Here is a 54,081-nt window from a genome sequence, read left to right as displayed (position 1 = left end):
AGAACTGGTCGAAACGCATGACATGGTGGCCATGATCGGCGACGGGGTCAACGACGCCCCGGCCATGGCGCGCGCGCATTACGCCATCGCAATGGGTGCCGTTGGTTCGGACGCGGCAATCGAGACGGCGGATATAGCCCTGATGACCGACGATCTCGGCAAGGTGCCTTGGCTGATCGGTCATTCGCGCCGGACAATGTCGATCATTCATCAGAACATCGGTATTTCCTTGGCGACCAAGGGCGTTTTCGTTGTCGCTACCGCGTTCGGACTGGCATCGATGTGGGGCGCGATTGCAGCCGACGTAGGAGTGTCATTGCTGGTGGTGGCCAATGCCCTGCGCCTGCTGAACAGCCAAGAGGCCAAGGCGCCGCCGTCCGGCGGTGAGCAGGTTGGCCCACAGATGGCAAAGGCCGCGCTTGCCCACGGACATTGATCACGCAGCATTTGCAAGGTAACGTAATGTCCATAACAGACCTCACGAAAGAGGCATCGAGCAGTGAAAACCATCCGATTTCCCCGCCGCGCCGTCCTGTTGGGCGGGCTGGTAGCGTTTCTGTCCGGGTGTGCCAGCAAGTTCCGCAGCTATGACGGACCCGAAGTCACCCGTGTTCGGCTTTACAAGGGACAGCGCTTGCTTGTTCTCGACGGAGCCGATCGCGTCTTGCAAACCTATCCGGTCGGGCTGGGTTTCGCTCCTGAGGGTCACAAACAATTCGAGGGGGATGGCCGGACTCCGGAAGGAGTTTACACAATCGACAGGCGAAACCCCAACAGCACCTACCATCTTTCGATTGGCATCTCTTATCCGAACGAGGCCGACATCGCCTTTGCCGAAGCGCAGGGCCTTTCCCCCGGCGGCGACATCTTCATCCATGGTGGCCCACGCCCCGGCATCGACCCGACAAATGTCCGCGACTGGACAGCTGGCTGCATCGCGGTCACGGATCGGGAGATCGAGGACATCTATGCAATGGTGAAGGACGGGACACCTATCCACATCTTTGCATGACGGTCTTTCTCATGCGGCGGTAGTGAGCCGTCGCATTGGCGCCATTGCCCAGCTCCACGAAGCCAAGATGAGCGCCAACAGCATCCAGTCCCCGAAGCTCGCGTAGAGTGTCGGCGGTCGCGCGGAGGGCAGGCTAGCGTCGATGATGCCCGTTTCGCCGGTATCGAGCCGCGCAACGATCTCTCCGCTCGCGTCGATGACCGCAGAGATGCCCGTATTCGCGGCTCGGATGACTGGAAGGCCTTCCTCTACGGCGCGCATACGTGCGGAAGCCAGATGCTGCTCGGGTCCGATGCTGGTGCCAAACCAGGCATCGTTTGTCGCGTTGAAAATCCAGTCCGGCCGGAACAGGTCGTCGACCACATGCCCTGGGAAGATGATCTCATAGCAGATCGCCACGGCGACCAGCGGCACACCCGGAAGCGCAAGCGTTCTCGGGCCCGGTCCGGGCGTAAAATCGCCCAGACCCGCCGTGAGCCGCTCGATGGGCAACCAGCCGCGGAATGGCACATATTCGCCGAAGGGCACGAGATGGTGTTTCGCGTATCCGGTCAGGATCTCGCCGGTCTCGTCAAATGCCTGGACCGTGTTGAAATATCGGGTGCCATCCTCGCTCGGTACACGGTCCGGCACACCGGTAAGCAGCACTCTGCCGTCTGGTAGCGCTGCGGCAATGCGGGCCCGTGCCTCCGTATCCTCATCGAGGAAACCCGGAAAGGCGGTTTCCGGCCAGAGAAGCACGTCGAAATCGCCGGGCCGGGTTGAAAGCTCAAGATAGCGCGCGAAGGTCGCCTCGCGGTTCTCGGGAGCCCATTTCTCCTCTTGTGGAATGTTGCCCTGGACGATGCGCAGGTCGACACCGGGTGGCTGTTGTGCATCCGACTGGAGGCGCAGCGTGCCGACAGCCCACATCGTCGCGATTCCGGCCAGCGCCATGAGCGAGATGGTCAATCGTTGCCGCCCGGACGCCATAGCAGCCGCGCCAGGGAGTACCGCGACGAACACGGTGAGAAAGCTTAGCCCATAGCTTCCGACCCAGGCGGCGGTCTGGCGAAGGGCGGCGTAGTCTACAAGTGCGTAACCGGCCAGGTTCCAGGGAAACCCTGTCAGAACGTGACCACGCAACCACTCGGCCACGGTCCAGGAGGTCGCGAACAGGAGGCAGGCCAAGAGACTGCCCATGGCTCCGCGCCGCGCGATTTCGGCAAAAAGCGCAGCGGCAATGGCTGGGAAAATCGCGAGACCTGCGGACAATCCCGCGACCGCCGGAATCGCCATCGTCCCAAACCGCTCGGCCTCGACGTAGAAACTTTCCGCGATCCACCAAATCCCGAAACCGAACTGGCCGAGACCAAACGCCCAGCCGACGAGGAAAGCGCGCCCGAAGGAGAGATCGCGAAGCCCGACAAACAACGCGGAATAGGCAACGGGAACGAGCAGGAGAATCGAAAGAGGCGGGAAAGTCAGAACGGTCATCGCCCCGGCGGCGAAACCAAGCGTCATCCGCGAAAGCAAACGGTGGCGCAGAGCGATGCGGTTCAGAATTTCCGGCTTCACGACTTGATCGAACGCCGCGCGCTGATCCATGGCGCGGCGAGCAAGAGCCCCACGCCACTGACGACAAATACATCGGCCAAGTTGAAGGCAGGCCAATGTGTTGTGCCAATGTAGAAATCGAGAAAGTCTGTTACAGCCCGATACCGCACACGATCGATGACATTGCCCAGGGCTCCGCCAATGATCGCACCGTAGGCAAGCGTTTCCACCGCATTGTCGGCGCGAAACAGCATAACCCCCAGCCAAACACAGATGGCAAGAGCGAAAGCGATGAGGCTCCACCACGGCGCGCCGCCCAACATCCCGAAAGTCACGCCGTCATTACGATAAAAGACGAGGTTGAATCCCGGAAACACGGGAATCCCGGCGCTTAAAGTGACGGCATTCGCAACGACAATGGCTTTGGTGATCTGATCGATCGCGAACGCAGCAAGTGCTGCGAAGACGCCGATCATCGGAGATACCTTGTTTAGTGACATTGCCTCATCCCAACCAGACATCAAGGAACAGCATCAGAACGAGCCCGACTGCGAGACCGAGCGTCGCCCTGTTCTGATGGCCGCTGCGATGGGTTTCGGGGATGATTTCGTGGCTAATGACGTAGAGCATTGCGCCCGCGGCAAAGGCCAGACCCCATGGAAGCAGCGGTTCCGACAGTGTGATGATGCCGGCCCCGAGCAAACCGCCAATCGGCTCGATCATGCCCGTCAGCGCCGCGATGCCCCAGGCGCGCAGCTTCGGATATCCCTCGCCCAGCAGAGATACAGCGACGGCCAATCCTTCGGGCGCATTCTGAAGCCCGATGCCGATGGCGAGCGGCAGACCGCCCTCCATACCTCCGGATCCGAAGCCGACCCCAACCGCAAGGCCTTCGGGGAAGTTGTGGATCGTGATTGCGATGATGAACAGCCAGACCCGCCGCAAAGACGCCGCTTCGGGCCCTTCGCGTCCCGTCTTGAAGTGCTCGTGCGGCAGCTTTTCGTTCATCAGGGCGACAGCCCCCATGCCCAGAAGAATCGAAACGCATACGATGGCCGCAGGCATCGCGCCGTTTTCGAACATCGGCTCCGCCGCATCCAATGCCGGGATGATCAGCGAAAAGAAAGAAGCGGCGAGCATCACACCGGCAGCGAAGCCGAGCGACAGATCGCGTGTGGCCCGAGACGGGATGCGCCCGAACAGCACGGGAACTGCTCCGACTGCTGTGAGCGATCCGGCGGCAAGACTTCCGAGAAAGCCGAGCATTATCGGAGACAGATTTTCCATGGGCGGGCCAGATTATCCTTCGGCGTAGCTCGAAAAGACTTCCGTCGACCCGTCCTTGCGGATGAGGAAGACATCATAGGCCTCGCGGTCGTCTTCTGGCCCCATGCCGGGCGAGCCATAGGGCATCCCCGGAACAGCGAGGCCGACGGCGTCCGGGCGCTCCTCGAGAAGGCGGCGGATGTCAGCGGCCGGTACATGGCCCTCGATCACGTAGCCGTCAATGAGCGCGGTGTGGCAGGAGACCATGCGCTGCGGCACGCCGTTGTCTAGCTTGAAGCGCACGAGAAGCCCGCCGAACATGTCCTGGCCGGTCGGCACAAACCCGTTCTCTTCGAGATGTTTCATCCACGAGAGGCAGCAGCCGCATCCGTTGGTCTTGCGGACGTCGATCGCCGTTGCCTCTGCGAGGGCCTGGGCCGCTGGGAACAGGGCGAGCGTGATGGCAAGAACTTGTGTCATGCGTTTCATGGGTCAGAGCCTTTCGGTTGTCGTTTTGGCAATCTCGCTGCCGAGGTTTTCATTCAGAAGCGCCCGCGCCTCGGCCAGACGCGAGAGCGCGGCGGTATCATCCGCATCGCTCTCGGCCGCTTCGGCGAGCCGGTCGTCAGAGAGGGGGTCAGTCGGGCGCCCATCCACGAGCACCTCATAGTGCAGGTTCGGACCTGTCGCCGTGCCAGTCGCGCCGACGCGGCCGATCACGTCTCCCGCCGCAACGCGTTGGCCTTGTGCCAAGTCTTCCGGCACGGCGCTCAGATGCGCGTAGCGCGTCATGGTGTCGGAGCCGTGCAAGATTTCGACCACGCGACCATATCCGCCGCGCCAGCCGATGAAATTGACCCGCCCCGGTGCCGTCGCTTGAACCGGTGTCCCACGTGCCGCTGCAAAATCGACGCCGGTGTGCATCCGGACGTTGCCAAAGACCGGATGCGTGCGGCGTCCGAACACCGAGCTGAGGCGCGCACCCTCGACCGGCTGTGCGAAGACGCGCAGCACCTCGCCATCGACGTAGATCGTCGCCTGACCGCTGCCGTCGTCCGGCCATACGATCTCGTAAAGCGAACCGCCGATCTCCAGTGCGGCGAAGGCGAGTTCGGGCTGTCCGATCCTGTCCTCTCCGACCCGCGCCTCACGCCAGAGAAGCCTTAGTGTTTCGCCACCGGCCATCTCGCGGCGGAAATCCACGGTCCCACCCAGCATCTGCGCAAGGTCCACGGAAAAACGGGCGGGTATGCCGGCTTCGTCGAGTGCCGCGAAGATCGAGCTGTCGATCATGGCTTCGCCGGCAAGGGTTACGATTTCCGGATCCGGAGCCACGACCTGCGTGGACATCTGCTCGCCGAAAACCACCTCGATCCGAACCCCGTCCTCGACGGCGAGTGAGACGGTGCGGGGGCTGCCGTCCACGGTCGAAGCGACAGTGACCGAGTGCCCCGGCCGCAGCCGTCGCAGATCGTATTCCGCACCAAGCGCGAGGGCAACTTCGGCTCTGTCAGGTGCCGCAAGACCGGCCTCTGACAGCAAGAAATCGAGCGTTTCGCCCGGAGCAATGTCGCGCGACCACGTCGACAGGGGTGGCTCGATCGCTTGCACCGGCCTGTCGGCAAACGCGGCCTGCAGAAGGGGCAGCGGGCTGAGGTCGGGTGCATCGTCTGCCCATGCCGCCGCGGGCAGCGTCACGGGGATGTCAACGTTCTGGGGGGCTTCAGGACCTTGGGGCATCCAGCTACCTGCCTGGGCAAGTTCCGGCGGCACGGGTTCTTTCGACATGGAATCAGAGATGGCGATAGCCGCTCCCGAAACCGTCCCCGCAATTGCGACACAAGCCGCCAAAGTTCTGAGCCTCATGTCGCCCCCTCCATTTCTTCTTCCAGCGCGCGGCGGATCTTCGGCACCGCGAATTCTTTGGGCTCGTGATAGTCGATCATGGTGACGAATCGCCCAGAGGCTGCGAACAGGAAGACGCTCGCGGTGTGGTTCATCGTGTAATCGCCGCTCTCCGCCGGTACTCGCTCGTAGGTGGCGCGGAAGCCGTCCGCGACGCGCGCTATCTGCTCTTCCGGTCCCGTCCAGCCGCGGATCGCCGGATGGAAGTAGCCGACATATTCGGCCATCGTTTCGACAGTGTCGCGCTCGGGATCGACCGTGATGAAAACCACGTTCATCTCGTCGGCCTCGTCTCCCAGATCGTCGAGCCATCCCGAAATGTCAGAAAGCGTGGTCGGGCAGACATCGGGACAGTAGGTGAAGCCGAAGAACGCCATCGTCGGGCGACCGATCAGGGTTTCCGGCCCGACCGCGTTGCCCTCATGATCCGTCAGACGGAAATCCATCTCGGTCAGGGCCACAGGCCGCTGCCCGACAGGTTCGGGTCCACCGGGTCCATCGACCTGCCACCAACCGACGAAGAGCATCAGGGCGACCGCCCCGACACCAGCCGCGCCGTACCCCAGGACCGCCCGTCGCCGCATCAGTCCTCTGGCCCCCGCGCGGCGATTCCGAGGATCGGCACCTTGACCGTCACTTCGCCTCCGTCGTCGAAAAGCAGGGTCAGCGGAAAGGTGTCCCCTTCCGTCATCGGTTCTTGTAGCCGCATCAGCATTGCGTGCAGGCCCCCCGGTTCGAGCGCGACGCTCTCGCCCGGGGCGATCGCGATCTCCCCCGCCGGGCTCATGGAGCTCACACCTTCGGCATTGGTCTTCGTCTCGTGGATTTCGGGCATCATCGCGAGCGGTGTTGTAAGGCCGATCAGCGTCACCGGCTCGTCGCCAGTGTTGCGGATCGTCATGTAAGCGGCCCCGGGACGGTTCATCCCGATGGAGGCGCGGGACCACGCGTTCTCGACGACAACATCCTCGGGTCCGGCCAGCGCGGGCACCGAGAGCCCTCCAAGGGTCAAAAGCGCGGCCAGTGTGCCAGTCAAAATATACTTTTTCATCGTTCTGATCCTGCCCTTTCCATTCAGCTTTGCGCGGCAGCGACTTCGGCGGCCACCAGACGACGCAACTCTGCCTCCCCGAATGGATCGAGCGGCTTGCCGTTCACAAAGAATGTGGGCGTCTGGCGAATTCCCACGGCCTCGACGTCAGCACGATCCTGGTTAAGGATCGCCACGACACCGGGTGCCAGCATTTGCGTGCGCGCGGCTTCGGCATCGAGTCCGGCCGTGGCGGCGATCTGAAGGATCAGGCCAGGCGCCGGGGCACCGTGCGACGCCCATCTCGGCTGTTCCCGCAGAACGGCCTCGAGCACCGGCACGTAAACGTCCTGCATGCGCGCCGCTTCGAGCACGCGGATGGCTTCCTCGGATGCCGCGCCGTGGAAGGGCGTGTAGCGGATCACGACGCGGACAGCTTCCCCATGCTCGGCCATGATGTCCTTCACGATGGGATGAAAGGCGCGACAGGCCTCGCAGGCCGGATCGAAGAATTCGACGATCGTGACGGGCGCATCCGCAGGCCCGAGGATGGGCGAGTAGGGGCGGATCATCGCCTCCGCAAGTTCCGGAGCAACGGGCTCCGCTTCGGCCACTGGGCCGGGGCGGATTGCAAACCAGGTGGCTCCGCCGAAACCGGCGGCGCCGAGGGCAAGAACGGACAGGATCAGGCCGCGTCGATTCATGTTCGTGTGTCCTTCAATGAAAGGGCCGACAGCGCCCCGATCAGCGCGAAGGCGGCGAGCGCCATCAGCGGGATAGGGATGCCGAAGACCAGTTGGTTGTCATCGGTGCAAGAGGGGCCGGTGGCCGTGCAGGGCTGGACGCGTTCGGGAACAAGACCGACGTACAGCCCCATGTGCCAGAGGGCGATTGCGCCGCCGCCAAGCGCCAATGCGATGCCGTAGCGCCCCACGCGGCCGTCCCGCCACCAAAGGCCGAGCCCGAGGACAATGGCCAAGGGGAACATGAAGGCGCGCTGGAACCAGCACAGCACACAGGGCGTCTGCCCCAGCACCTCGCCGACAAAAAGCACGGCAAGCGAGGCGACGAGCGCGATGATCCACGCCAGCCCGAGGGCTGTTTCTCCGGACATACGGTTCATGTCGGTCAGAACCTCTCTTCCAGATCGGCGAGTATCTCTTCGGCGGAGGTGCCGTAGGGCCACGAGTCGGCGAAGCCCGCGTCGGGATCGAAGAGGAACAAATGCGACGTGTGGCCCATCGTGTAACCATCCGGCGCCGCAGCCTCTTCGACGCGTTCAAAGAAGATCGGAAACGTCTCGGATGTGGCGGCGATCTGTTCCGGCGTGCCGGTCAGACCGATGATGCCCGCATCGAACAGCGGGACGTATTCGGCGAGTGCGGCGGGCGTGTCCCGTTCGGGGTCGATGGTGATGAAAATCGGCTGGACCTTGGCGGCATCGTCGCCCAGACCGTCCATCACCGCCGCGACCTCAGATAGGGTCGTCGGGCAGACGTCGGGGCAGTTGGTAAAGCCGAAAAAAACCAGCATCCAGCGCCCCGCAAAGTCCTCCTCGGTTTGAACCATACCCTGGTGGTCCGTCAGTTCGAACTCAGCGAAAAAAGGCGGCTCGGCGTCAGTTCGGGCGCTATCGGCACGATAATCGGACCATAGCAAGAGCCATACGAAGGCAAGCGCTGCCACGCCTGCCAAAACCCAAAGAAACTTCTGTGCCGATGTAAGGGACAATCCTGTTCGCCTGTTTTTGATTCTTATTGCAAGTGCGGATACATCCTCTAGCCGCTAGAGGTTCAAGCACGAAATCATGGTATAGCTTGAACTCACGCGTCTGTGAAACCGACACTTGTTTATTCCGACGGCAAAACCTACACAAACTGTATCTTTTTCATGGAGGCGAAAATGCTCACGATCGGTACTCTGTCAAAGAAGACTGGCACGAAGGTGCAGACCATCCGGTACTACGAACAGATTGGGCTCATGCCCGAACCTGGCAGGACCGAAGGCGGGCAGAGGCGCTACGACAATGCACAGCTCGACCGGCTGTCCTTCATCCGCCATTCGCGACAACTCGGTTTCTCGCTCGATGCGATCCGCGAGCTGCTCGACCTCAGCGACCATCCCAACCGGCCCTGTGATGAGGCTGATGCCATCGCGCGTCGCCAGCTCAAACAGGTGGAGCAGCGCATGGCCCGCCTGAAGGCGCTGCGCACGGAACTGAAACGCATGGTTCACGAATGCAGCGGCGGGCGGACGGGAGATTGCAAGGTGCTTGAGGTGTTGCGGGACCATTCGGAATGCTTGACCGAACACGAGGAAATCGGGGCCTGAAGGAATTCAGCCAACATTCCGGCTGGAACGCAGATCTGCCGCAGAAGTTAATGTGTCGTACAACACAAGCTGGAACCACAAAATGGCCGCTAGACAAGATTCAATGGAGAGACGGACGCTTTGGATCGTTCTGGCGCTCAATATCGGTTTGGCCGTGGCTTTTTTCGCAACAGGCGCCTTCGGCGACTCAAGTGCCCTGATCGCCAACGGGCTCGATAACCTCTCCGACAGCTTCGTCTACGCGATCAGCCTTTTCGCTTTGTCCCGATCCGCCAAATGGAAACGCGGGGCGGCGAACGTTTCCGGCGGGCTGCTGATCCTGTTCGCTGCAGGCATCCTCTACGATGCGTGGCGCCGCTACATCGGTGGGTCAGATCCGCTCGGGACGATCATGATTGCAATGGCCCTGATCGCGGCGGCTATCAACGCAGTCTGCGTTTGGCTGCTCGCTAAGCTCAAAAATCCAAACGTCAATATCCGCGCGGCCAACACCTTCAGTTACAACGATTTCGCCGCGAACCTCGGGATCGTCGTGGCCGGTGGCCTCGTCGCTTGGCTAGGAACCAACTGGCCGGACCTTGTCGTCGGTGTGATCGTCGCCGGGATCGCGGCCTGGGGCGGTATCGACATCCTGCGCGACGCACACGGCGAACACCACAAAGCGGTTCACACGGACAAATAGTTGCGGAAGATTCTTTCTGAAAGAAAGGATTGAAGCTATAGTGACTATAGCAATTAGTCTTGTTCCAAGACGATTCGAGGAGCGACCCGTTGCAGATGATCGACCCCCTACTTGTACCCACCAAACTACTGGATTTTGATGCCGCGCCTCTTGCGCGTCTAATTGAGAACCGCAGCTGGCGCGGCTTATCCGAATACGATCGGATCGGAGCTGCCTATGATTTCGTTCGGAATGAAATCGCGTTCGGATACAATCGAGCTGACGACATCCCCGCATCCGAAGTGCTTTCCGACGGCTATGGGCAGTGCAATACCAAAAGCACGCTCTTGATGGCGCTGCTGCGTGGTGTCGGCATTCGTTGCCGGTTGCATGGGTTTACGATCCACAAAGGCTTGCAGCGCGGTGTTGTCCCTGAGCTGGTGTATCCGCTTGCTCCGCAGGAAATTCTCCACTCATGGGTCGAGATCGAATTTCAAGGTGCCTGGATCAACCTTGAAGGCTTCATCCTGGATGACGCTTTCCTCGATGTCCTGCAAACGTCATTCTCGGACACAGAAAGTCTCTGCGGTTATGGCGCGGGCACGGATTGCCTTGGCGCGCCTCCCGTCGCCTGGAACGGAGAAGATACCTACATTCAGAAAACCGGCATCGTGCAGGATTTCGGCGTGTTTGATACGCCGGACGCCTTCTATTTTTCCCATGAGCAATCCTTTGGATGGCTGCGTGGTGCCCTTTACCGTCATATCATACGCCACTGGATGAATGCGCGCGTTCGTGGTTTCCGCAGCGACCGCCTCAAGACTGACCGACGCGCGACACACGCGCATGAGGAGCCTGCCAATGCCACATGACCACGGGCACGCGCATATCGATCCGGATTCTGGCGATCGGCGGGTTGCCATCGCGATCTGGGCGAACGGGCTTCTTACCGTTGCGCAAATCGTCGGGGGCATATTGTCGGGCAGCCTGGCACTGATCGCCGATGCGCTGCACAACTTTTCCGATATGGCCTCGCTTGTCATTGCCTTTGCCGCACGCAAGATCGCGCGCCGCCCGGCCGATGAGCGCATGACCTTCGGCTATGGCCGGGTCGAAATCGTCGCGGCCCTGATCAACTACACCACCCTCATCGTGATCGGCTTCTATCTGATCTACGAAGGTGGCATGCGCATGATTGATCCACCCGAAGTCATGGGGTGGACCGTCGTCATTCTCGGTGGAATCGCGCTTGTGGTCGACACGCTGACCGCAATGCTGACCTATTCGATGCAGAAGGGGAGCGTGAACATCCGTGCGCTTTTTCTCCACAACCTTTCGGATGCGCTTGCTTCGGTCGCGGTTATCGTCGCTGGGTCGCTGATCATCCTTTACGACATGCGTTGGGTCGATCCTGCCATCACCATCGGCATCGCGACCTACATCCTGTATCTGTCTTTCACTGAAATAGGCGGCCCAATCCGAACCCTGATGCTCGGGAGCCCGCCGGACATCGACAACGAGGCCGTCGTCGAAGCGATGCGGAAAGTCGAAGGCGTCGCCGACGTCCACCACGTCCATCTCTGGCAAATGCAAGAGCACGAGGCTGCGCTCGACTGTCATGTCGTCGTGGCAGCCGAGGGATGGTCGAAGATCGAAGAGATCAAGAGCGCGATCAAGGAGCGGCTGAAGGAAGAATTCGGCATCAGCCATTCCAGCCTCGAATTCGAGCACGAGGATCGCGCTCATCAGAACGCCGATCTCTACGGTCACGGCAACGCAAGTGAAAAGGAGAAGACCAATGTTCAAGGAAACGCTGACCGAGCGTGATGATGTCATCGGGCTCGTCTGCGAAGGCAAGTTGACGGAGACAGAATTCAAGTAAATGCACGCGCTGCTTCATGAGCGTCTTGGAACAACCGATAATCCGGGTCTGGTTCTCGACCTTACAAGTTTCGAGGGCTACGAAGAGCCTTCGGCGATGCTAGAAGATCTGAAGGTCGACACCGCCCACGCGAACGATTTCGGTCGCATAGCGGTTGTCGGAGAACGCAGATGGATGGAATGGGGCGCACGGGTGGTCAACCTATTGACGGGCTCCGAGATGCAGTGGTTCGAATCCAGCGATACCGAGTCCGCAATTGCGTGGGCGCGTGACGGGTAGCCAGCGATTCTGCAAGAAAAGGACTCTGGCCTGGAAATTGACATCACATCAGATGCTTCACGATTAATGGAGGAACGGAACGATCTAAATGTAGTCAGCAACATTTGTCTGCTCGGATGAAACAATCCGATGCAGTTTGATGTCGACTTTAGGCTGCATAATAAGTCCCTACGCGCTGAATTCTTCGAAATTTAACATAAACTTCACTATCGGAACTTGACATCTGTAGCGGGGCTTTCATGGACTCCAAGTCCGAGCAAGCGAAGCTACCGGGATATCTCCCCTTCCAGCACCGCTCGTCCGTGCACCGCCAAGGTTGCTGAAAACCTCTGGCACCCAAACTTGCGGATCACATCGAGTACCCGCGCTTCGTAGGCAGCGTGTCCGATCAAGCGACACAAGTCGGACGCGTGGAACTGGCGGTTCGCAGTTGGTGCGGCTTGCATCTGTCTCAGCAATTCGCGCTCTTTGGGATCCGTTATTGGTCTCGCGGGCGGCTTGACCGCGGGACGAGTTGGAGTTCCCCACGAATTTCGCCATCGGCGCATGAAGCCAAGCAGGAAGCCGGCCGGCACCCTGCCGTTGCCTCGGGACCGGTTGAAGGCAAGGAAGCGATCCCAGATGACCTGGGTGTCGATGTTCCAGCAGGGCAACGTGGCCTTCGCTGCTTTGATGAGCTCCGCCCAACTTGTCTGAAAAACGTTCGAACTCGTGGTGATATCGATCAGCCCTGAGAAGATAGTTTTGTTTTTATTATCTCTAGATAGTGATGTGTCGCCTTCACCTGACACGAGATCATGGGTTTCACTCTCTTCGTCGAAGGCGGAAAACCGAAAGATCCAGGGCGCGTACTTGCCATTCGGCTTCGCCCGCTCGAGCTGCAACTCCGACGTCTCAAGTTCGCTCAAAAGAACCGAAAGATATTGTCGTGAGACACCCATCTTCTCCGCCAGGGCCGAGAGGGTGAAGGCTGCCGTTCCGCGCGGCAAACCGTTGTAGCCATCCTTCCAGGCGATGGCATCGAGGATGATGGTAGCGAGCTTGTGCGCAGCAACAGAGAGATTTGTCTGCGTGATCCGTCGCAGGATCAGGCCGGTCGTAGGTTCCATGGTCGAGGTCTCCTTGGAGATCCGACGCCATGTCGTGAGACAACAACATTCTTGCCAGCACAACAACTTTGCTGGTTGCAGGTGTTTTAGCGGTGCGCTAGGAAACTCTTGTTCACGGAGTTTTCTAGCACGGCGTCAGGCTTCACGGTCTGGCGTCGTCTCCTTTTCGGGGGTTTTGCACAGCCTTCCGTGCGGGGTTGTCAGGACGCGCGCGGTAAAAACCGCGCGCAGATTTTGTCAGTAGCGAACTTCTTCAGAACCATAGTTCCCGGCGTGATCACGCCAGTCGACGAAGACGGAACGGTAAAAGTAGCTGCCACATCCATTCGGGATGCTCAGGCCAGATGCGGCTGGCACCTGGCCCACGGTGGATCTTGTCCATCGGTAGTCGCCCTGCACGCCGTAGGACCCCAATCGCGTCGAGTCGCTGCGATTGCAGTCGCCATCTCGGTTTTCGTGCTGGCGATACTGGATGTGATAGACCCGTATGCTGCGCACGAAATCAAAGGCGTCGCCCGAGATGTCGATGTCGGCTTGTTCATCCGCTTGGACGCGGACAAGGGGCATAGGAGTCGATTCCTGCGGTTCGGGCGGATCGCGGAACGTGATGTCATAAAGGCGTTCCATAGGCGACATTGGACTGGGGTCTTTGAACGACACACCCATTGGGCACCGCCAGATTTGTAAGGGCGGCTCGATCGGCCATGGCGTGATCCGCCGAATGAAGACCGCTCTGGCATGCGCGCAGGGCGCAGAGGCAGGCCAACCGCCCGCAAGGCAGAGGAGGATCGCACAATCCACCTGATAGGCCTGAGCCGGAGCTGACGAGGCCATTAGTCCGGATATGCTTATTGCCGTGGCTGTTGCCACGCCGTGGATCACGTGCTTCATGATGCCGACTCCATCTATAATGGTGCAGCGATACGAAACAACATTAATGATAGCAAGGAGATTTGATTGATGGTTGCGTGCGATTGTTCGCTTGTCTAGCTTGATGGCTTCCAAGAACTGACGTCGGTTCTGGCTGCTTCGGCGTCTTGAAAGTGGCCAAAATTGCGGACCTCTTTCATGTTAACTTTCACTCAAATATCTGTAACCAAATACAAATATGGCATTTCAATGCGGCCACGAAAGCGGTCATGGAAGAACAGGCCGCATGAGCCCGTCACACGGCGAGTCGCAGCGCTCATGGTCTCGGGAATGGCAGAACGGAAAACTGTCTCGCCTGGTTCCCCGGCGGGAATCCGGGCGCAGAAGGACGGGGTGGAGCAACGAGCCTATGTTGGGACCGAACATGACCTTGAAGATTTATGTCAGTATCTGATACGATTGAGCATGGATAGGAGAGTCTGATGCCAAACGTCCACCTGACCGAACCGATGCAGAAATATGTGCAGGCGCAGATCGAGTCCGGCGCTTACGCCAATCTGAGCGAAGTCGTGCGCGCCGGCGTGAGGATGCTGATGGAGAAGGACGGCGCGCGGCAGTTCTACGCCCTAAAGGCCGACCTCGAGATGGCAGCCACCCTGGCCGAAAATGGGGATTTCGCCGAGTTCGATGCTCAAGCCTTCGAACCGGATGCGTTTGATCGCTGACCCGCATGACCATTCGACTTTCCGGTCGGGCCAGAGCCGACCTTGAAGAGATCCGTGCCTACACCGTCGGAACTTGGGGCAGGGACCAATGGCTCGTCTATTACCGCCAGTTGGTCACCGCCTTCGAGCGGATCACTGGCGATCCCGACCGGGGCCGGGACAGGAGTCTCTTTGTCCCGGGGATGCGGTCGGTCAATTGCCAGCGTCACGTGATCTTCTACAAGCGGCTCGATGCGGCGGATGGCGCGGCAGTCATCCTGCGTATCGTGCACCAGCGCCGCAACATGCCCGCGCTCGTCTACTACGAGGATCTCGACGGCGGTTAAGCCCATGCGTTTGCTCAGTCCAATAGCTCGACCAGTCTTCCATAGTCTTCACTGACCTCGCGCGCCTCCTGAAGCGCGCGGGCGCGCTCGGCATCAAGACAGCGGAAGTACTCCTGGATGTCGGCGATGTAGCTCTCGAAATCAGCACGCAGCAGATCGGCATAGGCACGCATGTCTTCTTGCGACTGAGGCAAGAACGGTCGTTCGGGAGGCACGCAATCTGCTGCCGCGGCTATCGGCATGCTTCCAAGCAGGAACGCGAACAGCAACGGTGCGTTGCGCGCAATAAATAAGCGCAGGGCAAAACTCCTTTGCCGCCTTTAAGATTATCATTCTGTCGGCTATCACCGTTATCGGAGCAAGGCGAACTTCGTCAACACGTTATTATTGTCTTGCTATCATTAATGTTGTTTTGTATCGCTCACGGTGTTGCGACCCCGTGGGCCTGATACTGCACCCAGGCAGAACAAGGACCCAAGGGAAGGCCATGATAGAAGAAGCCCCGAATGTGGTTACAGAAGACGGACTGCGCGGCTTGCTCGCCGAGGGCTACCTCATTGAGGTGGTCTGCAAGGAGAGAGCAGAGAAGCGCCATAACAGCTGGTACGGCTCGTGGGTCATCCGCGCCGTCGCCACTGATGGGCGTGACGATAAGATGCTCGTCACCAGCCGAAGCGTCCTCAAGCTCCGCGACTTCAGAACCATCGTTGGCCTTGTCAGTTTCCTGGCCGACATGGGCTGTACGACCGCTAGCATCCCACTTGAAGAAGGTGGCCGCGAGCGCCACGCCGCGCCTCCGGTCAAAGGCAGCTGACCGCGCGACTGCGCTCGTCGTTGCTTTGGGTACAGGCGTTTGTTCCGCGCCCCCGGCCCTGGCCGACGGTTTCATCTTTTCGGTTGGTCCAGACGGCCAATTGATTTCCTCTTCTCAAGAGGCAAACGGGCGCCTTTTTCTCTTCGCAGAACCTCGCGTTCCTGACGCAACGAGCGAGACAGCGATCCCGGCACGATCCGCCGCCCGCGCCACTCCAGAAATCCTCCATGCGATCGAGACCACGGCTCTGCGGTATGCCGGGCATGGTGCGCTGCGTCGCGCAGGGCTTTCAGTCACTGATTGGGCGCTCCTTTACCGGGCCAATATCGAAGTCGAGAGCGCATACAATCCGGCTGCACGTAGCCCTGTCGGTGCCATAGGCCTCGGGCAGCTTATGCCAGATACTGCCCGCGACCTCGGCGTCGACCCACATGACATTGCGCAGAACCTCGACGGATCAGCCCGCTACTTGCTGATGATGCTCGACCAGTTCGGCGAGGGCTCTCTGGCCCTTGCGGCATACAACGCTGGCCCTGAGGCGGTCACACGCCACGGCGGCATTCCCCCTTTTCGCGAAACCCAAGGGCATGTGGCCCGTGTGACCGCCGTGTTTGAGCGGCTCAGAGGAGATCTTTCATGACATCGAGAAAACGTCAAAGCGTGCTCCGCACGCGGGCGATCACCGCGTTCGGCGCGATGGCCCTTATCGTGCTGGCGGGTCCAGCGCTTGCGCAAAGCATCGACCTCTCGCCGGTACAGACCCTGCTTCAAGGCATTGTCGATGCGATCACCGGTCCCTTGGGCATCGTGATTGGCACGCTCGCACTGATCGGTGTGTTTCTTTCCTGGCTCTTTGGCATCCTCGACTTTCGTCAGGCGCTTTGGGTCGTGGTTGCAATCGCGGGCATCGCCGCAGCACCCACCATCGTCGCCGCCATCTGGACCACCTGAGCAATCCCGGAGTTCTTGGCCATGGCTGACCAGTCCCGCGTGTTCATCGGCCTTCTCAGGCCACCCAAGCTGATGGGCTTGCCGATCATGTACGCCATGGTCTGGCTCTTCGGCTCGACGCTTCTGTTCCTCTGGGTGCAGAGCTGGGTGGTGGCTGTGTTCGCGGGGCTGGCCTGGCCGGCGCTCTGGAAGGCCGCAGACTGGGATCCGAACTTCCTCGATGTCCTTGTGATCACCCTGCAGGAAACCCCGCCCACGACGAACCGCAAGCTGCACGGAGGCGACAGCTATGCCCCGTGATGGACTTGCCGATGAGGTTGAGAACGCCATCGATCCGCTGACTGCGCTACCCTCATGGGTCAAGGGCGAGAAGCGGCTCTCAATGATGCTGCCTTATGTGAGCCTCGTGAACGACCGAACGATCCGGACACGCGGCAACGAGCTGATGCAATGCATCCGGCTCGAGGGGGTGAACAGCACCACGAGCGAGGACGGGCATCTCGACCGGATCGGAGGGTTGCTGGCTGGCATCGTGGCGCAGGTCGGGACCGAGTTCTCATTCTACTTGCACAAGGTCTCGAAAGCGGTCGACGTGACCCTGCCGCCCGTTCCGGGCGAAGGGTTTGCGGCCGCCGTCGACAAACGATGGCACGCGCATCTCGGCCGCGCGGGTTTGCGCGACAAGACGCTGACCCTGACGGTGCTGAAGCGACCTGAGACCGGCAGCCGCTTGCCATTCGGACTTGGGGCGTCTCGCTCGCGACATGCGGCCGACACCACCCGCCGCTTGCGCAAGCTCGACGAGGTTGTGGGGTTTCTGCTGTCCTCCTTCGATGAGCTGAAGCCCCGCCTGCTGGCCGCAAGCACCGGCGAGCTTCTGGGCTTCCTCGGTTCACTCAACACGGGCGAGGAGCACCCGCTCTTCCCCCGGTCGCGCCTCGGTGTGATCGCCGAGGACGTAGCCAATACCCGCGTCACCTTCCGCGGCACGACCATCGCACTCTCGGACGGTGCCGTCGGCGACAAGCACGGGGCGATCTTTGCGGTGAAGAACTACCCCGCCAAGACCGATAGCCTGATGCTCGACGAGTTGAATCTGCCCGTCGACATGGTGGTCACGCACTCTTTTGTGCCGATCAACGCCAACATCATGGCGGGCCGGATCAAGCGGCAGCTGCGGCTAATGCAGGCCGCCAATGACGGAGCCGTCAGTCTCGCCCAGGAACTGGAACTCGCGCAGGACGATCTGGAATCCAAACGCCTGATCTTCGGCGAGCACCACATGACCGTGGCCGTCTATGCCCGCACCCAGACGGCGCTTGACGACATCGCGGCCGAAATCCGCAACATCTCCGCCACTTCCGGGATCAACCTGATCTCGGAAGCCTTCGGGGCGCGGGCGCATTTCATGGCGCAGCATCCCGGGAACACTGGGGCGCGCAGCCGCAAGGCCGCAATCACGAACCACAACTTCGCCGATCTCGCTACCTTCCACCGCACCCCGCTCGGAAAGACAGGGCGGGAAGTCCCCTGGGGCGTGCCGATCACGCTCTTTCCGACACCCGAGCGCAGTGGTTTTCGCTTCAACTTCCACGAACAGGGCGCGCCGGATCGCGAGCCCACGGGAGGCCACACGCTGATCCTCGGCCGCCCCGGCTCGGGAAAATCCGTTCTGGCGGCGTTCCTGATGACCATGGCGCGGCGCGCGGGTGCGCGGGTCTTCGTATTCGACTATCGCGCGGGCATGGAGATGGCCGTCCGCGCGCTCGGCGGCAGCTATTCGACCGTGCGGGCGGGGCGCCCCACCGGCCTCAATCCGCTCCAGACCGAGATCGACGTGCGGGGCCAGGCATGGCTTGCTGATTGGCTCGCGAGCCTCTTGGAGCGGCGCGATCGACCGCTGACCCCGGTTCAGACCAACCGACTGCAGGAAGTCGTGCGCCAGAACGCCAGCGCAGGACATGCGGGCCTACGGAACTGGTCGGATTTCGCCTCGCTTCTGGTTTCGACCGATGACGAGGGCGATCTCTTCGAGCGTATGCAGGAATGGATAGCCGAGGGTCGCTACGGCTGGATCTTCGGGGCCAATGCCGAGGACAGTTTCAGCATCGATGGAGACGTCGCGGGCTTTGACCTCACTGGCATTCTCGATTCCGAGAGTGAGCGGGAACGCATGGCCGTCCTGTCCTACCTCTTTCGCCGGGTCGAGCGGGTGATCGAGGACCGCAAGCCCACCATCATCGTCATCGACGAGGCATGGAAAGCCCTCGACAACGCCTACTTTGCGGAGCGACTCAGCAACTGGCTGGTGACCGCCCGCAAGCAGAACGCCGTCGTCGTGATGATGACGCAATATGCCAGCCAGCTCGAGCGCACGCGCACCGGCAAGACCATCGTGGAAGCGGTGCCGACGCAGGTGCTCTTGCCCAACATTCGTGCTTCCGCCACTGACTACGCGATGCTCGGCCTGACCGAGAAAGAGCTCGACGTGCTTCTGGGCGTCGGCTCGGCCTCGCGGCTCGCGCTTGTACGCGACGACCGTGGTTCCGTCGTGATCGATGCCGATCTCAGCGCGCTCGGCCCGCTCGTGACCATCCTTGGCGGAATGGAGAAGGGCGAGGCCCTTGTCGGCCCTGATTATCGCAACCGCCCTGATTTCTGGAGAGTGACATGACCCGTACCATCATCCGCAGCGTCGTGCTGCTCGGCCTCGGCCTGACCCTGACGGCTTGCGCGCAGCATAACCCCGCGCAAGCCAACTGCTTCAACTTCCGCGATGCGCCCGCACAGACAGCGAGCAACACAACCACTATCTCGACCATGGGGGCCGCCGTTACGCGCCGCGACACGGCCTGCGATTTCGTGATGCTGGGGGCTAGTGGCTAAGCCCATGCGGAACTGGCTTTCCCTCTCGATGGTCAGCCTTGCGCTGGCTGGTCCCACGGCGGGGCCAGCGGCCGCCCAAGGCGTGCCGACCTTCGATCTGCGCCTGTTTGCCGAACGACAGGCAATCCTCGAACAGACAGATCGCGACGTGGCACTTCAGCGGGACCGGCTAAGCCGGGAGGAGGAACTGGCCGAGATCGAGCGCCAGCAACTCGCCTCGCTCGAAGGGCTCATGGATGCCATGTCCCTCGGCTCGGGCGATGTCGCAGGCACCGTGGCCGGGCTCGAGGCGGGGCAGAGGGCGGTTGGTGATGTCGAAAGCGCAGCCGCCAGCCTCTATGCGCCCGAGGACAACAACCCGGCCGCAGCCCGGATGTTCGGCGATGCCCGGGAAGGGGTGGAGGAGCTGATCATCCGAGCGGCGCGCCACACCCATGGCCTGCCCGGCGTGAGCCGTGCTGGCCTGTCGCTCGTCCAGTGGCGCTGCCTGCTGCAGGCGCTGATCTGGCAGGAAAGCCGATTTCAGATCGGCGCGCGCTCCCCCGTGGGGGCCTTCGGGCTCACCCAGATCATGCCCGGCACGGCGGGCGATCTCGGGATCTACCCGGCCTATTACGACGACCCCTGGCTGCAGGTCACCGGCGGCGCGCGATACCTCGCACAAATGCTGAACATGTTCGATGGCAACATTATCCATGCGCTCGCCGCCTATAACGCCGGGCCGGGCAACGTGCAGAACTATGGCGGCGTGCCACCCTTCGCGGAGACGCAGCACTACGTCGTGGTGATCCCGCAGCAGTACAACAGCTACCTCGCCGCCGTCGGCGGCATCGATGCGCTCGGCACGATCGACCCGGTGCTCCTCGCGAATGCGAGCTTCAGCCTCTCGGCCCATGGGGCGGGGGTCTATGGGGATTATTCGCTGGTCTCGGTCCGTGCGGCCGCTTTGCGCGTTCAGGACATCATCACCCGCATCGGCGAGACGGAAGATCTGCACGAGGCCATCGCGCTCAACACCTACGCGCGCGCCGAGCTTGCGCGACTGGTCGCGATCCGGACCCGGATCAAGGCCGCCCATACCCAGCCGCTGAGCGAGGAACAACTCGCCATGGCCGCAGCCCAAGCCGCCGAGCGGCAGTTCATGGATTTCACCCAGGAGACATTGCGATGATCCGGCGCTTGTACCGTTCCCTCACCACCACCGCCGCGACCCTCGCGCTGGCCACCGCCCTCGCGGGGCCCGTCACCGCTCAGGGCGTGCCCACGGTCGACACCCAGAACATCGCCCAGGAAATCCGCCAGCTTCAGCAGATGCTGCAGGATTTCGGGATCCAGACCGATCTTCTGGACAATGCGTTGGAGCAACTGGACATGCTGCAAAGCCAACTCGATCAGCTGAACGAGATGTATGCCTCGCTCACCGGGCCGCGCAGCATCCTCGGACTTGCCATGGGCGGGGACCTCGATACCTTGCTTGAGGCCAACTTCGAAGACATCCCCGGCCTGATCCGAGGCATCCAGGCGGGCGATTGGAGCGCGCTCATCGGGCCCAATGCCGGGCCCATGCGCACGCAGATGGAACAGGCGCTGGCAAGCGCCGGGTTCGACGAGGATTCACTCCGCGAGATCGCCACCAGCGGCAATCCGGGCGCCGAAGGCGTGGCCACGCGGGCAACCACAGGTGCTGTGATGTCGGCGGCGGCGCAGAACAGCCACGCAGAGGCGGAACAGTCTCTCGAACGGGTGGAACGTCTGGTCGAGATGATCCCGGACATGGAGGATCTCAAAGCCTCGATGGATCATAACACCCGCGTCACGGCGGAACTCGCCATCGCCATGACCCGGATGTGGGAGCTGGAAGCGATCCAAACCCTAGGCGCAGGCAATGCAGGCGTGGTTGACGCCGCCACCGTTGCCGAAGAACGCCGCTACATGGACTTCACCTTGCCGGACCTTGAGCCATGAGTAGGGCAGGGGTGATGACTGCGCGCGAGCTCGTGGAAGAGGAACTTGTCTACGGTGCCCTGCGCCGGGAACAGCTTTGGCGGATGATCGGCATTTCCGGGGCAGGCTTCGGCGTATTCGGCTGTTTGACGGCTGCGGCTGTCGCGCTGATGGTCGAGACGCCGCCTCCCGTGGTTGTGCCCTACGATCCCGCGACCGGGATGGCGCTCCCCAATGCCACGGTTGAAACCGTGTCGCTCGCCGAACGGCCTGCCGTGATCGAAGCGCAAATCTACCGCTACATTTTCGACCGCGAAACCTACAACCAGCTCGACAACGATCTTCGTGTCCGCCGTGTCCTGGCACAGTCTTCCGGATCGGCCGAGGCCAGCATGCGCGCGATGTGGACATCGGGGCAGGACAGCTATCCGCCGACGCGTTACGGGGCTGCGGCCGAGATGGCTGTCGAGATCGCATCGATCACCCTTATTGGCGATAACCGCGCCCAGGTGCGGCTCAGAAAGCGCCTGACCAGCCCTCAGGGGGTACAGGATGGATCGTTCACTGCCACGTTGATGTTCGAATTCCGGCCCGAGCGGACCCGCGCGATCGACGATGTCTGGCAAAACCCTTTCGGTTTCACCGTCACCCAATATGCCATCCGATCGGAACGTTCCGAATGACTAGCACTCCAATCTTTACCTTGTTGGCCGCCAGTTTTCTCACGTTCGCGGGATCGACTGCCTTGGCCGAGACCACGCCCCGCCCAGGTTCTCATGACAACCGCGTGCGCGTAGCGACCTGGACTGAAGGCCAGGTTTACCGTGTCGTCACGACTCTGACCCGCGTCACCACGGTCGAATTCGGTGAGGGTGAAACCATCCGTTCGATCATCGCCGGCGATACGGTCGGATTTCAATTCGACGGTGTCCCGGGTGGCCGTGCCTTCGCCATCAAGCCAACAGCATCTGGCGTCGCCACCAACATCACCGTCTACACCAACCGCCGCTCCTACTACTTCCACGTCGTCGAAGCCCGGGAGACGCCGCATTATGTCGTGCAGTTCCGCTATCCTGAAAACCGCGTGCAACCCACCAGGGCGGTTGCGGCCGATGCGCCGAACGCGAACTATGCGGTCAGTGCCCGAGAAGAGTTCACGCCGACGGCCATCTGGGATGATGGTACCTTCACGTATTTCCGGTTCGCACGGAATGCGCCGGTGCCCGCCATCTTCCGATATTCGAACGGCAGGGAACGCGCGGTGAACAGCCAGGCATTGAGTGACGGCGTCATCCGCGTGTCCGGCGTCAACCGGCAATGGGTCCTTCGCCTTGGCGAAGAGGTGATTTGCGTCCAGGACGCAGGACAGGCCACATCATGACCGAAGGTACGGAAGACCTCGCCGCGCGCCTCGCGGCTCTCGAAGGTTCGACAGGCAAAGCGAAGGCAAACAAGCGGCCTGCACCGCTTGCCGCGATCCTTGGAGTCGTCGGCATCGCCGCAGCAGGTGGTCTGGCGTGGGCTGCCCTACAGCCGTCGGCAGAAGCACCAATGGCGACCGCCGCGCCGGAAGAGTTTCAGAGCAGCGGCCCCGGATTCGGAGATCTGGCGCCGATTTCTGCCCCGGAGCCCAGCCAAGCCCCGCCTGCGGACACAGGTCCGAGCGAGTCGGAACTCGCGCTGATGGAAAGTCTTGCGACATTGAGAGCGGAACTCGAGGAACTGCGCGCAAGACCGGCCGAGGCCGCGGATAGCGGGGCGGAGCAGGCGATTGCGGACCTGACGGCGCAAATTGCCACCTTACAGGAAGCATCCGCCGAGGCTCAGCGTGCCCTCGAGCGGCAGCTGACCGAGCGGGACCGCGAATTGGATCAGCTCCGCATGGACTTGGAACTTGCACGGCTTGCACCACCAGAGCCGACCTCATTGGGACCAAGTGAAGAAGAATTGCGGCTGGCCGAACTCGAAAGGCGGCGCGCAGCCGAAGCTGAGGCCCGCGCAGAGCGTATCGCGTCTCCTATGATCGCGTTCTCCGGGATGGGCGCGGGTGCGGATAGGGAGAACACGCTGGAAGCCGCACGTTTGAATGCAGATGAAGCCTTTGTTCGTTCGGGCGCACAACCTGCGCAGGTGACACGTGCCGAAGTGATCGCGAACCCATCGAACACGGTTGTTCAGGGCACCATGATTCAGGCTGTCACAGAGACGGCTCTCGACAGCACACTGCCCGGCGCGATCCGCGCCATCGTCTCGGAAGACCTCCATTCGTTCGATGGAACCCGTATCCTGATCCCGCGCGGCGCGCGGCTGATCGGGCGCTACCGCTCCGATGTCGCACTTGCCCAATCGCGCGTCATGGTGGCATGGGACCGGATCATCTTGCCCGACAATCAGACTGTGCAGATCAGCGCCTTCGGTGGAGACGAACTTGGCCGTACTGGCACCACCGGGTTTGTCGACACCCGTTTCGCGCAACGCTTCGGCTCCGCCGCGCTGATCTCCTTGATCGGCGCTCTGCCTGCGGCTGCAGCGGGTCAAATCGACAGCGAGGCGGCGGCCGATGTTGCGAGTGATGTCGGCACCGACCTGCGCGATAGCACGCAAAGCGTGATGCAGGACTATCTGGCGATCCGGCCAGTGATACATGTCGATCAGGGTACACGGATCACGGTCATGGTTGATCGTGACCTCGAGATTTTTTGACATGGCTGCAAGTTATCTGGAAGCGTCGCTCGACCGTTTCGGCCCCGAGGTCCTGCGCGACGACACGATCGAGATCTGCATCAATCCCGACGGACAAGTCTGGGGCGAATTCCAGGGCGATCACTTCATGCGAGGTCTCGGCAGCCCGCTGAGCCAGACCGAGATCAAGGACCTCGGCAACCAGATCGCCTCGGCCGCCTCGACGACGCTCAGCACCAAGAAGCCCATTGTCTCGGTCTCGATCCTATATCGAGATCGCCCGATCCGCGCGCAGGTGATCCAGCCGCCGGCAGTCGAGGGCGGGTTTTCAATATCGTTGCGGTTCTTCTCCTCTCTGCCGCTGGAGGCAATACGGCTCGGCTTCCTCTTTGGAAAGGAGCGCAGCCTCGAAGGTCTGCGGCGCGAACGAAACGCCGCGCTGCGCAATGTGGTTGCCTCCGGCGACATCGACGCCGCACTGCGCTTCTGCGTCGAGAACAAGCTCAACATGATCGTTTCGGGCGGTACATCGACCGGCAAGACGGTCGCGGCGCGCAAGATCCTTTCGCTGATCCCGCCCGAGGAGCGGATCATCACCATTGAGGAGGCGGCAGAACTGCGCCCCGAGCAGCCCAATGCCGTGACGCTGATCGCTGACCGGGATACCGACGCCCGCAGCGCTGATGTGCTACTGGCCTCGACCTTGCGCATGCGGCCCGACCGGATCGTGTTGGGCGAGGTCCGCGGCCGCGAGGCGATGACCTTTCTCGAGGCGATCAACACCGGCCACGGTGGATCGCTGACCACACTGCATGCCGAGACCCCACAACTTGCTGTTCGCCGCCTCGCCATCGCCGCCCTGAAAACCGATGTGCCGATGACCTATGCCGACATGATCGATTATATTGAGGGCTCGATCGACGTGATCATTCAGGCAGGCCGCCATGAAGGCGCGCGCGGGATCACCGAGTTCTTTCTCCCGGGACAAACCACAGATTTGAACCTCGACATGGTCGACGGCAGAGGCAACAAGAGCCCCTCCGTGGCCGCTGAGTAAAAAAGGACCCCCCCAGATGCGAAAACCAATCCTCGCAGTCATGCTTGCCGCCCTTACGGGCCCACTTGTGGCGCAGACTTCGCCTCAGGTCTCAAACGATCTCACGATCAATATGTCGCCCCAGCAATACCGGATCTGCAACGATCGCCCGGCGCGCCCGACCTGGATGGACGAAGTCAATCCGCGTGAAGCTTACAAGGCGCTGACGCTGATGGACCTTTACGAACTGCGAGCGTGGGAACAGATCGTCGAGACAAGTAGCTGCAACTGCGGTATCCGCTTCCCATCCTGGGAAAGTGCCGCGATAGAATTCAACGAAAGGTACCTCATGGCCTCAGCTGCAGAACACACAACAGCGCAGCGCAACATCAGGCAGCAGCGCAATGATCTGCGCCACGCAGTACAGGACCTCTGTGAAGCACAAGGCAACTGGTAATGAGCGTCGTCAGCTGGATGGTCGAAACGGCAGACGCGTTCCTTGTCGATGCGGCCGAGTCCCAGTTCGGGGCCGTGGCGAGCAACACCGGCACGATTGTCCTGCTAATGGTCACGCTTTCGCTGATTGGTGTTTGCATCAACATGGCCTTCCAGTTCCGCAGCATGGATGGAGCGAGTTTCTTCTGGTATCTCATTAAGCTGACACTGATCGGCTTGTTCGCCTTCAACTGGGCCAATTTCAACGCGGTATCCAACGCCGTGATCGGGGGCCTTGACTATGTCGCCGGCGCGCTGGTGTCGTCCGTCGGCGGGGGTGGCGCAGGCGCAACCCATTTCGCAGGAGAGTTCGACAACCTGATCGAGCGCTTCGCGACATATCTGAACGCGATTGGCAACAACCTCAACTGGATGACCGGAGCGATCCTCGGCGGCATTGGCCTGGTGCTCCTCAGCCTTCTCGGCTTCATGACCGGCATCGTCCTCATCTTCGCCAAGATGATGCTGACCCTGATGCTGGGCCTCGCTCCGATCATGATCGCGCTGTCGCTCTTCGACGCAACCAAGGATTTCTTCCACAGATGGGTCTCGACGACGATCAGCTACGCCTTTTACCCGATCGTCATCGCAGCCATGTTTTCGACCGTCGTCGGCATGGCGAATTCGCTGCTGGCCCAGCTCGGTGATCCGAACTCGGCAACCAACATCGGATCGCTTGTGCCGTTCTTCGTCATGGTTTTCCTAGCCAAAGGATTTGTAGCAGCAACACCCCTGATCGTTCGCGGCATCTCGGGAAACCTAATGGTGGCGGCGGCACCGGCGATCGTCAGCGGGTCCGCCGGGGTACTGCGAGGGCTGACTAACACATCTGGTGTGCAGGGCAGGTCGCGGATCGGGGCGCTCACGACGGGTGAGGCGATTGGACGTGGAACTGTACACGCTCCTGCTGCAGTAAAGAGCGCCGCGGCGACGGCGAGCGCGCAGGTGGTCAGAATGGCGGAACGGGCAAGACGTTTGCGAGAGTAGAAAGGAGAAATCAGCCTTTCGCCGCACTGTGCATGAACTCACACAATGCGGGACTGAACTGCCATTCATGATACGGGCGTCGACGGCCGCAGTCAGGTTCGAAGCTGCCCTTTGTGCATGACGTAGCATGATGCTCAAGCCCAAAACGAAGGGGGAGACGTTATTCGCTGTTGTCCAAAGAACCTTGGTTGATGAAGCCGAAGCAGAAATACGGTTCACCGTTTTTTGATAAGGCGATTGGGGGTTACAGAGCTGCCCTGCAAATCCAGGCTTCAAATGCCGCAACTGCGGTTGTCGGCTCTTTGTTGGAAAGCCGGGTGATCCAATACCGTCCGGTTGTTACTTCCGTGTCGAACGGGCGCACCAGCCGGCCTTCAGATAGCTGCGCCTGAAACATGGCATGGGGCAGAAGCGCCACGCCTAAGCCTTTTGCCGCCAATTCTGCCATGGCGACAGAAGAATCGTAAACCGGGCCTTCAATGTAAGGTGACACCATACCTGCTTTTCTAAACCAGATGGGCCATTCATCAGCGCGATAAGACCTGAGCAGATTTTGGCTCAGCAAGGCTTCGGGCGCTTTTAGGGTCGACGCCACAGATGGTGCGCATATCGGGGTCAGCGGTGTTTCCATCAGGGGCTTTATGGTCAGCCCGGGCCAGCGCCCGGTACCGAAACGGATCGCCAGATCAAGACCCTCCCGGGCGATGTCTGCCCGGTTATTGTTCGTAAAAAGACGAATGCTGATGCCCGGATGGGATTCCTCAAATTCAGCCAAACGCTCCGCAAGCCACCCGACGGCAAAAGTCGTCACAATGCCCACATTGATCGTTTCATGATAACGACCATCCGTGAACCGATCCAAAACGCTGCTGATACGATCAAGGCTGGCGGTCAGGACCGGTAGCAACGCCTCGCCTTCCGGGGTGAGCAGCAATCCTTTGGACGTCCGGTGAAACAGCTTTGCACCAAGCTGATATTCCAGACGCAAGATCTGATGACTGATAGCCGCCTGGGTCACGCAAAGCTCTATGGCGGCATTGGTGAAACTGCCCTGACGAGCAGCGGCCTCAAAGCTGCGCAGCGCGTTGAGTGGGATGTTTGGACGATCCATTGATATTACTTTTTCTAATGCGGCACCTAAGAATTAGTCGTTTGCGGGCCGAATAAAAAGGAATTAGTGCCGCCGCCATGAACTGGATCAATGCCAGTTCAGGAAAAACAGACCGACACATCCTCTCCGAAACCGAAGTGAGCTGCCCTTTCCGCCCACCTGAAGGGTTGAGATTTTGTGTCCATCACAAAGAAGAATGGAAGACCATGAAGGCATATGTTCGAGCACTCCTGAGCGCGGCTTTGATCGCGGGGACTGCGACACCGTTGTTGGCGCAGGACCTGCAGGCGACAGTCTCCGCCTGGGAGGAGCGTCTGGACGCGCGTATCGGGGTAGTTCTGCGTGACGCGTCCTCCGATTGGGAAATCGCGATGCGTGCAGATGAAAGATTTCCGATGTCGAGCACGTTCAAATCTCTCCTGTGCGGCGCAGTTCTGGCGCGTGTGGATGCGGGTCAGGAAAACCTGGATCGCCGCATAACCTACACAGCAGATGATCTGGTGACTTATTCCCCGGTGACCGAGGAACATTTGGATGATGGCCTGACAGTAAGTGAACTTTGTGAAGCGACAGTGACTCTCAGCGACAACACTGCGGGTAACCTGTTGCTTGAAGCTGTGGGGGGGCCTGAGGGGCTTACCACCTTCCTGCGCGGCATCGGAGATGAGACCACACGCCTTGATCGCTGGGAAACCGCTCTGAACGAGGGGGCAGTCGGGGATCCACGGGATACATCTACACCCTCGGCCATCCTGAACACATTGGAAACGTTGCTTCTGGGGGACGTTTTGACGCCCGCTTCTGCGGCACAACTGCGCCAGTGGATGATTGACGACGCAGTGGCGGACACGCTGATCCGGGCCCACCTTCCTGACGGCTGGGTGATTGGCGACAAAACTGGGGCCGGAGGCAATGGCTCTCGCGCAATCATTGCGTTCATTCAGCCTGAGGCTGGTGTTCACTACTTTGCGGCGATCTATATTACCGAAAGTGATGCCGATTTTGCCCTTCGCAATCAGGTGGTTTCAGAGATTGGTCAGGCAATGATCGCCGAGATAAACGCCCGATAAATACACGCAACTCAGGGGCCGCGATAAGCCCCGGTTTTTGAGGAGAGCCATTTTGAAGAATCTGTCCCGACGCTCGTTTGTCGCCGGAGCGGCATCTTTGCTTGCCTCCATGGCAACTGGCCAGAATGCCTCCTATGGAACGCGCGAATGGCAACCGCGGACTTACGATGACGGGCTGATCCCGCGCTTCTCATTCGAGGTCATCTGCCTGCAAGTCGATGGCGGTCTCGGCGTTTCGGTGCTGGACACGGAGACTGGCCGTGCGAGCGGATGGGACGAAACCTCGACCTACCCGCTCAACAGCACCTTCAAGTTGCTGCTTGCGGGGGCCGTTCTTCAGCGCGTGGACCGGGGGCAGGAAAGGCTCGACCGGCAGATCGCGGTTCGATCCTCGGATATTGTCGCGTGGTCCCCGGTCGCAAAAGAGGCGGTCGGCGGCAGCATGAGCCTGCGCAGCCTCTGCGAGGCCGCAATGACGCGCAGCGACAACGCAGCGACCAACCTGCTTTTGCGCAGTGTCGGTGGCCCCGAGGCCCTGACTGCGACGTTGCGCAATATGGGCGACCCAGTGACGCGGATTGATCGCTACGAGACCGAGATGAACGATGTGCCCCCCGGCGATCTACGGGACAGCAGCACACCGTCACAGATGCTGAAGACCATGGAGACGTTATTGCTGGGCGACATTCTGTCAGCGCGAAGCAAGGAACAGCTTGCGGCGTGGATGATCGCGAACACGACCGGAGGCGCGCGGATTCGGGCCGGTGTGCCATCTGGCTGGACGGTCGGCGACCGGACAGGCACCGGCCCCAGAGGGGAAACCGCGACCATTGCGGCGATCTATCCGCCAAACCGGAAACCCCTTCTTATGACGGTCTACATCAGAGGGTCGTCCCGGAACAGGGATGCGCAGGAAAGCACACATGCCGAACTGGCCCGCATTGCAACCACGAATGTGGTGTTGCCACCCTACGATCCCTATCCCAATGACTGATCGCCGCTTTCATTTGCTTCTCCTGTCGGTGGTCCTGCTCTGTCTCGCGCCTCCGGTGAGGGCGCAGGATCTGGAAGGCTTGACCTGGAGTGAGCAGAAATGTGTTCTCTACCAGAGAGCCGTCGACGCCGCGCTCGGGTTTCAAGGGCTGGACGGCCTGCGGACAGAATTTCTGACGCGGAATCAGTCGTTCATAGACAGCGGCTGCCAAGCCCCCGCCGATGTATGCCCGGTCACCGAGGCCGAACTGGAGTTGGCCAATCTGCTGACGATCATGACGATGAACGAAGGCATGGCCAGTACTTTCGTGCCGTTCAAATGCTCCTGACCTGATCCTTCATCTTGTGAAACGGCTACGTGGCAAACTTGCGTTCCAGGCGCAAGGCGCACCCATTTGGATTGCCACATGGCTGGCAGATTCCGCCACTTTGTATAGATCGCTAACTGCGCTTCGCTGCCATTCGAGCGAGGCGCAGCATTTGGTCAAGTTGGGCTCGGAACCGTCATTCGCCGCGCCTTGCGCGAAGGTCCGCTGTAGAGCATTCAACTGTGCTCGGCAATAATCGCCCTTGTCGTCTGAACTGCCGAAGCGAGCATCGTTCGGTCCGCGCTCGTGATCCCCAATCCTTCAATATTCAGCGCTAGTTGACCTTGGCCACCTCCGCTTGCAGCAGCACGAGCCGCGCGGCCGCGGGCCTTCGCTGCGCTGACAGGGTCAGTTTTCGATGCGTTAGGCGCATTGTGGCCGATTTCCCGCGGTCCCGCAGCCGCCCGCACTTCCTGCAGTTCCTGCTTCAACCTCTCTACCGTTTCCCGGGTCTCAGACATCTGCCGATCCCGCCGCATTCCATCTTCGTCCGGATATGGGAAACTCCCCGACTGGCCCGCGTGCAGCAAATTCAGGGCCGGGTCTTCGAAGTATTTGATCCGCCGCGCCCGGATCGGCATCTGCGCGTCGATCACGAGGATCACCTCGTCCAGATCCATGCGGCGGGCCTGGTCTTCCGTCAGGAGCGGCGTGTCCTCCGTCCGCTCGGAGACGCTGCGTCCTTCGAACGGATTGCGTCCAACAGCGCGGGAGCGGGTCACCACACGCTTGGTGGTCTTGCCGACGGCCTGGCTCAGCTCCTCGATGGTCTTCTGCTCGGAGGGGGTGAGGTAGAGCTTCACACCTGCGCCGCCCTGAAGGGAGCGGCGGGTGTTCTCGCCATAAATCTCGTCCAGCGCGGGGATGGTCTGGGTCACGATGGCGAGGTTGCCGCCGAAGGAACGCAGCGTTTTGATGCTCTCGGCGACGATTGGCATTTTCCCGAGCCGGTCAAACTCGTCGAGCATGATCATCACCGGCCAGGGCTCGTCATCGCCGGGTTCCTGTGCTTGCAGCGAGGCAATCAGGTCCGAAAAGAAGAGGCGGATCAGCGGGGCAAGCGGGCGGATCATCTCGGATTCGACCACAAGATAGATCGCATGCGGGCGGCGGCGGATGTCCCGGAACGAGAAGTCAGAGGTCGCGGTGGCCGCGTCGATCGCGCGGTTGTCCCAAGTGTCGAGACCCGATGTCATCAAGAGGGAGAGGTAGGACGTGAGGGTGTCGTTGTTGGTCGAAGCCATGCGCTCAAAGATCAGTTTGGCCGAGGTGTTCTTCACCTCCTGCGAACGCTTCAGGTATTCCTTCTGCTTGTCGCCCCCCGAGGCTGTGATGCGATAGATCTCGCCGATGGTCGGCACGCCGCGCTCGAAGGCCAGAAGACCTGACGCTACGAAGAGGTCGATACCCCCGGCCAAAAGCCCGCTCAGCTTTTCATTGTCGGTCTGCAGGAAGAGCTTCGCGGTGAGTTTCAGCTCCATCTGCTGTCGGTCGGGGTTGGTCATGGCCGCGATGCGCGCAAGCGGGTTGTAGCGATGCGTCGGTCGGTCCCAGTCGGTCGGCGCGAAGCGGAAAACCTTGTCCCCCATGCTGGCGCGGAAGCGCGAGGTCTCGCGGAAGTTCTCGCCTTTCACGTCGAGCACCACCGCGGAGCCCTTGTAGGTCAGCAGGTTCGGGATCACGAACCCCACGCCCTTGCCCCGGCCTGTCGGCGCCACGATCAGCGCGTGGGGGAAGGTTTTTGAGACTAGGAACGGGCGCTTGGATTTCGGGGAGCCGAGCTTGCCCAGAAGGAAGCCGCCGCCAGGCTTGGCAAAGAAACCGTTCCTCTTCATCTCGCTGCGAGTCTGCCAATGCGTCGTCCCGAAGCGGGTCAATGCATCCCCCAGAAGCGTGACGCTCAGCATAAGCGATGCCAGGCCGAAGCCGCCAAGGATGAGGTTCACCCAGAGGAAGTCTTTTGGTGCGGACTGAGACAGACCCCGATATTCGCGGGCAAGCAGGGTGACGTCGAAACGCGTGGGAGAAAGCCCATAGCGGAACATGACAAAGCCGGTCGCCACGACATAGCCCATGGCGAGACCGACCAGCACGAGGCTCAACACTCCTAAGGCAATCTTGCCTTTATCCATGGGTGATCCCCTTCTCGCCATCTGCCGCAGCGTGGCGTGCGCGCTGCGCCTCTATCTGTTCTTCCGCCAATGCATCGAGAACGCGCTCCATGGCCGGGCCGTGCGCAGTGACCTCGCTGCTCTGGAGATAGGTCTTGGCAAGTTCCAGCTGTCGCAGCGGATCCTGGGTGAATTTGTCGAGGACGTCCGCGTTACCGGCCCGCAGCGCGTCGATTGCGTCGGGGCTTAGTCGCTCGTTTATCTGCCGGACGATGTCCTGCTGCTCTGACTCGGAGAGCGGGCCCTCGACGTCGGCGTTTCGCACAAAGGCCATGACCGTTGGCGCGGTCTCTTCCAGATACCGGCGCTCGGCGTAGTCCTGTCGCGCCTGGTCCTCGATCTCGAAACTGCGCTCGCTGATATGGGCACGCGACGCACCGAGCGAACGTAGGTGATTGATTTCGTCCTGGACGGCCTGCCCGAACTCGTCATCCGGCATCTCCGTGCGATAGCGGGCGAGGGTGCGGAGCTCTTCGGTAATCGGACCGAAATGATCCGAAGGATCCCGCAAGGCGAGGTCCATGTCGCCAGCATGAAGCGTGCGGTCCTGCGCCGATACCGCATATTGCGGCGGCATTCGACTGTCAGTCATCTGTTCCCAAGCCATCGAGGCCAATTCGGCATGCTGCGGAGATCTCTGCGCATAGGCGCCGAACGCGACGCGGGCCTCTTCAACCTCCACGGCGCCGGCCCGCCTTACAGACGGGTCGTCGGAGAACGGATGATCGAAATCCGTCCGGCGGAACTGCGCCACCAGCGCCCTGAACGCCTGCCGCTCCGATGGGGCAAAAATGTCGGGCCCGTCCTTCACGAGATCACCCCCTGGTGCCGCCAACCGCTCACCGAGCACTTCCTCAGCGTCATCCACCTCGTCGACCTCGGTTGGCGCACGCAGGACGCGTACATCGGTCAGAACATCGCCCAACCGAACATGCGTGGCTTCCAGCCGGTCGAGCGCTTCTTCCCGGTCCGCAGATTTCTCCAGATCGAGGCCACCTTCTTTGGCAATCGCCTGAAGATCCTGTGCCAGCCACTGGCGTTCCAATGCGGCATTGCCTGCCCCCTCCCGCAGGCGCGCGGCCACAGCCTCGGCATCGATGCCTGTGCCTTGCAACGCCTCGGCCAGTTTTGGTGCCACCTCGCCATCGTCAAGACGCGCGAGGTGATCTTCACTTAAGTTCGGCATTGCATAGATGCCGTCCCGGGACGGAGCATCGACCAGGGCGGCGGAGCGATCCCCAAGCGGGTTCAAATGCGCGACCGAGGCCAGAACGTCGGTCAGCTTGCGCTCGATCACCGGCCTCTCGGCCGCCGGCGCCCTGTCGATCGCCGCCTCGATCTGGCGAATGTTCTGAGAAAACTCGGTGATCAGCGTGTCGAACGCTGCTTCGTCTTGGGACATGTAGATGGCTCCGTCAGATTGAATCTGACCGCCACTGGCAAGGATGGTGCTGGCCCTCTCGAGCGCTTCGGCCACGTCTTCGAAATTCGAGCGTGACGCCTCCGCCGCGAGTCCGCGATAGATCAGGGCATTCTGTCGGACAGTTTCCAAAGCGGCCGCCAGGTCAGCGCCGGTTCTCTGGCGCTCGACTGGATCGCGGCCTTCGTCGCGGGCCTTGTAGATTTCATCGATCTCGGCGCGGTAGGTCGTGACGCCGCGATCCAGACGGCGCGTCGCCTCAAGGCGGATCCCATGAACTTGGGCCGCCTCGACCATCGCCTCGCGAAAGGCGTCGTAGTTGAAGTGATGATCCTTCCCGAGAAAGAACATTTCGCCATCCTTGCTGCGGCGGTTCAGAACGATATGCGCATGTGGATGCGCGCGATCTTGGTGTATTGCAGCAATATAGTCGAATTGCGACCCCTCACCTTGAAAGAACTTCTCGCAGACCGCCTGGGTGATATCGCGCACTTCGTCGCCGCTCGTTCCAACCGGGAATGCCATCAGCAGATGCGATGTGTGGCCGAGCTTGGGGCTGTGGCGCTCGTTCCACTGGTTCTCGAACCGCCGCGCCACTCGGTTGATCTCGGCTTCCGAGAGCTGCTTCTTCCCGTCATGGGTGCCGCGGCTGTCGAGGATATGGGTCGACTTCGTCGTGAGATATGTGAGCTGCGCCCGTAGCTGCGCTCCGGTGTGACAGCCCCCTTTCGAGATCGCCTTGAAGATCGCTGGCGAATAGCCGCGCGCGGCCCGAACCATCTGCGCGCCCCTGGAAAGCCCCTGCCAGGATCCCGAAACCCGGCTCCAGCCGCGGTCGAAGAGCGCCGGGTCGATGCCCCGGGCCCGATCACTCCGCGCCATTCTCATCCCTCTCGGCGAGGCCCGCCAGGGCAGAGCTGATCTCAAGGTCCAGCAGGCTGCGCCGCGCACGCGACATCTCCTGGACCTGGTCGGCCAGATCGAAGACCAGACCCGCAAGGGCGCGGACGTCACGGTGACTTGATGCCGGGTAGGACAGTCTCTCGCCCCGCACCTTGGCCTCGTTCAGACGTCGCGCGATCTGGTTCACGTTGTTGCCGACCCGGTTGAGCGCGGCGCCGAGGTTACGCAACTCGTCACACATCTCGTCGTCGGGCAGGAAGACACCTTCGGCCGCCAGCATCAGGCGGCGCATGGCATCCGAGCGGTGCACAATCCCGCGCCGCGACAGCGCCGCGTCGAACCGGCGCAGGTCGTCGTCCGAGACCCGGATCCCCACAACCCGCGATCGGCTGCCGTTCGCTGTCTGACGCTCACCCCAGTGGTTCACCACGTTGTAGATCGTCTTAAGGCTGACATCGTAGTGGGCTGCCAACGACGCCGCGGAGACGCCGTTCCGGCGGTCCTGGGCGATGGTCGATCGCTCGATCTTTGACAGTCTGCGGCGGCGGGGCATTTTGAAGTTAACGTTCCTATTTCTTGCCAACTTCGTACAAGCCCGCCGACTCCCAACGCAAGTGGCGTCGGCCATAAGGGCTTGTACTCAATGTAGAAAATTGCCCTGCAGGGGCGATTTCCCGTCCCTTGTCAAATGGATCGCGCTTCGCGCTCATTGCACCACGCGATGCGGTCTCCGCATCGCGCATCGCGTCTTTCGCGCCCCGTCTCTTGCACCCCGCAAGACGGGTTTTGCCGCGTGCTGACCGTCTCGCGTCACCCGCAGAACGACATACGCGAGGCTGCCTCCCGGCGTCTGGAGCGCGCTATCCGTCACCTGCATTCCGTCCGCAGCACATCGCCAAGCGCATCCCGACATTTGGAGGGTGTGTCGTGCCCCGCGACGAATGCTGAAGGCGCCACGGCAGACGTTGCACGGTTATCGCAAAACGCCGCCCGCAGCATGCCAGACGCGGGTCGCATCCCGACTTCTGCTTGACCCCTCCGCCTCATGCGCTTAGCGACATTTTGGTATTATCGTTGCGATTCACTATTTTTGCGGAGGATCAGAATGCCGAACGAAAATCTTGTGGTGATCGCAGCGATGGCCCGGAAAGGGGGCAGTGGAAAAACGACGCTTTCGCGCGCCTTGATCAGCGCCGCGATCGCCGCCGGACGCAGAGTGATGTTGATCGACACGGACAGCACGAGGGTACTCGGGGCCTGGCATGCTCGGGCGGAAGCCGGTGGGCTGAGTTCGCCGCTTCTCTGTTCGGCCACCGTCGAAAGCGTGGCGGGTGTCGAGGATCAGATCGATCAGGTCTACATGGCAGGCACGGCAGACTTCATCTTCATCGATACCGCAGGGGTCGGGGCCGAATGGTCAGACGGCATCGCGGTGCTTGCGGACCACATTGTGACGCCCGTCATGCTGTCAACGTCTGATTTCGATGTCGGAGCGCAGACTTCTGATTGGTTTGAGAAACTGAAATCCCGTGTTGACGACCCCTCCAGCCTTCCGCGCCACCACGTCGTCCTCAACCTGGTCGACCCGAAAACAACCCGTGCTGACGCCGCCCTGATTGAAGAAGCGCTCACCCGTTTTCCGGTGATTGAGACCGTCATGATGCGACGAAACACTTACAAGGAGATGGACCAGAAGGGGCTTCTCCACGCCTTGGCGCTGGAAAAGCAAACCGATCCAAACCCTCTGATGCGTCCACATGTACGTCATGTCGTCGAGGCGCTCGAGGAGGCGACGGACATCCTCAACAACATTCTTGCTGCGTGAGGACAGTCGATTGCGCAAGAAGATCCCGACCATCACTAGGCCCGACCCAGCCTATGCCGCCACCCTGCGACAGGGTGACCGCGAGATTCCCGGGAAGGAAGATGAGGCACAGGTCACAGCAACAAAGACTGGGACCCCAGCCGCTGACGTTGACGCTGATCCGCACGAGTCAGAGCGTGTCCCGGAAGGTGCCGTGGCGCCGCACCAAGTCACCGCGGAAAGCTCTGACCCGCATACCAGCCTGAGAGCTCCCGTATCGGCGCGCGCTTTGAGCCCGACCCGGAAGATCGACATCAGGGTCAACGCACTCGAACGACAGGAAGCAGCGCTGGAGACTTGTGGTGTTGAGCCAGCACATGTGGTGCGTGCCGCCCTGCGCCGTGCAGTCAAAGGCTGGCAACTATCGCCGGTCTTCGCCCCAGTCGCGGAGGAGCGACGCACTCGAAACACGCAGTGGCAGGCCCGTACATCTCTAGCAGTCGATGCGGCCAGCCTAGGTGTCCTCCTCCGGGACCACGACCCCCTCAACGTCTTGAGTAAATGGGCTCTGATCCGCGGCCAAGTGGAACCACGCATATGGGGCGAGATCGACAAAATCTTGGAAGAAATTGCTGTTCCCGCTGCATCGCCGCATGAGCAGCACACACCGTAAGAGACCTATCTGAAAAGATAACTTGCATTTCTCCGGTGGATTTTCGCCCAACGGCGGAAGCTCGCCTTGCAGTTGCGGAGAGCGTGGCGCTAATGAGCGTCATATAGAATTTCAGACCTCAGTGGTGATGAGTTACGAGGTCCATTTTGGAGGAACGCATTATGAACACGAAGCCCCGCCTGACTGGCGAACCGATCATGCGCATCCTCTGCAAGACATCTGAAAATCTGGTTGGCTACCTTTACCAATGGAACAATGGTGACGTGCAGCCTGCCTGGTTCGACGGCGCCATGGCGGACGTTCGCTATGAACCATTCATTCGAGCGCCGGAACAGATCCCTGTCGATCCGAAGATCCCCAGATCGCGTCAGCAAGATCTGACGCACCTTGAAAAGGCCTAGCTCAAGACCTCGCGTCGGTTTGTGGGTCACCCCATCCCGCAGGTCCTTTGAGCGATAGAGTTGACTTCTATGCCTCAAAAGTGATCTAGATATGAGTTATAGAAAGGATGTCTATAACTCATGGCTTGGAACTGGACGCTGCCTGATTGGCCGGATTTCCGGTATGACGCCTCTGCTCTCGAGCCGTTTGAGCAGACGTTCCTGCTGTCGTCCGGAGAAATCTTCGGCGCGGTCCATCATGTCAGCCAGCCGGAACGCGAGCAACTCCGCATCGAACTGCTCAGCGAAGAAGCGATGCAGACGAGCGCCATCGAGGGTGAAATCCTCGATCGGCTCAGTGTCCAGTCGTCGTTACGCCGCCATCTGGGCCTCGATCCGGACAGCTACCCTGCCAAACCGCGCGAACAGGGCGTCGCGGAAATGATGGTCGACGTCTATTCCAGTTTTGCGGACCCGCTGAGCCACGAGACGCTGTACCGCTGGCATCGGATGCTCCTGTCCCATGACCGTCGGTTGGAAACCATCGGGGCCTACCGACAACACGCCGAGGCGATGCAAATCGTTTCCGGCCGCCTTGACCGGCCCACGATCCATTTCGAAGCGCCGCCTTCAGAGCGGGTCATGCCTGAGATGGAGCGATACGCGGATTGGTTCAACAAGACCGGGCCGGGGGGAGCAGAGCCGCTTCCAGCGCTGACGCGCGCAGGGCTAAGCCACCTCTATTTCGAGAGCATCCACCCATTCGAAGACGGCAACGGCCGATTGGGTCGCGCCCTCGCTGAAAAGTCGCTGGCGCAGAACATTGGCCAGCCGACCCTCATCTCGCTCGCCTTCACCATCGAGAAGGAGCGCAAGGGATACTACGATCAGCTTGAGCAGCATCAAAAAACGCTCGACGTGACCGATTGGCTCGTCTGGTTCGCAGAAGTTGTCTTGAAGGCCCAACAGGCAACACTCGACCGCGTAGGCTTCTTCATCAGCAAGGCACACTTCTACGATCGTCACAGAGACCACTTGAACGAACGCCAGGCCAAGGCCATCGCTCGAATGTTTCAGGAAGGCCCTGGCGGCTTCAAAGGCGGCCTCAGCGCCGACAACTATCTCAAGATCACCGGAACCTCACGCGCGACCGCGACCCGCGATCTGCAGGATCTGGTCGAGAAGGGCGTGCTCGCTCGAACCGGCGAGCGGCGGCATACGCGATACTGGTTGAAACTCGACTGGATTGAATAAAAATTGCACGAAAACAACAACTTATCAAAAATCCGATAATTCGTTTTATGTAACATCTATCTTTGCAAGCAGGGATAGCTAATCGAAACCCTCATACCCAATTTGTCAGCCAAGAAGGTTAAGCTCTTTATCGAGTTGGATCATTTTTCCCAGTCCACGAGGCCGTGATCCCTGAGAGTGGACTCGGGCAGCGATCTTACCTTGTCGCAGAACACAACAGCGTTGTTTGTGTCGGATCGAGCTGATGGGACAATCAGGCCATCGAAATCTAGGAAGTGTGCGACTTCACCAATCTCCTGAGTACGAGGATATTCGTCGTTCTTTTGCTCATAGGAAAGACGACCGAACGTCTCCGTGTTCAACCCAACGTCGGAAAGCGCGTCAAGATCCAAAAATCGCAGCGCCCGTTCAAGTAGAAGTTCGATCTCGAACATGCGGTACTTAACTTTACTCGGCATAATCGGTTGGCCGCGCATCAAATGAAAGCGCATCTCTTCCAGAGCGCCCGACCGAGACGTTGAGGTATAGAGCACATCGAAGGTTCCGTCGTCCCACCGACCTCCCGACGCGCTGCACAACAGCGGGTCTCGTCCGTCACGAACCAAGCGCCAAACATTGCCCTCAAAAACGACTGGCTCGATTGCCTCAATCGCGTCGATCAGCCGGTTGTCGCGTCGAGCTTTAACCATTCATCGAACCTACACATAAACATCATTGTCCAGCCGGTCGATAACGGCCAGAACCTCGAGCGAGCGATCATTATGAATAAGATCCATGGCGCGCTCGCCGCCAAGTTGCGGGTGCCGCGCGTACAACCAGGCGCGAACCTCGTCCGGCGTGTAGTATTCATTGAGACGGCCGACGACGTAATAGAGGTCGGACAGAATCAGTTCGTTCTTTGGTTGCGGTTTGATATCACCAGCCTTCCAACGCGACACCGTAGCTTTGGAGACATCCGTAATATTTGCGATATCGGTTCCTTTAAGGCCCCCGATGTCGGCGAGTTCGCCTATGTAGCGTGACACTGCACTTTGCATTTCTTACCTCTGATCGCCACGACGCAGGGCAATATCGACATTGAAGTCGCAAGCCCGAACTCGCGGTGACTCTGTTCCGCGCTCCTCATGGAGCTTTTCAAGCGCGTCTGCAACCTTGCCCATCGTCTCTGCGTGTCCTCTGGTCCGCTTGAGCAGACTTGGCAAGTCGACACCCGCCGCCTGGGCTTGAGCTTCAGTGGGCTTGAGGAAGCTGACATCTTTTGCCCTGCGCTCGGCATCCGCCATCGTCTTTGACAAAAAATGCCCTGCTCGGTTGAGGTCCGGTACAGACTGAAGCGCTTCTTGTGAGCGCACCAAGTGAAGTGCCTGTACCTGCTTTCGAGTTCTTACCATTTCCTCGACACTGGAAACGGAAACGAACTCGCTTTGAAGAAGCAGCTTCCGGCCACCGCGAGACTTGGCTAGCAATTCAAACTCGTGTGCATAAAAGCCCCGACCAAGACCCGGTACCTGAACAATGCTACGCCGACCGAACTGCGCATCGGGATCGGGCTCTTCTGGGGGTTTGTGCCAATCACGTGCGTTGAACTGGTCCAACTCGAGAATTCCGCTCGCGGAGCCAGAAGCCACACCGAATGCTTCGGTAGCCTCCGCGTTCAAACCAGAACAGTAGTCCAAAATGACAGGCTTCCCCATATTGTGGAAACCGCTGAGCATCCGTATCAAAGACCGAACCTTTTGCGGACCTGGCTCCTTCCCGAGACCGGAAAGGCGCATCCAAATCGCATCGACGGGAAGGATCGAAAGGGTCTCGGCAAGCGCCTTCCGCGACGCGGGATCCACCAATCCTTGAACGCTTTGTATAACCGGGTAGTCGATCCGGACCTGGCCTCCCCCCAAACGATCAAGCGCCAATCGGAGGGCCGAACACGCAGCCGCATCGACCTTGAGCCATCCGTCAAATTTCGGATCGCCCAAGAAGTGACTCGGAGCCAGCACGCGATCCGCACCGACCGCAACCACCATTTCCGCGATGCGCTCGATGACCTCTGTAGTAAATGCGTCCGGCCCCAAGGGAGACATCGGAGCCTCGACCAACCATGGGGAGTTACGCACAAACGTCCTATGTCGCGCCAAGCTCGACAGTTCGGCCGCTCCGGTGTCGATCGTGATCTCAACACCTTCAACTTTTAACTCTTTCGCTAGAGCAGTCTGTCGGTTGAGGCGTGCGGCGTCAAAGACAACTCGAGAAGCAGGCAGCCCCCCGGACGCGTACATCTCGGCAAACTTGTTGTGAGAGTCTCCGACACGGAAGAACTGCGCTAACGGCGAACGCAGTCGCTGGCCTTTCGGAAATGGGACGACAACCTTGGTCATGGCGCTTGTTCCATATCAGTTTCACAAATTTAAATAGTGAAACTGATATGGAATGTCAATCCTTGGCATTCACTCTATCAAGCAACCGATAACCTCGCCGCTTCTTCGTCGCCGCGAGCTTCATGAGTGCCGTGACAGCCCTTCCCTCGTCATCATGCCGTTCTATCAGCATCTGCCCTCGAAACCCGATACGGCCCCATTCCCGCACAAGGCATGCGCCGCCAAACAGGTCCGGCTGAACGCTCATTCGATAGAAGCGGCGCATGTTCAGAGACGGGTCGATCCGCTTGAGATCGACCGTCGTCGGGAACACTTCCATTTGCTGCGATGTGTCGAACATGTTGTTGGCGCCTCTCTCCAGACCACAATATCAAGCGCTCTTCGACGTTTCCACAATGTTCTGTCCCGGATTGAAGTCGGGGGCTCACGCCCCCTTCTCGAACTTCATGACCGGGATGCCAAGCTTCTTGGCCTTGTCGGCGAGGTTTTCCTGGATACCGGTTCCGGGGAAGACAAGGACCCCGACCGGGAGCACATCCAGCATCGCGTCGTTGCGCTTGAAGGGCGCGGCCTTGGCGTGCTTGGTCCAGTCGGGCTTGAAGGCCACCTGCGTCACGCCCCGGGCTTCGGCCCATTTGGCGGCGATGAGCTCTGCGCCCTTCGGGCTACCACCGTGCAGGAGGACCATGTCGGGATACTTGGTCCGGACCTGGTCGAGCTTGCCCCAGATCAGGCGGTGATCGTTGAAATCGGTCCCGCCGGTGAGGGCGACCTTGGGGCCTGCGGGCAACATCACCTCGGTTTCGGCGCGGCGCTTCGCGGCGAGGAAATCGCGGCTGTCGATCAGGGCTGCGGTCATGTGCTGGCGGTTGACCATCGAGCCGGTGCGGGGGCGCCAGGTGGATCCTGTATGATGGACGAACTCGGTGGCGGCGTGATCGCGCATCATGTCCATGCAGTTGCGCCGTTCGATCAGGGTCAGACCTTCGGCCGTCAGGCGCTCGAGCTCGACGGATTTCACCTCGGAGCCGTCCTGCTCGCGCTGGAGGCGGCGCTGCGCCTGCTCGTTCTCATCGAGTGACCGCTCGATCCGGGCCGAGGCGCGGTGGAAGAGGTTGACCTGGCCCCAGAGCACCTCTTCGAGGTCGGGTTCCATACGGGTGTCTTCCAGGGTCGCGACGAGGGCGTCGAAGATGTCGGCGACGGCGACGGCGAGGCGCTGCCCATCGGGCATCGGGCGCGGATCGGGCTCGTCAAAGGGGCGATAGCCGTAGAGCTGGAGCTCGTCGAGCGCATGGGCGGTCTGGGATGCGCTATGGGCGGGTTCATACGCGTCGTCGTGGGTGTGGATCGTCATCGGTTTCTTGCCTCCGGGCCTGTCTCGTCCGCGCGTCATCCCGCGCGGTCTTCATGGGCAGACCCGAGCCGTCGGGGCGGTTGCCCCTTCACCCCGGCTTCACCGGGGCCGGAACAGCGTGGAGGAGGTCGGCAGGGAAGCTATTTGTCTCGCGATGCAAAGGCGGCTTTGCCGCCGGCGGAAATAGGTTCCCTGCCGACCTTGCAGGGGCAACCGCTTTGACGGCCTGCCCATCTCTTGAAGGCCGCGCAGGGCTGACGGGTGGATGCGCAAGGCCCTGGATGGGGTGAGGACGACGATCCAGAGCCACGACGGGATGCAGCCCCCTGCCCCGCACTCCCAGCCCCCCCTGCGCGATGCAGCTCAGCTGGGCAGGCGATGCCGATCCTCTGGCCCGATCTGACCTGCCAGATGCTGGCGCAGCGCGTCCTTGCCGTTCGCGCGAAGATCATCGTTGAAATCCCCGAGCCGCGGTTCCAGCACTTGGCAACCAATCCCGACCTCGGAGGCTCTGGCGCTCAACTTCTCTGCCGCGCGCTGCCCGGCCGGATCGCGATCGATCGCGACGTAAAGGCGCTTGAGCCCCTCCGGCAACAGGACCGCCCCGAGGTGACCCGAAGAGAGTGCCGCCCAGACGGGCAGACCTGGGATTGCCTCGGACAGGGACAGCATGGTCTCGATGCCTTCGCCGACGACGAGGATGTCATCGTGCGGGGTGAGCCTGACAGCATTGCCGAGTAGGTGACCCATAGCCCGACGCTGTGGATTCACTGCCGCCTTCCCCTGTCCGTCAGGCGCCAGCCAGGTGCGCTGCGCTCCCTGCACGGCCCCTGCCCCATCGGTGACCGCCGCGATTATCGCAGGTCTGGGGATGCTCCGGGTCTGCCCCTCTTCCCGATGCCAGCACTTCGGGTGGAAGCGTAAGGCGCCGTTCGCCCCGAATTGGGTGATGCCTCGGGAACGGAGGTAGGTCTCAGCAAGCGTGCCTGTGATCGGGTTCGAGGCAGCAAACAAGCGCGCCGCCGCGGGAGTGCCACCGGGCGCCTTGGCCTTCCTCGGCTCTTGCCTATCCGGGGCGACCGGCTGCGGACGGCCAAGATGCGCTCGGGCCTCGGCGAGAAGGTCGGGGAAGCGCGTGATCCCCGTCCGGGCGCGGATGATGTCCAGGAGATCGCCATGCTCGCCTGTGGCCCCATCCGTAAACTTGCCCGCTGCTCCTGGTCCCGACGCCGGGCCCGTCAATCGCACGAAGAGCGACCGGCCGGGGTTGTTCTGCAGATCGCCGACGATCCAGTAGGATCCTTCCCGCCGTCCGGCGGGAAGGTAGGCACGACAGACGCCTTCGGCATTTTCTGCCAGATCGCGCACGAGGTCTTCGGTCTCGGAATACATGGGTCAACAACCTCCGCGATCATGTAGCCTTGCGACAGGGCAACGTGCAAGCAGACGATCCAGTATCGCGACGCCATCGGCGTCGGTCGGGCAGAACAGCCGAAGCTTCCAACTGATGATCTCCGAGAAGAAGCCATCGGCCTTGAGCCGATCCTTGGCTGCCTCCGAGAAGCCCGACAGTTCGATCCGGTTCGCGCCCATGACGCGCGAGCGGTGCAATTCCATCCCTTCGGACAGGCGCACCACGGTCTTGCCCTCCAGAACGAGGGCATGGACCTGCGCCGCCGAGAGCTTCGGCGCGTCTTTGGCCAGCGTGGTCGCGACCCAAGCGGGCGAGACGCGGCGGCCGATGATGCGTTGCCCGTCATCGGTCTGCAGGCGGTAGACGCGGGTTTCATCCTGGGGAAGCTGCTTCCAGATCGGCAGCAGCAGGCCTGCCACGATGTGCAGCGTGGCTTCGGAGAACTCCGGCACCTCGGCCAGTTCCGCGGTCCAGGCGGCGGAGAAGGCCGCGCGGTCGGCCTCGAGCCAGCGGGTGTCCTCCATGATCTTTGCCGGGACTGTGCTGGCATCGGTCGGGCGGATCAGGCGCAGGCGCGGCTCGATGGTCCCGTCTTCCAGCATGTGACTGGTGGCGGGAACCTGCACGGCAGCCCGGCCCGAGCGGCTGTTGACCAGAAGCCGCGCCTGCGGGTCATCCAGCCATTCGAGCGCATCGGCCAGCGAGGTAGGCGTGTTGCGGCGCTTTTCCGCGATGGTCAGCAGCTGGGTTTTCGCGCCGGAGCCCGGATGGGTGTAGATGACCTGTACGTCGGTCACCCGGAAGCTCTCAGCACGGAGTGTCTCGAGCCCGAGATCATAGACCCCGGCGGCGATGGCGCCCTCAATTCGCTGATCGAGCAGCTCCTCGAAACCCGCGAACAACACGGCCTGCATGTCGATCGTCAGCGCCAGCAGGCGATTAAGGAAGGTCGTGATCGGGGGAAGGTCGTCCTTCAGCCCGTTGTCATCGGTCAGGCTGAGGCCTGTGGCATCCTCGAAGGCCCCAAGGGAGCAGCCCACCACATCGCCGCGATAGATGCGGCGGAAAAGCTGGCGCAGGGCGTCGCGGGCGTAGGGCGACTCGAGGTTGTCTTCGGGCCGGAACAGCCCTTGCCCGCCGGTCTGGCGCTGGCCGCGCGTTATAGCGCCAAGCGTGTCGAGACGTCGCGCAATGGTCGACAGGAACCGCTTCTCCGCTTTGACATCGGTGGCCACCGGCCGGAACAGCGGCGGCTGCGCCTGGTTGGTCCGGTTGGTGCGGCCAAGCCCCTGAATCGCCGCGTCTGCCTTCCAGCCGGGTTCCAAGAGGTAGTGGACCCGCAGGCGCTGGTTCTTCGCCCCGAGATCGGCGTGATAGCTGCGCCCGGTGCCGCCGGCATCCGAGAAGATCAGGATACGTTTTTCGTCATCCATGAAGGCTTGGGTTTCCGCGAGGTTCGCGGCTCCAGCCCGGTTCTCCACCACGAGCCGTGCCGAATGCCCTTCGCCCTTCCGCACAATGCGCCGCGAGCGCCCCGTGACCTCGGCCACGAGATCGGTGCCGAAGCGCTGGACGATCTGGTCGAGCGCACCCGGCACTGGCGGCAGCGAAGCCAGCTTTTCGATCAGCGCGTCTCGACGGCGGACGGCCTCGCGGCATTCGACCGGCTGGCCATCGCGCACCACGGGACGGGAGGAAAGATTGCCCTCGCTGTCGGTGAAAGGCTCGTAGAGCTGCACCGGGAAGGAATGGGCGAGGTAATCGAGGACGTATTCCCTGGGCGTGATATCACAGCGGATATCGTTCCACTCCTCGGTCGGGATCTCCGACAGGCGGCGTTCCATCAGTGCCTCGCCCGTCGAGACGATCTGGATGACCGCCGCATGACCCGCAGCCAGATCTGCATCGATGGATGTGATCAGCGTGGGGGTCTTCATCGAGGTGAGCAAATGGCCGAAGAAGCGCTGCTTGGCGCTCTCGAAGGCTGACCGCGCAGCGGACTTGGCCTGGCGGTTCAGCGTGCCGCTCTCACCGGAAATGTTCGCCGCCTCCAAGGCCGCGGTCAGGTTATTGTGGATGATGGCGAATGCCCCGGCATAGGCATCGTAAATGCCGCGCTGCTCCGGGGTCAGTGCGTGTTCCAGCATCTCGTATTCGACACCGTCATAGGACAGCGAGCGCGCCGTATAGAGGCCGAGCGCCCGGAGGTCGCGGGCCAGAACCTCCATCGCCGCGACACCGCCAGCCTCGATGGCTTCCACGAATTCCGACCGGGTCTGAAAGGGGAAATCCTCCCCGCCCCAGAGACCGAGACGCTGCGCATAAGCGAGGTTGTGGACCGTCGTCGCGCCCGTGGCCGAGACATAGACCACGCGGGCGTTGGGCAGTTTGTGCTGCAGGCGCAGACCCGCCCTGCCCTGCTGCGAGGCCATGGTATCGCCGCGCTCGCCTTTGCCCCCCGCGGCATTCGCCATGGCATGGCTTTCATCGAAGAGGATCACCCCGTCGAAATCCGCCCCGAGCCAGTCGACGATCTGGTCGACGCGGGATTTCTTGGCCCCCCGCTCTTCCGAGCGCAGCGTCGCATAGGTGGTGAAGAGAATGCCCTCGGAGAGCGGGATGTCGCGCCCTTGTGCGAAACGCGACAGCGGCGTCACCAGCAGGCGCTCCTGCCCGAGCGCCGACCAGTCGCGCTGCGCGTCCTCGAGGAGCTTGTCGCTTTTCGAGATCCAGAGCGCCTTGCGGCGACCTTGGCACCAGTTGTCGAGCAGGATCCCGGCCGACTGGCGGCCCTTGCCCGCTCCGGTGCCATCGCCAAGGAAGAAACCCCGGCGGAAGCGGACGGCGGAAGCGGCATCGTCCGGTGCAGCGGAGACCACGTCACCGGTCTCATCGACGGTCCAAGACCCAGTGAGATGCGCGCCATGCGCCTCCCCCGCGTAGATGACGGTCTCGAGCTGCGCGTCTGACACCAGCCCGTCGCGCAGGACGGCCGCCGGAAGCTTGGGGCGATAGCTCGGTTTCGGAGGTGCGACAGAGGCCATGGCCGCCGATTGCACAAGCTTGGTCGGGTGCGGTGTCGCGCCGGGGATGTCGATCGCCTGCAGACGGAAGGTCTCGTAGATCGCGTCGGACAGCCGTGCGGCATCTTCGTCCCCGGCGACGTCGCAAGTTGCGTAGTTTAGTTCCTCGGCCTCGATCGGTATGTCTGATTTCGCCGGTAGAGCTGCGGAGGTCGCGCGGGATCGGCTGACGGATTTGCGGGTGGTGAGGTGAGAATTTCCCGGGAAGAGGGAAGAGTGGCCCTGCCCCGCAGCAGGAGCTGGATCCAACTTGAGGCGCGGCGGAACCTCGGCAGTGACCCGGGACATCAGATGCGCCACGTCCATAGACATGGGTTGGCGCAGGTCTGCGGTGGTGCCGCCCGGCTCGCCGCCGCGGTATTTGTCAAAGACAAAAATCCGCGTCTCGAAGCTGGTGCCGTGCTTGGCGAAAGCGGCGCCCGACACCGCGCCGGTGAAGACGAGATGGGCCGTCTCGGTCAGACGGCCGAAGGTCTCGGCCCAGGCCGGCGCATCCGGCGCGAAACCGGCCCCTGTGATGGCCACGAGCCGTCCGCCGGGAACCAAGCGCGCAAGCGCCGAGCGCAGATGCCGGTTCGTCGCCTCGGTCGATCGACCATCGACATTGGCTTGGGCCGAGAAGGGCGGGTTCATCAAGATGACGCTCGGGCTTAAGGAGGCGTCGAGATGATCGTCGATCTGCGCGGCATCGAACCGCGTGACTGGGTGGCCCGGGAACAGCAAGCCAAGAAGATCGGCGCGGGTTTCGGCCAGCTCGTTCAGCGCGAGGCTGCCGTCGGCGATCTCGGCCAAAATCGCCAGAAGCCCGGTCCCGGCCGACGGCTCGAGGACGAGATCGCGGGGCGTGATCTGTGCGGCTGCAAGCGCCGCGAGTCCCATGGGCAAGGGCGTGCTGAATTGCTGGAAGCGCTCCATCTCTTCCGACCGCCGGGTGTGCGTGGGCAAGAGGCCTGCCACCTTGGCGAGGATCGGCAAGAGCGCCGCAGGCGAGCCGGCACGCGCAAGCAGCGCCCGACCGAACTTTCGCAGAAAGAGGATCAGCGCCACCTCGCCCGCCTCATAGGCGAGCTTCCAGTCCCAGGCACCGGTCGCATCGGAACCGCCAAAGGCATGTTCCATCTCGCGGCGAAGGCGCAGCGCGTCGATCTGAAGCCCTTGCGCGAGGTCGGGCTGCAGCGCTTCGGCGACAGCAACGATCGCAGAGGCAGGATTTGCTGCCAATGGGACAATGGGCGCAGGCAAGGACGCCTGCGCAACAGGGGCAAGATGGGTCATCGGGAAACTCCGGAATGAAGGACAGGATCAGGCCCGGACACCCTCTCTCGGGCAGCCTCGGACCTGATCTTTCCCGGCCCCTCTCTCCCTTTCGCACCAAGGTGTTCCCGACGCTTGGCTTGATTTTGTTCTTGTTATGTTCTATGCTCAGAGCCAAGTCAGAAAGGGGGTTCCACCATGGAAAGCACCAAGCACGCACTGCCCGCGACCCCCAAACAGATCGCCTATGCGCGATCGCTCGCCCTGCGAAACGGGACGCTCCTGCCCTGGGAGGTTCAGCAGGACCGCCGTTCGTTGAGCGCCTGGATCGAGGCTCAGGCACGGCTGAAGCCGGTGTCGGACATGGACCAGCTGCCCACGTCCAGGCAGGTGGCCTTCGCTGAGAAGCTCGCCCGGATCAAACGGCGTGCCGTTCCGGACGAATGCTTCCGCGACAAGGGGCTCATGTCGAAGTGGATCGACGGGAATAAGTGAGCACCGCACCGGCTAGTGACGCTCTGTGCGGTCGTCCAGCTTTTTGCCACATCATAGTTTGGCAAACCGAGCGCAGCTGCCAACCTGTAGGTTGGCAGACTGGCCCTTCGGGACATCAGCCTCGGTCAAGCTCCAGTCCGAAGGACCAAGGTCTGGTTCCGGCGGCACGCCGGGATGTGCAACGCTGCGACCTTCGGTAACACCGCAAGTCGTAGCCGTCTCTCAACCCAGCGTCTTCAGATCTCCCTCCCCTTGGGGCTAGTCCCTCAGTTCTTTGGAAATGGTGAGATAGGAGCGTCCATAACGCAGGAAAAGCATTTTCATCAAAGAAAACTGTAGATTTCTCTTTGAAAATCTGTCTCTTTGGGTATCATGGACACCGCAAGGTCACAGAATCTGAAGAAAGTGCTCGATGCCGTACCCGCCGGGTATCTGGTCGATGCGACATGGCTCGTCTCGCAAGGCATCGCCTATGAGAGCTTCCGTGACTATGTGAAACGCGGCTGGCTGGAGCGCATCGCACGCGGTGTCTTCCGCCGACCAGTCCCGAATATGCAGGCGTCCAACAGCATCGACTGGAAGACCTGCATCCTTTCGATGCAACATATCATGGGTCATGATCTGCATGTCGGGAGCACAACGGCACTCGGTGAACAAGGACATGCCCATTACCTCCGCCTGGGGGAAAACGCTCCAGTCTGGGTCTATGGGGACAAGGTCCCGAACTGGCTGATCAAACTGCCGACGGATGCCCCTTTCAGTATCCGCCCCCGTTCCTTGTTCACCGATCCGAAGCTGGGCGTGATCGAGGGCAAGAATTCTGGCCTGCCATGGGACTGGGGTCTGACGATGTCGACGCCGGAGCGCGCAATCCTGGAAGCCATGGACGAGTTGCCCCACCATGAGAGTTTCCACACGCTCGACATGGTCTTCGAGAGCCTGACAACCCTGCGCCCAAGGCTGATTTCCGACCTCCTGCAAGCGTGCCAGAAAATCAAGGTCAAGCGCCTGTTCTTCGTCTTCGCGGACCGCCACGATCATCCCTGGCGCAAACGGATCGACCCGCAGGCATTCGACCTCGGCAGCGGCGACCGAGCCTTGATCCAGGGCGGCAAGATCCACCCGCGCTATCGGATCATGGTGCCAGAAGAATTCGTGAAACCGGAGGCCGAAAATGGCGCGTGAGACCTATGAAGCCCAGGTTGCGCTCCTGGTGCGCGTCCTGCCCCATGTCGCGGGCGAAAGCGTCTTCGCGCTCAAGGGCGGGACGGCCATCAACCTCTTCTACCGCGACCTGCCTCGGCTGTCGGTCGACATCGACCTGACCTACCTGCCAATCAAGGAACGCGCCGAGAGCCTGGACGAGATCAACGCCGCGATGGATCGCATCGCGGCTTCCATCGAGACCGGAATCCGAGGCGCGAAATCGCAGCGCATCCAAGGGGGCGGAGGCGGAGCCACCCGGCTCCTGGCGCGCCTCGGGAATGCCGAGATCAAGATCGAAACCTCGCCCGTGACCCGGGGCGTGGTCCACGACCCGGAAGTCCGGACCGTCTCTGCCGCCGTGGAGGATGCCTATGGCTATGCCGAAATGCAGATCGTCTCGTTCGAGGACCTGTTCGCGGGAAAGCTGCACGCTGCCCTCGACAGGCAGCATCCACGGGATCTCTACGACGTCACGCTCCTCTACGAAAACGAAGGCCTGACGCAGGACCTCTTCCAGACCTTCCTGATCTATGTCGCCAGTTCGCCGCGCCCGGCGCATGAGCTGCTCGATCCGAACCTGATCGATCTCGAGCAACCCTACGCGCGGGAATTCGAGGGCATGACCAGAGCACCCGTCCCTCTCGATACGCTTCTGGCGACGCGCCTGAAGTTGGTCGCCGATCTGCAATCGAGGCTCGATGACAAGGCGAGGCAGTTCCTCCTGACGCTTCAGGACGGCGAGCCTGACTTTGCGGCGATCGACCGCTCGCAAGCCGCTGACCTACCGGCCGTGAAGTGGAAACTCCTCAACCTGAACAAACTGAAGCGCGACAACCCCGAAAAACATGCCGCGCATCGCGACGCCTTGTTGAAGCTCTTGGGCTGAGCCACGCCCAGCACCGTCGTGAGGGGAGCTTTGCGTTGGCCGTCCTCATCGCGCCGATGGGAGGCGCCGAAGGCGGGTGAACTCAGTCGGCGCTTCCAAGCCCTGTGTTTCGCTGAAATGACCGCGTTTTCGCCCGACGAAAGGCAGAGCGCAGTGCTTCGGTCGGCAAAGGCGGCGAGTCCATCGCTTCAAAGAAGTGCGCATGGTCGATCTGCTTGAGATCGGTGCGGTCAGGGCTTTCAATATCAGGCGTTGCCATCCTTATAGGCCTCCGGGGCAATTACGGTTTTGCGGATTAGCTGACAGCCGCAATCGAGTAGTGCGGTGTCCCATCCCAAACAAGATCCCAAGACGCGCCCGGACGAACGTTCCGAATTGCGTGGGGCTCGAAGCAGACCAGGCAATTCCCGCCCGGTGCAGGAGCCCGGACCGAAGGGTAAATCAGGCCCTTGGATCCGCCCCGACGCAGATGCTGTGCCAGGCTTTGGCCCTCGGGATACCCGACAGCCGGATCCGGATGCAGCGCCGGATGACCTGCCTCATCGGTCATGTCGTTGAAGACGCCGATGAAGTCGGCCAGCAATTCCACATAGCGGGCGCTGTCGTGGAAGCTGCCGGTAAAGCCGAGTTCGCGTGTGCGGTGCCAGGCCACTTCGCTGACAGAAACCATCTCATCCCATGCGCAGTACCAAGCGCCGCGCTCCTCGGCGTTGAAGCGGTTTCCGCCGGCGCGGGTGTAAGTGAAGGCTGCGTTGACGTGACTGTCCCCATAGATGCGCAGATCGCGGCTACGGCGTTGCCAAGCGAGTTCGCGCGGGTCCAGATGTGGGTTGCGCCCGCGTTCGGCCTGTAGACGTCCACTGGTCAGGCCCTCGATCTCTGCCAAGATCTCCATCTCGTCATCGGTATCGACGAGACCGCGCAGGGATGGCGGCTTGTGGTAGGTGGCAGGCAGGAGACGAACGAGACCGCGATCTGAAACCTCGGTCTGCTTCATGCCCCACCACGCAACGCATCGAGATAGGTCCGCACCGCGAGGATCTGCGGCAAGCCACCTTCGATGGCGGTGTCAACCGGACGGCTGCCCCCGAACAGCGGGCCGGTGTTCGGTCGGGTGAACCAGCTTCGCGCGAGCGGCTCGGAGAAGTAGAGTTCGAGCGACTTGTAGATGCCGATCACCGCACTGAGCCGCAGAAGCTGATCCTTGGTCAGTTCCCCCGCGAAATCCGGCTTCTTGGCGCGCTTCCATGTGCTCTCTGACATGTCAGCAAGGCCAGCCGCTTCCTTCAAGTTGAGGCCCCAGGCATCAACCACGCGCGCGTAAGCCTTCAACGCAACGGCGTTGACCTGTGCGGGTTCCCGGATTTTCTCAGCAACGTACATGGCGTCCTCCATTGGCCCGAATATAGATCATATGACCTTCTTGTAAAGATCAAATGAACTTCCTGCGCTCTCACCCGAAGCGGCGCCCGGCTTCCGTGAAGGTGTACTCGTTCACGATGATCCCCTCCTCGATGGCCTCGTCCGAGGTCAGGTGGTCGTATTCGGCTTCAAGCTGGCGGTAGAGCCAGCGGGCCAGATCACGCAGCGCCTCGGTCACGATGTCTTCGGCGTCCTCTGTCGGTGGCTGCCAGGCCGGGCTGTCGCGCGTGACGTCGATCGACATGGAATATTCGTTGTAATAGCGGCCACGGTGGCTGGCCTCGGCGGCGAGCTGGTAGAAGTTCCGCCGCTGGATGGCCTGCAGCCGGTCGGCGATGCCGTGCAGCGTCGCGTCCGTGGGCGCGTAGTCCCGAATGCGCGCGGCCGCACCCTTGGAGTGGGACCAATAGCCCTCGTAGCAGGCACCGTCACCCTGGCTCCAGAAGCCGGAGAACCAGATGCTGGGCTTGGCCCGCGTCCCGCCACCCATCAGGCGGACGGGGGTGGTTTTCAGACGGATACCGAGGATCTCACAGACCCGATCGAAATCCTCGTATACCGCGTCCCACCAGTCGTCGTGGGCCCCGAGCTCCCGATACCAGCTGCGCGCCTTTTCCTTGGCGGCCTCCGAGAGCTCGGGGAACTGGTAGACAGTGGTGCAGATGATCTCAGGCATCGACGTCCTCCCCGTTCAGCGTCACGACCAACCATTCTTGCGTGCTGGACCAGCCGATGGATTTACGAGCGCCGAGATCGATGGCATGCGCACCGCCGCCAAAGGCGTCGAGCCGCGGCCGGGAGCAGGTCAGAGCATACTGGAACCCCCAAAGGCCGGTAAGATCGAGGTCTTCGGCGAGCCGCAAGACGAAGCGGATGACGGCTTCGACATCGCCGTGTTCGTCGTCATGGATCCAGAGGCTGCTGCCCTCGGGGGCATCCTGGTGCACGAGATCAAAGCCAGCGACATCTGGGTCGTCAGCGTCCTGATCCGCAGCGCGAAGTTTCTGAAACAGCGCGAGCGCGCGGGCGGCCTTGTCGGGGCTGCCGACGTCGATCAGGCATGAGAAATGGGTGAAGTAATCCGCCATGGGGACCCTCCTGAATGGGGAAGACCCGGCCAGGAGGCCGGGCGATCGATTGGGATGAAGGGGTGTTTGGGAACGATCAGCCGGTCGGCGTGTCGCCCGCCGCCTGTCGTGCGGCGTGAGCGCAGAGCATCTGCCGGTAGAAGCGCTTGCGCGCCAGCCGGAGGCCGCAAACAGCGCGCGTGTCGGGGTGTAGCGCCCGGACCGCCGCGCGAACCACTGCCAGTCGCGAAGCGGTCGGCGGCAAGCCAAGACGTCGATAAGTGGGATCGGTCATGTCACATGACCTCGACCACGGGGGAGACGAGATGCGGATCGACCTGTGCCTCGATCCGTTCGGTCCGACCCATCCAAGGCTCGGGCCGAATGGCCTTCACCCAATCGGCGAAGCTTGGGATGAAGCCGAGGTCCTCCTTAACATGCTGCTCGCCGACCCAGCGGGTCGGGATGATGCGTCCGGTGGAGAGCGTAAGCGTCGGACCAAAGATTGTCTCGGCCATGAAGATGCCCTCGGCATGTTATCTGGACAGTCAAGCTGTCTCTTCGGAAAAACCTCCTGACCTCATTGAGGTTTTCCTGTGCGGCATGGGTGAGACAGTTCATGGGGGCTCCCTCTCTTCTTATCCCTGT

General features: G+C 61.4%; 63 protein-coding genes and 1 pseudogene (1 of these 64 only partly in view). 33 read left to right on the top strand and 31 right to left on the bottom strand.

Annotated features, from left to right (window positions below; translation table 11 throughout):
• Both P2G62_RS15940 and P2G62_RS15935 read left to right on the top strand, forming a co-directional pair.
• A protein-coding gene (locus tag P2G62_RS15940) for a cation-translocating P-type ATPase (RefSeq protein WP_018001712.1) crosses the window boundary here: on the top strand, window positions 1-436 show its 3' end. The gene continues 1,919 nt to the left of window position 1, outside the view; only the last 436 of its 2,355 coding nucleotides appear in the window; its start codon lies beyond the left edge, outside the window; the stop codon is at window positions 434-436.
• Between the two features lie 63 nt (window positions 437-499).
• A complete protein-coding gene (locus P2G62_RS15935; protein WP_018001713.1) occupies window positions 500-1,012 on the top strand; it encodes a L,D-transpeptidase family protein in 513 nt (170 codons plus the stop codon).
• Window positions 1,013-1,021: 9 nt separating this feature from the next.
• Here the strand turns inward: P2G62_RS15935 and lnt are convergent, their stop codons facing one another.
• The 10 genes from lnt to P2G62_RS15885 are packed head-to-tail and all read right to left on the bottom strand — an operon-like array spanning window position 1,022 to window position 8,444.
• Complete coding sequence (gene lnt, locus P2G62_RS15930; RefSeq protein WP_018001714.1) at window positions 1,022-2,599, bottom strand: apolipoprotein N-acyltransferase; 1,578 nt, start codon at window positions 2,597-2,599, stop codon at window positions 1,022-1,024.
• Window positions 2,566-3,024, bottom strand: coding sequence for a signal peptidase II (gene lspA / locus P2G62_RS15925; RefSeq protein WP_018001715.1), 459 nt, complete (start codon window positions 3,022-3,024; stop codon window positions 2,566-2,568). The genes lnt and lspA overlap by 34 nt, the downstream gene beginning before the upstream one ends.
• A 28-nt stretch (window positions 3,025-3,052) precedes the next feature.
• Window positions 3,053-3,835, bottom strand: coding sequence for a ZIP family metal transporter (locus tag P2G62_RS15920; RefSeq protein ID WP_026155630.1), 783 nt, complete (start codon window positions 3,833-3,835; stop codon window positions 3,053-3,055).
• A gap of 12 nt (window positions 3,836-3,847) precedes the next feature.
• On the bottom strand, window positions 3,848-4,303 hold the full coding sequence (locus P2G62_RS15915; protein WP_018001717.1) for a DUF411 domain-containing protein: 456 nt from the start codon (window positions 4,301-4,303) through the stop codon (window positions 3,848-3,850).
• A gap of 3 nt (window positions 4,304-4,306) precedes the next feature.
• The gene (locus P2G62_RS15910) at window positions 4,307-5,680 is read right to left on the bottom strand and encodes a M23 family metallopeptidase (protein WP_026155631.1); all 1,374 of its coding nucleotides are present in this window, start codon (window positions 5,678-5,680) and stop codon (window positions 4,307-4,309) included.
• Entirely contained in the window at window positions 5,677-6,303 is a 627-nt protein-coding gene (locus tag P2G62_RS15905) for an SCO family protein (protein WP_026155632.1), read from the bottom strand. The genes P2G62_RS15910 and P2G62_RS15905 overlap by 4 nt, the downstream gene beginning before the upstream one ends.
• Window positions 6,303-6,770 carry a copper chaperone PCu(A)C gene (locus tag P2G62_RS15900; RefSeq protein WP_018001720.1) on the bottom strand — a complete coding sequence of 156 codons (468 nt, stop codon included), beginning with the start codon at window positions 6,768-6,770 and terminating at the stop codon, window positions 6,303-6,305. The genes P2G62_RS15905 and P2G62_RS15900 overlap by 1 nt, the downstream gene beginning before the upstream one ends.
• Window positions 6,771-6,793: 23 nt before the next feature.
• The gene (locus P2G62_RS15895) at window positions 6,794-7,453 is read right to left on the bottom strand and encodes a thioredoxin domain-containing protein (protein ID WP_018001721.1); all 660 of its coding nucleotides are present in this window, start codon (window positions 7,451-7,453) and stop codon (window positions 6,794-6,796) included.
• Window positions 7,450-7,872, bottom strand: a complete 423-nt coding sequence (locus P2G62_RS15890) for a disulfide bond formation protein B (protein WP_018001722.1) — start codon at window positions 7,870-7,872, stop codon at window positions 7,450-7,452. The genes P2G62_RS15895 and P2G62_RS15890 overlap by 4 nt, the downstream gene beginning before the upstream one ends.
• A gap of 5 nt (window positions 7,873-7,877) precedes the next feature.
• Window positions 7,878-8,444, bottom strand: a complete 567-nt coding sequence (locus tag P2G62_RS15885; RefSeq protein WP_026155633.1) for an SCO family protein — start codon at window positions 8,442-8,444, stop codon at window positions 7,878-7,880.
• Window positions 8,445-8,651: 207 nt separating this feature from the next.
• On the opposite strand from P2G62_RS15885, the gene P2G62_RS15880 reads away from it, so the two are divergent.
• From P2G62_RS15880 to P2G62_RS15860, 5 genes are all read left to right on the top strand, one after another.
• Window positions 8,652-9,080 carry a helix-turn-helix domain-containing protein gene (locus tag P2G62_RS15880; RefSeq protein WP_013959865.1) on the top strand — a complete coding sequence of 143 codons (429 nt, stop codon included), beginning with the start codon at window positions 8,652-8,654 and terminating at the stop codon, window positions 9,078-9,080.
• A 103-nt stretch (window positions 9,081-9,183) separates the two neighbouring features.
• On the top strand, window positions 9,184-9,762 hold the full coding sequence (locus tag P2G62_RS15875) for a cation transporter (RefSeq protein ID WP_009573601.1): 579 nt from the start codon (window positions 9,184-9,186) through the stop codon (window positions 9,760-9,762).
• Window positions 9,763-9,857: 95 nt separating this feature from the next.
• Window positions 9,858-10,613: a transglutaminase family protein gene (locus P2G62_RS15870; protein ID WP_026155634.1), complete on the top strand. Its 756-nt coding sequence runs from the start codon at window positions 9,858-9,860 to the stop codon at window positions 10,611-10,613.
• Window positions 10,603-11,568, top strand: a complete 966-nt coding sequence (locus P2G62_RS15865; protein WP_010138164.1) for a cation diffusion facilitator family transporter — start codon at window positions 10,603-10,605, stop codon at window positions 11,566-11,568. Before P2G62_RS15870 ends, P2G62_RS15865 begins: the two co-directional genes overlap by 11 nt.
• A 55-nt stretch (window positions 11,569-11,623) precedes the next feature.
• Complete coding sequence (locus P2G62_RS15860) at window positions 11,624-11,902, top strand: STAS/SEC14 domain-containing protein (protein ID WP_234988885.1); 279 nt, start codon at window positions 11,624-11,626, stop codon at window positions 11,900-11,902.
• A gap of 266 nt (window positions 11,903-12,168) precedes the next feature.
• On the opposite strand, the gene P2G62_RS15855 is transcribed toward P2G62_RS15860, so the two are convergent.
• Together P2G62_RS15855 and P2G62_RS15850 are read right to left on the bottom strand one after the other, a co-directional pair.
• A complete protein-coding gene (locus P2G62_RS15855; RefSeq protein ID WP_275735879.1) occupies window positions 12,169-13,011 on the bottom strand; it encodes a hypothetical protein in 843 nt (280 codons plus the stop codon).
• 237 nt (window positions 13,012-13,248) lie between these two features.
• Window positions 13,249-13,902, bottom strand: coding sequence for a hypothetical protein (locus P2G62_RS15850; protein ID WP_076367358.1), 654 nt, complete (start codon window positions 13,900-13,902; stop codon window positions 13,249-13,251).
• A gap of 461 nt (window positions 13,903-14,363) precedes the next feature.
• On the opposite strand from P2G62_RS15850, the gene P2G62_RS15845 reads away from it, so the two are divergent.
• Window positions 14,364-14,606: a type II toxin-antitoxin system ParD family antitoxin gene (locus tag P2G62_RS15845; RefSeq protein ID WP_008336111.1), complete on the top strand. Its 243-nt coding sequence runs from the start codon at window positions 14,364-14,366 to the stop codon at window positions 14,604-14,606.
• A 5-nt stretch (window positions 14,607-14,611) separates the two neighbouring features.
• The gene (locus tag P2G62_RS15840) at window positions 14,612-14,932 is read left to right on the top strand and encodes a type II toxin-antitoxin system RelE/ParE family toxin (RefSeq protein ID WP_076367356.1); all 321 of its coding nucleotides are present in this window, start codon (window positions 14,612-14,614) and stop codon (window positions 14,930-14,932) included.
• Between the two features lie 14 nt (window positions 14,933-14,946).
• Here the strand turns inward: P2G62_RS15840 and P2G62_RS15835 are convergent, their stop codons facing one another.
• Entirely contained in the window at window positions 14,947-15,174 is a 228-nt protein-coding gene (locus tag P2G62_RS15835; protein WP_076367418.1) for a hypothetical protein, read from the bottom strand.
• A 245-nt stretch (window positions 15,175-15,419) separates the two neighbouring features.
• Here P2G62_RS15835 and P2G62_RS15830 point away from each other — a divergent pair, with 245 nt between their 5' ends.
• Genes P2G62_RS15830 through P2G62_RS15765 form a run of 14 tightly spaced genes read left to right on the top strand, consistent with a single transcriptional unit; the run spans window position 15,420 to window position 26,727 of the window.
• On the top strand, window positions 15,420-15,746 hold the full coding sequence (locus tag P2G62_RS15830; protein WP_040885981.1) for a hypothetical protein: 327 nt from the start codon (window positions 15,420-15,422) through the stop codon (window positions 15,744-15,746).
• Window positions 15,703-16,386 (top strand): lytic transglycosylase domain-containing protein, encoded by a 684-nt coding sequence (locus P2G62_RS15825; protein ID WP_043872336.1) that lies wholly within the window; start codon window positions 15,703-15,705, stop codon window positions 16,384-16,386. The genes P2G62_RS15830 and P2G62_RS15825 overlap by 44 nt, the downstream gene beginning before the upstream one ends.
• Window positions 16,383-16,697: a TrbC/VirB2 family protein gene (locus tag P2G62_RS15820; RefSeq protein ID WP_009574150.1), complete on the top strand. Its 315-nt coding sequence runs from the start codon at window positions 16,383-16,385 to the stop codon at window positions 16,695-16,697. The genes P2G62_RS15825 and P2G62_RS15820 overlap by 4 nt, the downstream gene beginning before the upstream one ends.
• Window positions 16,698-16,718: 21 nt before the next feature.
• Window positions 16,719-16,997, top strand: coding sequence for a VirB3 family type IV secretion system protein (locus P2G62_RS15815; RefSeq protein WP_009574151.1), 279 nt, complete (start codon window positions 16,719-16,721; stop codon window positions 16,995-16,997).
• On the top strand, window positions 16,987-19,371 hold the full coding sequence (locus P2G62_RS15810; protein ID WP_275735878.1) for a type IV secretion system protein B4: 2,385 nt from the start codon (window positions 16,987-16,989) through the stop codon (window positions 19,369-19,371). The genes P2G62_RS15815 and P2G62_RS15810 overlap by 11 nt, the downstream gene beginning before the upstream one ends.
• A complete protein-coding gene (locus tag P2G62_RS15805; RefSeq protein ID WP_275735877.1) occupies window positions 19,368-19,583 on the top strand; it encodes a hypothetical protein in 216 nt (71 codons plus the stop codon). Before P2G62_RS15810 ends, P2G62_RS15805 begins: the two co-directional genes overlap by 4 nt.
• A gap of 4 nt (window positions 19,584-19,587) precedes the next feature.
• Window positions 19,588-20,754 (top strand): lytic transglycosylase domain-containing protein, encoded by a 1,167-nt coding sequence (locus tag P2G62_RS15800; protein WP_275735876.1) that lies wholly within the window; start codon window positions 19,588-19,590, stop codon window positions 20,752-20,754.
• Entirely contained in the window at window positions 20,751-21,548 is a 798-nt protein-coding gene (locus tag P2G62_RS15795) for a type IV secretion system protein (RefSeq protein ID WP_275735875.1), read from the top strand. Before P2G62_RS15800 ends, P2G62_RS15795 begins: the two co-directional genes overlap by 4 nt.
• A 14-nt stretch (window positions 21,549-21,562) precedes the next feature.
• A complete protein-coding gene (locus P2G62_RS15790) occupies window positions 21,563-22,210 on the top strand; it encodes a type IV secretion system protein (protein WP_038069536.1) in 648 nt (215 codons plus the stop codon).
• Window positions 22,207-22,908 (top strand): TrbG/VirB9 family P-type conjugative transfer protein, encoded by a 702-nt coding sequence (locus P2G62_RS15785; protein WP_149917079.1) that lies wholly within the window; start codon window positions 22,207-22,209, stop codon window positions 22,906-22,908. The genes P2G62_RS15790 and P2G62_RS15785 overlap by 4 nt, the downstream gene beginning before the upstream one ends.
• Entirely contained in the window at window positions 22,905-24,230 is a 1,326-nt protein-coding gene (locus P2G62_RS15780) for a TrbI/VirB10 family protein (RefSeq protein ID WP_272009197.1), read from the top strand. Before P2G62_RS15785 ends, P2G62_RS15780 begins: the two co-directional genes overlap by 4 nt.
• 1 nt (window position 24,231) lies before the next feature.
• Complete coding sequence (locus P2G62_RS15775) at window positions 24,232-25,266, top strand: ATPase, T2SS/T4P/T4SS family (RefSeq protein ID WP_275735874.1); 1,035 nt, start codon at window positions 24,232-24,234, stop codon at window positions 25,264-25,266.
• 16 nt (window positions 25,267-25,282) lie between these two features.
• Complete coding sequence (locus P2G62_RS15770; protein ID WP_078530641.1) at window positions 25,283-25,702, top strand: hypothetical protein; 420 nt, start codon at window positions 25,283-25,285, stop codon at window positions 25,700-25,702.
• Window positions 25,702-26,727, top strand: coding sequence for a type IV secretion system protein (locus tag P2G62_RS15765; protein ID WP_275735873.1), 1,026 nt, complete (start codon window positions 25,702-25,704; stop codon window positions 26,725-26,727). Before P2G62_RS15770 ends, P2G62_RS15765 begins: the two co-directional genes overlap by 1 nt.
• A gap of 244 nt (window positions 26,728-26,971) precedes the next feature.
• Here the strand turns inward: P2G62_RS15765 and P2G62_RS15760 are convergent, their stop codons facing one another.
• Window positions 26,972-27,838, bottom strand: coding sequence for a LysR family transcriptional regulator (locus tag P2G62_RS15760; protein ID WP_275735872.1), 867 nt, complete (start codon window positions 27,836-27,838; stop codon window positions 26,972-26,974).
• A gap of 77 nt (window positions 27,839-27,915) precedes the next feature.
• Here P2G62_RS15760 and bla (P2G62_RS15755) point away from each other — a divergent pair, with 77 nt between their 5' ends.
• Genes bla (P2G62_RS15755) through P2G62_RS15745 form a run of 3 tightly spaced genes read left to right on the top strand, consistent with a single transcriptional unit; the run spans window position 27,916 to window position 30,230 of the window.
• A complete protein-coding gene (gene bla, locus P2G62_RS15755; RefSeq protein WP_275735871.1) occupies window positions 27,916-28,908 on the top strand; it encodes a class A beta-lactamase in 993 nt (330 codons plus the stop codon).
• 52 nt (window positions 28,909-28,960) lie between these two features.
• Window positions 28,961-29,902 (top strand): class A beta-lactamase, encoded by a 942-nt coding sequence (gene bla, locus P2G62_RS15750; RefSeq protein WP_275735870.1) that lies wholly within the window; start codon window positions 28,961-28,963, stop codon window positions 29,900-29,902.
• On the top strand, window positions 29,895-30,230 hold the full coding sequence (locus tag P2G62_RS15745) for a hypothetical protein (protein ID WP_275735869.1): 336 nt from the start codon (window positions 29,895-29,897) through the stop codon (window positions 30,228-30,230). The genes bla (P2G62_RS15750) and P2G62_RS15745 overlap by 8 nt, the downstream gene beginning before the upstream one ends.
• 215 nt (window positions 30,231-30,445) lie before the next feature.
• Here P2G62_RS15745 and P2G62_RS15740 read toward each other — a convergent pair whose 3' ends face one another.
• The 3 genes from P2G62_RS15740 to mobC are packed head-to-tail and all read right to left on the bottom strand — an operon-like array spanning window position 30,446 to window position 35,235.
• A complete protein-coding gene (locus P2G62_RS15740) occupies window positions 30,446-32,401 on the bottom strand; it encodes a type IV secretory system conjugative DNA transfer family protein (protein ID WP_275735868.1) in 1,956 nt (651 codons plus the stop codon).
• On the bottom strand, window positions 32,394-34,742 hold the full coding sequence (locus tag P2G62_RS15735) for a relaxase/mobilization nuclease domain-containing protein (RefSeq protein ID WP_275735867.1): 2,349 nt from the start codon (window positions 34,740-34,742) through the stop codon (window positions 32,394-32,396). The genes P2G62_RS15740 and P2G62_RS15735 overlap by 8 nt, the downstream gene beginning before the upstream one ends.
• Entirely contained in the window at window positions 34,729-35,235 is a 507-nt protein-coding gene (gene mobC / locus P2G62_RS15730) for a plasmid mobilization relaxosome protein MobC (protein WP_275735866.1), read from the bottom strand. Before mobC ends, P2G62_RS15735 begins: the two co-directional genes overlap by 14 nt.
• Window positions 35,236-35,868: 633 nt before the next feature.
• On the opposite strand from mobC, the gene P2G62_RS15725 reads away from it, so the two are divergent.
• From P2G62_RS15725 to P2G62_RS15710, 4 genes are all read left to right on the top strand, one after another.
• Window positions 35,869-36,588 carry a division plane positioning ATPase MipZ gene (locus P2G62_RS15725; RefSeq protein ID WP_275735865.1) on the top strand — a complete coding sequence of 240 codons (720 nt, stop codon included), beginning with the start codon at window positions 35,869-35,871 and terminating at the stop codon, window positions 36,586-36,588.
• A gap of 10 nt (window positions 36,589-36,598) precedes the next feature.
• The gene (locus tag P2G62_RS15720; protein ID WP_275735864.1) at window positions 36,599-37,240 is read left to right on the top strand and encodes a hypothetical protein; all 642 of its coding nucleotides are present in this window, start codon (window positions 36,599-36,601) and stop codon (window positions 37,238-37,240) included.
• Between the two features lie 161 nt (window positions 37,241-37,401).
• A complete protein-coding gene (locus P2G62_RS15715) occupies window positions 37,402-37,641 on the top strand; it encodes a hypothetical protein (RefSeq protein WP_275735863.1) in 240 nt (79 codons plus the stop codon).
• A gap of 120 nt (window positions 37,642-37,761) precedes the next feature.
• On the top strand, window positions 37,762-38,874 hold the full coding sequence (locus P2G62_RS15710; protein WP_275735862.1) for a Fic family protein: 1,113 nt from the start codon (window positions 37,762-37,764) through the stop codon (window positions 38,872-38,874).
• Window positions 38,875-39,014: 140 nt separating this feature from the next.
• On the opposite strand, the gene P2G62_RS15705 is transcribed toward P2G62_RS15710, so the two are convergent.
• The 7 genes from P2G62_RS15705 to P2G62_RS15675 all read right to left on the bottom strand — a co-directional run bounded on the left by P2G62_RS15705 (window position 39,015) and on the right by P2G62_RS15675 (window position 48,378).
• Window positions 39,015-39,563, bottom strand: coding sequence for an RES family NAD+ phosphorylase (locus tag P2G62_RS15705; protein ID WP_038073761.1), 549 nt, complete (start codon window positions 39,561-39,563; stop codon window positions 39,015-39,017).
• A gap of 9 nt (window positions 39,564-39,572) precedes the next feature.
• Window positions 39,573-39,911, bottom strand: a complete 339-nt coding sequence (locus tag P2G62_RS15700) for an antitoxin Xre/MbcA/ParS toxin-binding domain-containing protein (protein ID WP_038073762.1) — start codon at window positions 39,909-39,911, stop codon at window positions 39,573-39,575.
• A 3-nt stretch (window positions 39,912-39,914) separates the two neighbouring features.
• Entirely contained in the window at window positions 39,915-41,249 is a 1,335-nt protein-coding gene (locus P2G62_RS15695) for a hypothetical protein (protein ID WP_038073763.1), read from the bottom strand.
• A 55-nt stretch (window positions 41,250-41,304) separates the two neighbouring features.
• Window positions 41,305-41,589 (bottom strand): WGR domain-containing protein, encoded by a 285-nt coding sequence (locus P2G62_RS15690; RefSeq protein WP_038073764.1) that lies wholly within the window; start codon window positions 41,587-41,589, stop codon window positions 41,305-41,307.
• A gap of 84 nt (window positions 41,590-41,673) precedes the next feature.
• Entirely contained in the window at window positions 41,674-42,606 is a 933-nt protein-coding gene (locus P2G62_RS15685) for a DUF2493 domain-containing protein (protein WP_275735861.1), read from the bottom strand.
• 363 nt (window positions 42,607-42,969) lie between these two features.
• A complete protein-coding gene (locus P2G62_RS15680; RefSeq protein ID WP_275735860.1) occupies window positions 42,970-43,998 on the bottom strand; it encodes a toprim domain-containing protein in 1,029 nt (342 codons plus the stop codon).
• A 3-nt stretch (window positions 43,999-44,001) separates the two neighbouring features.
• On the bottom strand, window positions 44,002-48,378 hold the full coding sequence (locus P2G62_RS15675; protein ID WP_275735859.1) for a strawberry notch family protein: 4,377 nt from the start codon (window positions 48,376-48,378) through the stop codon (window positions 44,002-44,004).
• A gap of 177 nt (window positions 48,379-48,555) precedes the next feature.
• Between P2G62_RS15675 and P2G62_RS15670 the strand changes: the two genes are divergently transcribed.
• From P2G62_RS15670 to P2G62_RS15660, 3 genes are all read left to right on the top strand, one after another.
• A complete protein-coding gene (locus P2G62_RS15670; protein ID WP_275735858.1) occupies window positions 48,556-48,852 on the top strand; it encodes a hypothetical protein in 297 nt (98 codons plus the stop codon).
• Between the two features lie 372 nt (window positions 48,853-49,224).
• Window positions 49,225-50,037 (top strand): type IV toxin-antitoxin system AbiEi family antitoxin domain-containing protein, encoded by an 813-nt coding sequence (locus P2G62_RS15665; RefSeq protein ID WP_275735857.1) that lies wholly within the window; start codon window positions 49,225-49,227, stop codon window positions 50,035-50,037.
• Entirely contained in the window at window positions 50,027-50,944 is a 918-nt protein-coding gene (locus P2G62_RS15660) for a nucleotidyl transferase AbiEii/AbiGii toxin family protein (RefSeq protein WP_275735856.1), read from the top strand. The genes P2G62_RS15665 and P2G62_RS15660 overlap by 11 nt, the downstream gene beginning before the upstream one ends.
• A gap of 82 nt (window positions 50,945-51,026) precedes the next feature.
• On the opposite strand, the gene P2G62_RS15655 is transcribed toward P2G62_RS15660, so the two are convergent.
• The 7 genes and pseudogenes from P2G62_RS15655 to P2G62_RS15625 form a co-directional block, all read right to left on the bottom strand.
• Entirely contained in the window at window positions 51,027-51,203 is a 177-nt protein-coding gene (locus tag P2G62_RS15655) for a DUF1778 domain-containing protein (RefSeq protein ID WP_018065915.1), read from the bottom strand.
• 36 nt (window positions 51,204-51,239) lie between these two features.
• On the bottom strand, window positions 51,240-51,941 hold the full coding sequence (locus P2G62_RS15650) for an RES family NAD+ phosphorylase (RefSeq protein ID WP_275735855.1): 702 nt from the start codon (window positions 51,939-51,941) through the stop codon (window positions 51,240-51,242).
• Complete coding sequence (locus P2G62_RS15645; RefSeq protein ID WP_078572093.1) at window positions 51,938-52,339, bottom strand: MbcA/ParS/Xre antitoxin family protein; 402 nt, start codon at window positions 52,337-52,339, stop codon at window positions 51,938-51,940. Before P2G62_RS15645 ends, P2G62_RS15650 begins: the two co-directional genes overlap by 4 nt.
• 58 nt (window positions 52,340-52,397) lie before the next feature.
• Window positions 52,398-53,042 (bottom strand): antitoxin of toxin-antitoxin stability system, encoded by a 645-nt coding sequence (locus P2G62_RS15640; protein WP_275735854.1) that lies wholly within the window; start codon window positions 53,040-53,042, stop codon window positions 52,398-52,400.
• A complete protein-coding gene (locus tag P2G62_RS15635; protein ID WP_165809058.1) occupies window positions 53,035-53,454 on the bottom strand; it encodes a hypothetical protein in 420 nt (139 codons plus the stop codon). The genes P2G62_RS15640 and P2G62_RS15635 overlap by 8 nt, the downstream gene beginning before the upstream one ends.
• Window positions 53,455-53,530: 76 nt before the next feature.
• Entirely contained in the window at window positions 53,531-53,728 is a 198-nt protein-coding gene (locus P2G62_RS15630; protein WP_084713920.1) for a hypothetical protein, read from the bottom strand.
• A gap of 1 nt (window position 53,729) precedes the next feature.
• Window positions 53,730-53,969, bottom strand: a pseudogene (locus P2G62_RS15625) (hypothetical protein); the annotation flags it as partial.
• Between the last annotated feature and the right edge of the window lie 112 nt (window positions 53,970-54,081).

Source organism: Paenirhodobacter sp. CAU 1674 (genome assembly GCF_029222945.1).
Taxonomy (GTDB): domain Bacteria; phylum Pseudomonadota; class Alphaproteobacteria; order Rhodobacterales; family Rhodobacteraceae; genus Rhodobacter.
Note: the sequence above shows the minus strand (reverse complement) of the source record. Positions and strands in the feature narration are given on the sequence as shown.

Bases quoted from the DNA above. Each gene is read 5' to 3' on its own strand.
- P2G62_RS15815 (WP_009574151.1), top strand. From the start codon at position 16,719: ATGGCTGACCAGTCCCGCGTGTTCATCGGCCTTCTCAGGCCACCCAAG.
- P2G62_RS15840 (WP_076367356.1), top strand. From the start codon at position 14,612: ATGACCATTCGACTTTCCGGTCGGGCCAGAGCCGACCTTGAAGAGATC.
- P2G62_RS15855 (WP_275735879.1), bottom strand. From the start codon at position 13,011: ATGGAACCTACGACCGGCCTGATCCTGCGACGGATCACGCAGACAAAT.
- P2G62_RS15860 (WP_234988885.1), top strand. From the start codon at position 11,624: ATGCACGCGCTGCTTCATGAGCGTCTTGGAACAACCGATAATCCGGGT.
- P2G62_RS15895 (WP_018001721.1), bottom strand. From the start codon at position 7,453: ATGAATCGACGCGGCCTGATCCTGTCCGTTCTTGCCCTCGGCGCCGCC.
- P2G62_RS15805 (WP_275735877.1), top strand. From the start codon at position 19,368: ATGACCCGTACCATCATCCGCAGCGTCGTGCTGCTCGGCCTCGGCCTG.
- P2G62_RS15715 (WP_275735863.1), top strand. From the start codon at position 37,402: ATGAACACGAAGCCCCGCCTGACTGGCGAACCGATCATGCGCATCCTC.
- P2G62_RS15635 (WP_165809058.1), bottom strand. From the start codon at position 53,454: ATGGCGGATTACTTCACCCATTTCTCATGCCTGATCGACGTCGGCAGC.
- P2G62_RS15695 (WP_038073763.1), bottom strand. From the start codon at position 41,249: ATGACCAAGGTTGTCGTCCCATTTCCGAAAGGCCAGCGACTGCGTTCG.
- P2G62_RS15675 (WP_275735859.1), bottom strand. From the start codon at position 48,378: ATGACCCATCTTGCCCCTGTTGCGCAGGCGTCCTTGCCTGCGCCCATT.
- P2G62_RS15665 (WP_275735857.1), top strand. From the start codon at position 49,225: ATGGACACCGCAAGGTCACAGAATCTGAAGAAAGTGCTCGATGCCGTA.
- P2G62_RS15850 (WP_076367358.1), bottom strand. From the start codon at position 13,902: ATGAAGCACGTGATCCACGGCGTGGCAACAGCCACGGCAATAAGCATA.
- P2G62_RS15685 (WP_275735861.1), bottom strand. From the start codon at position 42,606: ATGACGATCCACACCCACGACGACGCGTATGAACCCGCCCATAGCGCA.
- P2G62_RS15830 (WP_040885981.1), top strand. From the start codon at position 15,420: ATGATAGAAGAAGCCCCGAATGTGGTTACAGAAGACGGACTGCGCGGC.
- P2G62_RS15780 (WP_272009197.1), top strand. From the start codon at position 22,905: ATGACCGAAGGTACGGAAGACCTCGCCGCGCGCCTCGCGGCTCTCGAA.
- P2G62_RS15775 (WP_275735874.1), top strand. From the start codon at position 24,232: ATGGCTGCAAGTTATCTGGAAGCGTCGCTCGACCGTTTCGGCCCCGAG.
- P2G62_RS15905 (WP_026155632.1), bottom strand. From the start codon at position 6,303: ATGCGGCGACGGGCGGTCCTGGGGTACGGCGCGGCTGGTGTCGGGGCG.
- P2G62_RS15920 (WP_026155630.1), bottom strand. From the start codon at position 3,835: ATGGAAAATCTGTCTCCGATAATGCTCGGCTTTCTCGGAAGTCTTGCC.
- P2G62_RS15655 (WP_018065915.1), bottom strand. From the start codon at position 51,203: ATGGCAACGCCTGATATTGAAAGCCCTGACCGCACCGATCTCAAGCAG.
- P2G62_RS15900 (WP_018001720.1), bottom strand. From the start codon at position 6,770: ATGAAAAAGTATATTTTGACTGGCACACTGGCCGCGCTTTTGACCCTT.
- P2G62_RS15710 (WP_275735862.1), top strand. From the start codon at position 37,762: ATGGCTTGGAACTGGACGCTGCCTGATTGGCCGGATTTCCGGTATGAC.
- P2G62_RS15740 (WP_275735868.1), bottom strand. From the start codon at position 32,401: ATGGATAAAGGCAAGATTGCCTTAGGAGTGTTGAGCCTCGTGCTGGTC.
- P2G62_RS15725 (WP_275735865.1), top strand. From the start codon at position 35,869: ATGCCGAACGAAAATCTTGTGGTGATCGCAGCGATGGCCCGGAAAGGG.
- P2G62_RS15800 (WP_275735876.1), top strand. From the start codon at position 19,588: ATGCGGAACTGGCTTTCCCTCTCGATGGTCAGCCTTGCGCTGGCTGGT.
- P2G62_RS15670 (WP_275735858.1), top strand. From the start codon at position 48,556: ATGGAAAGCACCAAGCACGCACTGCCCGCGACCCCCAAACAGATCGCC.
- P2G62_RS15785 (WP_149917079.1), top strand. From the start codon at position 22,207: ATGACTAGCACTCCAATCTTTACCTTGTTGGCCGCCAGTTTTCTCACG.
- P2G62_RS15865 (WP_010138164.1), top strand. From the start codon at position 10,603: ATGCCACATGACCACGGGCACGCGCATATCGATCCGGATTCTGGCGAT.
- P2G62_RS15870 (WP_026155634.1), top strand. From the start codon at position 9,858: ATGATCGACCCCCTACTTGTACCCACCAAACTACTGGATTTTGATGCC.
- lspA (WP_018001715.1), bottom strand. From the start codon at position 3,024: ATGATCGGCGTCTTCGCAGCACTTGCTGCGTTCGCGATCGATCAGATC.
- P2G62_RS15680 (WP_275735860.1), bottom strand. From the start codon at position 43,998: ATGTATTCCGAGACCGAAGACCTCGTGCGCGATCTGGCAGAAAATGCC.
- P2G62_RS15660 (WP_275735856.1), top strand. From the start codon at position 50,027: ATGGCGCGTGAGACCTATGAAGCCCAGGTTGCGCTCCTGGTGCGCGTC.
- P2G62_RS15630 (WP_084713920.1), bottom strand. From the start codon at position 53,728: ATGACCGATCCCACTTATCGACGTCTTGGCTTGCCGCCGACCGCTTCG.
- lnt (WP_018001714.1), bottom strand. From the start codon at position 2,599: ATGGATCAGCGCGCGGCGTTCGATCAAGTCGTGAAGCCGGAAATTCTG.
- bla (WP_275735871.1), top strand. From the start codon at position 27,916: ATGAACTGGATCAATGCCAGTTCAGGAAAAACAGACCGACACATCCTC.
- P2G62_RS15835 (WP_076367418.1), bottom strand. From the start codon at position 15,174: ATGCCGATAGCCGCGGCAGCAGATTGCGTGCCTCCCGAACGACCGTTC.
- P2G62_RS15890 (WP_018001722.1), bottom strand. From the start codon at position 7,872: ATGAACCGTATGTCCGGAGAAACAGCCCTCGGGCTGGCGTGGATCATC.
- P2G62_RS15875 (WP_009573601.1), top strand. From the start codon at position 9,184: ATGGAGAGACGGACGCTTTGGATCGTTCTGGCGCTCAATATCGGTTTG.
- P2G62_RS15790 (WP_038069536.1), top strand. From the start codon at position 21,563: ATGACTGCGCGCGAGCTCGTGGAAGAGGAACTTGTCTACGGTGCCCTG.
- P2G62_RS15910 (WP_026155631.1), bottom strand. From the start codon at position 5,680: ATGAGGCTCAGAACTTTGGCGGCTTGTGTCGCAATTGCGGGGACGGTT.
- P2G62_RS15645 (WP_078572093.1), bottom strand. From the start codon at position 52,339: ATGGAGGACGCCATGTACGTTGCTGAGAAAATCCGGGAACCCGCACAG.
- P2G62_RS15700 (WP_038073762.1), bottom strand. From the start codon at position 39,911: ATGCAAAGTGCAGTGTCACGCTACATAGGCGAACTCGCCGACATCGGG.
- P2G62_RS15845 (WP_008336111.1), top strand. From the start codon at position 14,364: ATGCCAAACGTCCACCTGACCGAACCGATGCAGAAATATGTGCAGGCG.
- P2G62_RS15820 (WP_009574150.1), top strand. From the start codon at position 16,383: ATGACATCGAGAAAACGTCAAAGCGTGCTCCGCACGCGGGCGATCACC.
- P2G62_RS15690 (WP_038073764.1), bottom strand. From the start codon at position 41,589: ATGTTCGACACATCGCAGCAAATGGAAGTGTTCCCGACGACGGTCGAT.
- P2G62_RS15760 (WP_275735872.1), bottom strand. From the start codon at position 27,838: ATGGATCGTCCAAACATCCCACTCAACGCGCTGCGCAGCTTTGAGGCC.
- P2G62_RS15735 (WP_275735867.1), bottom strand. From the start codon at position 34,742: ATGGCGCGGAGTGATCGGGCCCGGGGCATCGACCCGGCGCTCTTCGAC.
- P2G62_RS15745 (WP_275735869.1), top strand. From the start codon at position 29,895: ATGACTGATCGCCGCTTTCATTTGCTTCTCCTGTCGGTGGTCCTGCTC.
- P2G62_RS15640 (WP_275735854.1), bottom strand. From the start codon at position 53,042: ATGCCTGAGATCATCTGCACCACTGTCTACCAGTTCCCCGAGCTCTCG.
- P2G62_RS15810 (WP_275735878.1), top strand. From the start codon at position 16,987: ATGCCCCGTGATGGACTTGCCGATGAGGTTGAGAACGCCATCGATCCG.
- P2G62_RS15915 (WP_018001717.1), bottom strand. From the start codon at position 4,303: ATGAAACGCATGACACAAGTTCTTGCCATCACGCTCGCCCTGTTCCCA.
- P2G62_RS15650 (WP_275735855.1), bottom strand. From the start codon at position 51,941: ATGAAGCAGACCGAGGTTTCAGATCGCGGTCTCGTTCGTCTCCTGCCT.
- P2G62_RS15765 (WP_275735873.1), top strand. From the start codon at position 25,702: ATGAGCGTCGTCAGCTGGATGGTCGAAACGGCAGACGCGTTCCTTGTC.
- P2G62_RS15880 (WP_013959865.1), top strand. From the start codon at position 8,652: ATGCTCACGATCGGTACTCTGTCAAAGAAGACTGGCACGAAGGTGCAG.
- P2G62_RS15770 (WP_078530641.1), top strand. From the start codon at position 25,283: ATGCGAAAACCAATCCTCGCAGTCATGCTTGCCGCCCTTACGGGCCCA.
- P2G62_RS15705 (WP_038073761.1), bottom strand. From the start codon at position 39,563: ATGGTTAAAGCTCGACGCGACAACCGGCTGATCGACGCGATTGAGGCA.
- P2G62_RS15795 (WP_275735875.1), top strand. From the start codon at position 20,751: ATGATCCGGCGCTTGTACCGTTCCCTCACCACCACCGCCGCGACCCTC.